Consider the following 54,737-nt stretch of genomic DNA (forward strand, 5'->3'; position numbering starts at 1 on the left):
CCCGCGGCCTGCGCCTCAAGGCCCGCGATCCGCGACGCCTCGCCCCCGGCCTCCTTGATGCTGGAGAGGATGAGGCCATATTGAGACGGGCTCAGTCTCCCCGACTCCAACGCCTCCCGCGTCCCGGCCCCGGCGATTGACTCCGCCATCCCCAGCGACCTGCCCAACCGGCACGCCTGCCATAGACTTTCCCGAATCGCCATCTCGAAGGCTCCCCGCGCCGGGGCCGGATGGCCCGATCATTCCGCTCCCAAATGGGCGTCTTAAACTACCGCTCGCCTCCCCCGGCAACAAGGGAATCGGGCGTAACCCGCCTCCCGCTCCTACGCGGCTCTCGCAAGCGTGGCCGGCCGAAGAATCCGGATCGGACGAAGGTTTCCGGCCGATCTCCGGTCCTATCGCAGGGCCGGCAGAAGGGCGGGACGGGTGTCAGCCGGGGGTGGGGCGTTCGTACTTCCATCGGCGGTAGAAGGGGCGGACGGGAGGGGGCTCCTTGACGTTGGCGAACAGGCGCCTGAGGTCGGGAAATTGACGCTCGGCCTCGGGCTTGTACTGGCTGAGGACGGTTCCCACTTCGTAAGCCTCCTTGCCACGCAAGGCGGCCAGGAGGGTGGCGTTGACGCGGGCCTCGTCGTGCGTACCTCGGCTGGTGACGTAGAGGGCCCCGATGATGCTGAGATACATGTAAGGGCCGGGATTCCTGGGCATTTCGAACGCTTCCAGCAGGAACGGCACCGCGGCGGGGAAGGGGCGGCCGATGTCTTGCAGCGCACGAGAGGCCGACATGACCTGGCCGCTCCAGTACTCCCAGGGCGAGATCTGGGGGTGGTCGCTCCTGGCGGTCAGGCCCGGTCCCAACTCTCGGGTGGACTTGAGGCCACGCTTCAGGACCTCGAGGATCAAGGCCGATGCCTCGTCCGCGACGGGGCCGTCGACCGGCTTGATGCGGCCGACGAGTAACAGCGCGGAGTCCAAGACGTTGCCGTATGAGATCCCCTGGGGGATGCGAGGGGCGTCCATCTCCTTGCGGATCAGGGCGAGCAGGGCGGGGACGGCCGGGGCGGCGTCGTGTCCGATGTGCGCGATCGATATGGCACACATCCAGCTCAGGCGGGGGTCGTCGCCGGAGAGGCCCTCGATCAGGATGGGGAGGGTCGAGGGCAGGAGCCGGATACGCTCGATGGCCGCGGCGCTCGCCTCGCGGACGGCCTTGGGCTCGTCCTTGAAGCGGCTCAACACGACGGGAAGCAGGATCTCGGGGCCCCGGCCGAACTCGACGAGGGCGTCGGCGGCCGCGATGCGTACCGCGTCGTCGGGGTCGTCCCGGTAGTGCTCGAGAACGCCTTGGGGCGGGGCGTCGAGGCGGGCGGCGGCGGCGAGTTGCCCCAGGGATTTCAGGGCGGCGGCGCGGATCTTCGGCGAGGGATCATCGAGGAGCGGGACGAGGGCCTGCTCCACCGCGGGACTCAAGGAGACGACCAGGGCTGGAGGCTCGTGCGTGACCGAGCACTCGAGGCTCCGGATGTCGACGAGGCTCCCGAGGGAGACGGCCGCGGCGACCTGAACATCCTCGGTGTCGTCGTCCTGCAGGACGCTAATCAAGGCCTGCACGACCTGGGGAAACTCGAGGGCCGTGTGCATGCGAAGGGCGAGCCCTTGCATGGCCCCGCGCTTCTGCGTGGCGTCGCCGATCGCCAGCTTGCGGAGCAGGCCGCCGAGGGGGACCTCGACGGTCTGGGGCTCGCGTTTGAGGGATTCGTTGCGGAAGACGAGCGCCGCGAACCCGGCGAGGGCGAGCAGGGCCAGCACGGGTATGGCCTTACTCAGCGCGGTGCTTCGGAGTGTGGCGGCCGACTTCATGGTTAAGGTCCTATCCTGCCGCGAAACGGGGGGTCGAGATGAAACCGGAGGGCCTCAGGTCGCGGGGGGTCGATCATACTTCCACCGGCGATGGACGGTCGGGATGGTCGGATTGTACGGCTCGAAGGGGTCCCAATCCATGATCTCCGGGATGAGCCGCTCGGCCTCGGGGCCGAGGCGCCTGAGCTCATTGGCAAGCTTATGCTTAGCCTCATTGGTATTTCGCCAGGCTTTGACGAGGCTCTCGTCGGCCCGGCCTTGATGGGGAGTGCCCCGGCTGATGACGAAGAGGGACGCGGCCAAGTCCGTGCGGAGTAGCTCGGCCTCGGCCACGCGAACGTCGAATATCTCCAGGAGGGTCGGGACGGCGGCCGGAGAGGGCCGCCGAAGTTCTTTCAACGTTTGCAAAGCCACCGATGCCTGAAGCGGCCAGAACCATTTCGAGGCAAGGTGAAAATCCGACTCCACGGGGCTCCATCCCGGATAGTTCAAAGAGGATAAGCCGTAGGAATCTCGGTCGTCCTCGATCGCGGTTTTGAGGATATTGCAGACCAATAAGAGGGCCTCATCGCCGAGCGGGCCGCCGTCCGGCTTGATCTTGGCGACCGCCGACATGGCCACGCTCAGGATCTGCCTACGTATCAAATTCTCATCGACACGAGGCGCGATCATCTCCTTGCGGATCAGGGCCAGGAGCGACGTCAGGGCGGATTCGGCGGCGGGGCCGATGTGTTCGAGCGAGCTGGCGCACATGAGGCACAGGCGAGCGTCGTCGCCGGCCAGGCCCCTGGTGAGCTGGGGCACGGTGGAGGGGAGGAGCCGGACGCGCTCGATGGCGGCCGCGGCGGCCTCGACGACCTCGGGATCCTCGTCGGTGCGGATCAGGACGACGGGGAGGAGCAACTCGGGTCCCCGGCCGAACTCGACGAAGGCGTTGGCGGCGGCGATGCGGGTCGCTGTGTCATCGTCGCTCAGATAGCGATCGAGGAGGCCCGGCGGCGGGGCGTCGAGGCGGGCGGCCACGGCGAGTTGCTCGAGGGACTTCGCGGCGGCGGCGCGGAACTTCGGCGATGGGGCGTCGAGGAGCGGGACGAGGGCCTCCTCGACCTCGGGGCTGAGGGAGACGACCAGGGCCGGTGGCTCGTGCGTGGCGGACGCCTCGAGGCTGCGGATGTCGACGAGGGCGCCCAGGGAGGAGGTCGCATCGGCGCGAACATCCTCCGAGTCGTCCTTCAAGGCCCGGATCAGGGCCCGCACGGCCTCGGGGAACTCGACGGTCGAGTGAGAGCGGAGCTGGAGCCCTCGCATGGCCGCTCGCTTCTGCTTGACGTCGCCGCGTTCGAGATCGTCGAGGAGTTGCGTCAGGGGGACCTCGATGGACTCCGCCGCAGGCTCGGGGGACTGGTGGAGGACGACGAAGGATCCGAACGCGGAGACGGCGACGATCGTCAGGATGGAAATCACCTTGTTCAGCGACTCGGGTCGGACGCGATCGGCAAGGTGCATGATCAGGACCTCATGAGCCTCGGATTATCGGGACGTGACGTGATCTTCCGCGAGTTATGATGAGGCGATACGGTCGTATCGCCAGCGACGGGAGACGGGGGGAGGGGGTTGCGGCTCGGGCGAGGGGAGGGGGATCCGCTTCAGGTCCGGGATGAGCCGCTCGGCCTCGGGGCCGAGGCGTTTCAGGGCCGGCGCCAGGTCGCGTCGGATGGATGGCTCGTCGCGCCAGGCCCGCCGGATGCTGGCGTCGGCGCGGGCCTGCACGGGGGTCCCGCGGCTCACGGTGAAGAGGCAGGCCGCGAGCCTCGGGTAGAAGAATTCGTCGGGCCGCCTGGGCGTGTCGAATGGCTCCAGGAGGATCGGCGCGGCGGCCGGCGAGGGATGGCCCAGGGCCCTCAATGCGGCCAGGGAGATGAGGATCTGTTCGCGCCAGAACCACTTGAGGGTGAAGTAAGGCCGGTCGACGGCGGGGGTCACTCCGTCGTCCGGGTCGCGGATCCCCTCGACGGCCCGCTCGAGGGCCTTGCCGTAGAGCGGGAGGGCCTCGTCCGCGAGCGGGCCGTCGGGGGGGCAGATGCGGGCGAAGGCCTTCATCGCCGCCCCGAGCACGGTGCCCGATGACCGTCGATTGACGGCGCGGGGCCACCTCGCATCAACCTCCTTGCGGATCAGGGCGAGGAGCGCCGGCAGGGCTCCGGCGGCCTCGCGGCCGATGTTCTCCAGCGAGTTCGAGCACATGACGCAGAGGACCTCGTCCTCGAGCGCGAGCCCCTCGATGAGCATGGGCACCGCGGCGGGGAGCAGCCGCACGCGTTCGATGGCGTGGGCGCTCGCCTCCCTGAGGGCGGGGTGATGGTCGCCGGGGCGCTTCAGGATGATGGGAAGAAGGAGCTCGGGGCCGTCGGCGTATTCGACGATGGCGGATGCCGCGGCGATGCGGACGTGAAGATCGGTGTCGCGCTCGAGGGCGTTGATCAGGCCTTGCGGTGGCGTCCGGAGCCTGGCGTCGGCGGCGAGTTCCTCGAGCGCCTTGACGGCGGAGATCCGCAGCCCCTGCGAGGGGTCGGCCAGGAGGGAGACGAGCGCCCCCTCGAGGGCGGGGGCCGCCGAGACGATCATCGGCGGGGGCTCGTGGGTCTTCAGGGCGACGATGGCGTTGATGCGGAGCAGGTACGCGAGCGATGACGTCGCGCGTTCCCGGATCGTCGCCGACCTCTCCCCCAGGGCCCCGACCCAGGCCTCGACCGTGCGGGCGAATTCGGCGGGCGTGTGCCTCCGCAACTGGAGGCCGGCCATCGCGGTCAGCTTCTGCGACTCGTCGCCGCGGGCGAGCCGGTCGATGAAGCCGTCGAGCGGCGGCTCGACCGCCGCGATCGATGGCTCCGGCAGGCGCTCGGGGGATTCCCTGTAGAGGACCAGTCCTCCGAACGCGGCCACCGCGAGGATGGTCAGCGCCGGGACGAGCTTCGTCATCAGGTCGCCTCTGGGAGAATCAGCCGGCGTCATCGTTCGTGCCCATTCGGATGTTGGGATGGATCGAAGCGGGACATTCGCATCGGTAGCCATCCGGATTATTGCGATCACCCTTCCAGCGATGATAGAGGCGCCGGGGGGGCGTCGGCCTGAGATAGGCGGCGGCGAACCGCCTGAGATCCGGCGGAGTCGGCTCGGCCTTGTCGCCGGATTTCGCGGGGCCGCGCATGACGAGGGGGGACGCGGTCCGGTATTCCTGCCAGGCCCGCCTGAGACTGGCGTCGGCTCGGTCTTGTTCCGCAGTTCCTCGGCTGACGAAGTAGAGGAGGCCGGCGAGGTCCGCGAAGAGACGCTCGTCGGCATGCCTCGGGGAGTCGAGAGCCTCGACGAGTATCGGCACGGCGGCCGGCAGCGGGCGGGCGAGTGTTTTCAGGGCGTCCAGGCCGATCTGGATCTGTTCATCCCAGAACGCCTTGAGGGGGAGCGACGGCCTGGCCGTCGCGGGGGGCCTGTCGTCGGCCGGATCCGGGATCCCCCCGGCCCCATGCCGGATGGCCTCGCAGGCGACGAGGATCGCGTCGTCCCTGGGCGGGCCGTCGGCCGGGCTGATGCGAGCGAGGGCCTTGATGGCGGCTCCGAGGGGCTGCCCCGACGCGGGTCGCCCGTCGGTTCGGGGCCTCGGCCGCTTCAACTCCTCGCGGATCAGGTCGAGCAGCGCGGGCAGGGCCGGGGAGGCCTTGCGGCCCATGTGCTCGAGCGAGTTCGCGCACATGACGCAGAGGACCGCGTCCTCGTTCGAAAGCCCCTCGATCAGCGTGGGCAGGGCGGAGGGGAGGAGGTGGACCTGCTCGACCGCCTGGGCCGAGGCCGCGACGACGGAGGGATCCTGGTCCCTCGCGCCCTTCAGGACGAGTTCGAGCAGGATCTCGGGCCCCCTGGAATATTCGAGGATGGCGGCGGCCGCGTTGATGCGAACGATGAGGATCTCGTCGTCCTCGAGGCAGGCGGTGAGCGCCGAGGGGGGCGTCTCGAGCCTGACGGCGACGGCGAGTTTTGCGAGCGACCTCGCGGCGAGGTCCCGGACCTGATACGACGGATTCTCGAGCAGCCCGACGAATGCCGCCTCCGTCTCCTTCGTCCCAGGGCCGGGGACGCGGTTCCGATGATCGAATCCGAAGTCGTTCATGTTATTATCGGCCAGCCAGACGAGGTCCGCCAGCGCCCGCAGGCGGACGGCCTCGGAGTTCTCGCCGAGGGCCCGGATCGTGGCGAGGAGCTTCTCGACGAACTGGGCGGGCGTCACACTCTGGATGCCCACATGAGCACCCATGACGAGGAACGGCCTTTGCTCGGTCCTCTCGCGCGAGACCGGATCGATGGGGCCGATGACCGGCATCTCGCCCGGCATCTGGACCTGCGCGGGCCGGGGCGGGGGATCGTCAGGCTCGTTCAGGTGGACGAGCACGGCGACGGCGGCGAAGGCCAACAGGCCCAGCGCCGCCGCGAAACGCATCGAGGCTTTGCCGATGGGGGGATCAACCGGCGTCATCGGGGGAGCCCTCCTTGAGTTCAAGGCGGATCGCTTCAAGATAAGTATATCGTCCCGGCTTCAGGTCGAGGCGGTCTTCCCGCCAGTGGTGGTGGGCGGCTCGACGGGGCGACGGCTCCGGGTGCCAGGCGGGGAGCTGCTTCAGCTCCGGGATGACCCGCTCGGCCTCGGCGCCGAACTGCCGGAGGATGCGTGCGACGTGCGGGGACACGGCCCGGTCGTGCTGCCAGACCGCCCGGAGGCAGGCGTCGGCCCTCGGCTGGTCGGGCGTTCCCCGGCTCATGGCGAAGAGGATCCCGGCGAGTTCCGGGTAGAAGTCCTCGCCGGGCCGCCTGGGCGAGTCGAACAGGTCCACGAGGGTCGGCGCCGCGGACGGGAGCGGGCGGCCGAGCTCCTTCAGGGTATCAATACAAATCTGAATGTGTGCATTATATAGGGGTTTGAGCGTGAAGGGGCGGTTGGCGACGGGCGTCACCCCGTCGTCGGGGTCGCGGATCCCCTCGATGGCACGCCCCAGGGCCCGGCACGTCAGGAGGAGGGCCTCGTCCACCAGCGGGCCGTCGGGGGGGCTGATGCGAGCGAAGGCCTTCAACGCCGCGCCGAGCGGACCCCCGGGCCGCCAGGCCCCTGGTCTCGGGGCCACTTCCGGTCCAGCTCCTCGCGGATGAGGGCGACGAGCCTCGGGAGGGCCGGGGCGGCCTTGCGGCCCATCTGCTGGAGGGAGACCAGGCAGAAGCCGCAGAGGGCCCCGTCCTCGCTCGAGAGCCCCTCGATGAGCCTGGGCATCGTGGAGGGTAAGAGCTGGATCGCCCCCAGCGCGACCGCGGCCATCGATAACGCCGGGCTGAATTTCGGATGTCGATCCATGAACAGGCGAAAGATTAACTCGGGACCGCGGGCGTACTCGAGGAGGCTGCAGGCGACGAAGGTGTAGACCCCGACCTCCTCGCGGACCTTGTCGTCCCCGAAACCCTCCGGCGTCGTCGCCTCGAGATGACGCACGAGGCCGTCGATCAGCTTCCGCGGCGGGGCTTCGAGCCTGGCGGCGTAGGCGACCGGACCGAGGGCCATCGCGGCGTATTCCCGGGTCCTGGGCGCGGGGTCGCCGAGCACGAGGTCGACGAGGACCCCCTCGGCTTCGAGGGCGAGCGAGGCGAAGGCCTCCGCCCCGTCGGGGTCGCTCACCAGGGCGTCGCCATCGGTGCGGAAGAGCCTGCCCAGGCTGTCGACCATGCCCGTGCGCTCCTCGTCATCCGTCGCGTCGATCTCCTCGATCGTGCCCCGGACGAGCCCGGCGAACTCGGCCGGCCTGAGGGGCTCCCTCCCCGGGTACGAGCCGATGACGAGCGCCGGCCTCGCCGAGAGGACTCCATCGGGGATCGGCATCAAGACGTGAGGGGATGGCGCCGCGATCGGCGTGGGTCGAGACTCGGGCGCGTCTTCTTTGAATTCGTTTTGGTAGACGAGCCCGGCAAAGGCGACGATCGCAACGAGGGCCAGCAGCGGCACGGCCTTGTTCAACGGCCCGCGACGAGGGGGATCGGCCTGCATCATCGTGGGAGTCCTCACCGAACACCGGGGATGGATCCGTGGGAGGCATGAGCCCTGGGGTTGGGCCGCAGCATCGGGCGATCAGAAATCCGGCGCTTCGGGACATATCGGGTCGTCGTGGAGGAACTTGAGCTCACGGCGGAACGCGGCGCACCGGCGTCGCGTTGTTGAGCACGAGCCCGGCGAACCCGGCCGCGATGAGCAATACCAGCGCCACCTATCCCGCGCTCAGCCACGTCCCGCTTCATCATGGATCCCCCCTCCCTGTGGATTGGATGCATCAGATCCTCGATTCATGCAATCTAGTCGAACCTCCATGAAAAGCATAGGCAAATATGTCTCGAAAATCCCCGGCGAGTGCGCGAGGGCGCAGCCCTTTCGGTGGGAAGGATTTCCGTCGTTGATGTCTTTTTGTTTGAGACGTGTTGAAGGGACGTGCGTGGCTCAGAAGTGGGTGTATTCTCGGCGAGAGCGGGCGAAGCGGTGGCGGCGGAAGGGGGGGAGGGAGACGCCGTTGGATTGGTGCTTGAGGTCGGGGACGAGGCGGTCGGCGTCGGGGTCGAGGCGTCGGAGGGCGCGGGCGAGGGGGGCTCGGTCGTGGGGGGAGGCCGTGGACCAGCTCCCGACGAGGCGCCCGAGGACGCGGGACCGGTCGGGCGTGGTGCGGGCGATCTCGGCGAGGGCCTCGGCGAGGAGGCCGCGGGGCTCGGCCACCCCGGCGGGAGGGGGCTCGTACAGGGCGAGGAGCCTCGGCAGGGCCTTCGACGCGCCCGGGCCCATCATGCCGAGCGACCAGATGGACCCTTGGATTCGGCGGTCGAGCCGGGTCTTCGCGGCGAGGGCGTCGAGGCTCGCGCCTTCGATCGACTTCGGGCCGGCCCGGTGGGCGTCGGCGTCGAGGCTCGCGACGGCCTGCTCGAGGATCCGGACGAGAAGGTCGACGGCCTCGGCGGGGGCGTCCCCCTCGGGCCGGATCTGGCCGATGGCGTCGGCGGCCGTGCCGAGGATGTCCGTGGTGTCGTCGCGCCGGGCGGGGCGAGGGCGCTCGAGCTCGCGGCGGATCAGGGCGAGCATGGCCGAGAGCGCGGGGGCGGCGTCGGGGCCCATGCGGTCGATCGCCGCCGCGCAGTTCAGGCAGATCTCCGGGTCTTCCTGCGATAATCCGTCGAGCAGCCGCGGCAGGGTCGAGGGCGCGAGCCGGGAGTTGCGGAAGACCTCGCCGAAGGCCTTGCGGACGGCCGGGCCCTCGGCCGCGAATCGCCGGAGGGCGACGGGGACGATCCGCTCGGGGCCGTGGATGTAGTCGATCAGGGTCGTCGCCGCGGCGATCCTCACGTCGGCCTCCTCGTCGTCGAGGCAGGCGACGAGCCGGGCCGGCGGCTCCTCGAGGTCGCCGCGGAGCCGCCACGTTCGCCAGCGACCGCGCCGAGGCCTCGCGGACCCGGGGCGAGGGGTCGTCGAGGAGCGGCTCGAGCGCCTCCTCGGCGTCGGAGCAGAGGTCCGAGCCCGAGGCCTCCTCCGCCGCCGCGAGCAGGCCCGTCCACCCCCAGCGCGCGATCAGCTCGCCGACGATCGCGGCCGCCGCGAACCGGACCGGCTCGGCGTCGTCCCCCATGACGTCGAGCACCCTGGGGAAGGCCCGGACGATCTTCCTCGAATCCCAGGTGCCCGAGAGCAGGTTGTGCGTGGCCTTCGCGAGGGTGTCGGAGTCCCCCCCGCGATGGTCGAGCGCCGCGAGGAAGTCGTCGACGGGGGAGGTGAGGGGCAGGGACGGGGCCGCCTTGCTCGACTCGACGTGGTACACCCGCGCCCCGAACCCCGCGATCGCGAGCAGGCCCGCGGCCATCCAGAGCCTGCCCGTCCGCTTGCCGACTTCAGGGGCGTCCGACATCGTGCGACCTCCGTCCCCTTCCTTCGCCGGGCCCTCATCGCCTCCGGCCGACGGCTCGCCTGCCCCGCCGGACGCGGCCGCGCGGCCCGGCGAAGCGACCCACCTCGCAGGCCCGTCGCAGGATCGACTCTACACCATCCCGAAGCGCATCAACACCCCCGATAAAGGCAAACCAATGGCGGCCGCCGATGCATCCCTGAAGGGCGTAACTCGCCTCCCGCCGCGCCGCGGCACTCCGATAGGGCTGGCCTCCCTCCTCGGGTGGCCGCAATTGGGTAATCGGGCACGCGCAGCGACGCGAGGCCAACCGCAATAGGCCCCGGCCGAGGCGAGGCGCCGACCGCCCTTATCACGTGGCCTCTTGATATTTAAGGGTGGCCCAGGTTGGCACAACCTGGGTCGCGCAGCGACGCGAGGCCAACTGGAATTTCCACGGCCGAATGGCGAGGGGCCGACCACGGGTGGCCCAGGTTGGCACAACCTGGGTCGCGCAGCGACAAGAGGTCCTTCGCGATGTCCCCGGCCGAATGGAGAGGCCGTTCACCGTTTTCCGCCGATCCGCAGGCTCGGGAATCGCCGAGGAAACGCCCGAAAACCTCGGCCGATTTACCATATTTCGGGTGGCCCAGGTTGGCACAACCTGGGTCGCGCAGCGACAAGAGGTCCTTCGCGATGTCCCCGGCCCTCACCAGAGGCCGATCGCGGCTTTTCGGCCGAGTCGAGAGGCTATCCTGAATCTGCCAGGGTCGAATCGTTACCCTCGAAAACGACGCGTGATCGCCCCACTTTTTCATCCCTCGTTCCTCTCACAGGGGCCGCGATTGGGGCAATAGGGGCCACCCGAAAACGAAGAATCGGACTGGGTTCGCGACCGGCAACTCGTCATTTCAAGGCGCCGCGATGTGACCGAGAAGGACGCAAATGGCCTCCGGTCTCGGCCGAGGTCTATTGCGGTTGGCCTCTCGTCGCTGCACGACCCAGCTTGTACCAACCTGGGCGACCCGGAATTTGTTAAATCGGCCGAGGTTTTCGGGCGTTTCCCGAGCCTGCGGATCGGCGGAAAACGGTGAACGGCCTCTCCATTCGGCCGAGGTCTACTGCGGTTGACCTCTCGTCGCTGCGCGACCCAGGTTGTGCCAACCTGGGCCACCCTTAAATATCAAGAGGCCGCGTGATAAGAGCGGTCGGCGCCTCGCCTCGGCCGGAGTCTATTGCGGTTGGCCTCGCGTCGCTGCGCGACCCAGGTTGTGCCAACCTGGGCCACCCTTAAATATCAAGAGGCCGCGTGATAAGAGCGGTCGGCGCCTCGCCTCGGCCGGGGCCTATTGCGGTTGGCCTCGCGTCGCTGCGCGACCCAGGTTGTGCCAACCTGGGCCACCCTTGAATATGAAGATACCACGTGATAAGAGCGGTCGGAGCCTCGCCTCGCCTCGCCTCGGCCGGGGCCTATTGCGGTTGACCTCTCGTCGCTGCGCGACCCAGGTTGTACCAACCTGGGCCACCCTTAGATATCAAGAGGCCACGTGATAAGGGCGGTCGGAGCCTTGGCCGGGGAAACTCCGGTTTGCCTCTCGTCGCTGCGTGTCTACGATTGCCCAATCGCGGCCTCCCGGAATCCCCATCCAAGTGCCGTGGCGCGGGGGAGGCGAGTTACACCCATCCGAAAATCAAAGGCGGGATCCGTCCTCGGGGATCGCTCGCCGGGGATGCTCGGCAAGCGACGGATTCAGGCCGAATCTCGGCGGGACGCGAATCGATGACCCAAAATCGCCCCGATGAGCCCGCACGCGAACGCGACGAACGCGTGGCCGGCCCTCTCGAATTCGTACCAGGTGTAGCGGACCAGGGCGGGATTCGGCGGCACGAAATATCGCCGCCCGTCGGTATCGAAGATAGCGCCGGGGGGAGGTGTGCCCCCCATGATCCCATGCAAATCTTTCAACAGATGCGAGGTGAAGAGATGCGGCCGGATCTCCGTCGCGAACCAGGGGCCGAAGCTCAGCGTCAGGTAGCAGAATCCGAAGAAGGCGAACCCCGCCCAACTCGCCCGCGTGCCTCCCGTGCTATACACCGCCTTCAGCGCGGCGATCGCGAGCAGGGCCAGCACGATCGTCAGCATGAGGTCGGCGAGCACCGGGCTCCCCGTGCGTAGCGCCGCCAGCGCCAGCGCGAGGAACGCGATGACGCCCATCTGCTTCGCGATCGAGACCCTTGGCATGACCCGAGCCCTCCGATTTCCGCGGATTTACAAGCACAAGGGGGGATCGACCGAAACATCGTACCCGATCGCGAGGCGGCCCGGCGCCTCCCGATCTCCCCGGCTCGCGATCAGGCCTGGGGACGCTGGGAGGCCTGCTCGCGGAGGGATTCGTAGAGCCGCGCGGGGCCGAGGAGGACGTCCTTGATACCCCGGCGCACGGACTCGGAGCCCAGGGCCTGGGTGCTCATCGCGGTGTGGGCGTCCAGGGCGCTCATGATCGCGTTGAGGAGCTCATTCTTCAGGTCGGGCGAGTTGGCGAACTGCTCCTTGGTGTTGTTCGTCGCCTGCTGCTGGAGCGTCTCGGATTCGAGGAGCTTGCCCATGATCACGTTATTCACATACACGAGCTTGTCCTGGTCGGTGAGCTCCCCCTCGAAGAGGTCGTTGACCCGCTTGATGATCTCGTTGAAGAGGGCCTTCTGTTTCTCCTGGACGCTGCCGCTCCCTGCCTCGGTGATCGGGTCGAGCGGCCGGGTCTCGCCGGCCGCCAGCGACATCGCCCGCTTGCCCTGGCTCCTCAGGTTGTGGTGGGTCAGGACCACACGAGAGAGGTCGATCCCCTCGCGCTCGCGGCCGAACTCCAGGAGCCGCAGCACCTGCTTGTAGAAGATCGAGCGCTTCTCGATGGCGGTGTTGCCGTAATCGAAGATCTGCGACAGGAACGTGTAGATGCGCTGGAAGGTCCCCATGTCGGCCTGGAATTGGAGCAGGGCATCCATCTCCTCCTTGGCGGCCTTGGCCTCCCCCTCGTCCTGCCGCTCCTCGGCGAGCTTCCTGGCCTCCCGCGCGGCCTTGTAGCGCCTCGTGAGCCGGTCGACCACCGGCTCGACCGCGGCGGCCAGCTCCCCTTGCCGGGCGTTCGGCTTCATCTCGATGGCGACGACGCGCTCCACCTCGAAGTCGTCATAGTGCCCGGCGGCGTCGAGCTTGGCCCGGAGGTTGTAGACGAGGTTCGGGTCGCTGACGTCCGCCAGCTCGGCCGTGGTGTAGTAGGTCTTGAAGGCGGCCAGAACCTCCTCGGGCTCGTTGGCGAAGTCCAGGACGTACGTCGTGTCCTTGCCGGGATGGGCGCGGTTGAGCCGGGAGAGGGTCTGCACGGCCTGGATGCCCGCGAGCCGCTTGTCCACGTACATGCCGCAGAGCAAAGGCTGGTCGAAGCCGGTCTGGAACTTGTTGGCGACGAGGAGGATCTGGAACTCGTCGGTGTTGAAGGCCTCGCGGATGTCGCGCCCGCGCAGGTTGGGGTTCAGGGCCTGGCTCGTCTCGGCGACCGGGTCGGGCCCGGCCTCGTCGTCCTTGACCTCGCCGGAGAAGGCCACGAGCGCGCCGAGCTTGTAGCCCCGATCCTTGATGTACCTGTCGATGGCGAGCTTCCAGCGCACCGCCTCCTGGCGGCTGCCGACCACCACCATCGCCTTGGCCTTGCCGGAGAGCAGCGGGGCGACGTACTCGCGATAGTGCTCGACGATGATCTGGACCTTCTGCGCGATGTTGTAGGGGTGGAGCTTCACCCACCCCATGATCCCGCGCATCGCGGCGCTCTTCTCCACCTCGCGCTCGTCGACCTCCTTGCCCTGGTGGGCGAGCCGGAAGGCGAGCTTGTAGGTGGTGTAATTGCGGAGCACGTCCAGGATGAACTTCTCCTCGATGGCCTGACGCATCGAGTAGACGTGGAACGGGGCGGGGAGGTTGGTCGCCGAGGCCGGGCGGGTCGGGTCGGGACGCCTGCCGAACAACTCCATCGTCTTGGCCTTGGGCGTGGCCGTGAACGCAACGTAGGTGAGCTCCGAACTGGCCCGCGCCGCGGTCTCGGCGGCGAGGATGTCCTCAATGCTGACCTCGCCGCCGTCTTTCAGAGCCTCCATCTCCTCGACGGAGAGCACGGCCTTGAGCTTCTTGGCGGCGTCGCCGGTCTGCGAGCTGTGCGCCTCGTCAGCGATCACGGCGAACCGCTTCCCCTGCGTCGCCGCGAGCTGGCGGACCCTCTCCAGGGCGAACGGGAACGTCTGGATCGTGCAGACCACGATCTTCTTGTCTCCCGAGAGCGCGTCCTTGAGCTCCTCGCTCTTGCTCGAGCCCTCCCCCTTGATGCTGGCGACCACCCCGGTGGTCCGCTCGAAGTCGAAGATGGCCTCCTGCAACTGCGTGTCGATCACGTTGCGGTCGGAGACGACGAGGACCGAGTCGAACAGCTTCCTGTGGTTGGCGTCGTGGAGGTCGGAGAGGAAGTGGGCCGCCCAGGCGATGGAGTTCGTCTTGCCCGAGCCGGCCGAGTGCTGGATCAGGTACTTGCCGCCGGGCCCTTCCTCCAGGGCCGCCGCCTGGAGCTTGCGCGTGACGTCGAGCTGGTGATAGCGCGGGAAGATCAGGCGGTCGATCTGCCGCTTCTTGTTCTTGCGGGCGACGAGGTATCGCCCCAGGATCTCGAGCCAGCCGTGACGCTCCCAGACCTCCTCCCAGAGATAGGCGGTGCGGTGCCCCCCCCTGGGGTTCACGGGGTTCCCCGCGCCGCCGTTGTCCCCCTTGTTGAACGGGAGGAAGACGGAGCTGGAGCCGTCGAGCCGGGTCGTCATGTAGACTTCGCGGTTGCTGACGGCGAAGTGGACCAGGGCCCCGCCGGGGAACGAGAGCAGGGGTTCGGCGGCCTGGCCCTTCGACCTCGGGAGGCGGTCGAGCCGATACTGGTCGATCGCGTCGCCGACGGACTGCGTGAAGTCGGTCTTGAGCTCGGCGGTGGCCACCGGCAGGCCGTTGAGGAAGAGGACGAGGTCGATGCAATTCTCGCCGTGGAGCGAGTACCGCACCTGCCTCACGACCCGGAGCCGGTTGGCCTCATACCGCGCCATGATCTCGGGGTTGAGGGCCAGCGCCGGCTTGAACTGAGCCAGCGTCAGCTTGTCGCGGAGCCCGAGCATCTCGATCCCGTGCCGCAGCACGTCGAGCGTGCCGCGCTGGTCGATCTGGTCGCGGAGCCGGTTCAGCAGGGTGTCTTCGGCCTGCGTCCCGTGGTTCTTCTCGATCGCCTCCCAGGCCTTCGGCTGCGTGGCCTTCACCCAGGCGAGCACGTCTCCGGGGAACAGCGCCCTGGCCCGGTCGTACTTCGCCGCATCCCCCTCGGCGTAGAGCCACCCGCTGGCGGCGAGCCGCTCGCAGATCTCGACCTCGAAGTTGATCTCCGTGTGCAGGCTCATGCCGCCTCCTCCTCGTCATTCACGAGGCCCCGCACGTCGATCTTGCCTGTGACGGCTGCGGAAATCAACGCCGTGCGGCGTTCCTGGAGGAGGTCGATGGCGCGTTGGGCTTCGGCGGTGAGGGTGTCAATCTTTGTGGTTTCGTTATTGATGTGAACTATGATTTGTTTCTGCTCAGAAATAGGCGGCCTGCATATGAGGAATTCGCGAATCGTTTCCTGGCCAATCTTCTTCATCGACGCACTTGTGCCCGTCGCGTCCCGTTCGATTTGATACCGCAGATACGCGGAGCGTAATGAGTGAACAAGAAATTCTGGAATGACGAATTCTGGTCTCGCGTGGAATCTGTAAAGCAGGTCACACAAGAGAAGTTTCGGCCGCACTTGCTTGACCAGGGTGGCCATACCGACCAGATCGCGAGTATTACCCCTGCTCATGAGGATATCACCAGGGCGGATCTCATATTCGACGAGCGGTGACACCTCTATTGGTAGTGCTTTTTGTTCATTCGGGTCGAATTCATTGCGATTGCCACAGCCGACTTTCAGAACTCCCCATTCGCCTTCCAAAGCAGGTTCATTATCGCATTGCGGTGACCACCCCTGTTCAATCCGTGTTATGCAATGCTTCAATTGCTCGACTTTCCAATCCTCGGGTAGATCTCCAAGCCATTCGATGCCGGAAGGTTTCATCGGGGCATCGGGATTCAGTCCCTTGGTGACGGCGTGGGAGATGACGGCCTGACGCTTTTCCTTCAGCAACTCAATCAATCGCCGCTGCTCTGCCACCAACGCATCGATCTTAGCCGTCTCTCGACCTAGAAAGATGGAGATTGCAAATTGCTCTCTGACTGCTGGGCATGCGAAAGATACGGCTTTTAACGATTCTCGATTAATCTTTGGCATGGCGACGCGCTCGGATTCGAGCACAGCAAATGCTGAGAATTCCTCAGTTAACATCAGCCAATAAAGAAAAGAATTGGTCAAACCTGAATGTGATCGCAGGGGATACATGTCTGCGCTGCAAAGGCAATCTTGAGGTGCAATGCAGACTTTGCGAAGTGATGGGCGAATCTTGCTGTAGACCACATCGCCGGCCCTACATAAATATTTGCCGCTTTCCGCGCTCTGATCGGAGGCAGTTTCGAGGTATAGCAGCCTTCCTGTGTTTGATTCTATGTGGTTTGGAGTAATGAGAAGCATGTTAGAATATTCGTTGTCCTCGGGATCTACTTGCCCTTCTGCTATGCTGACGCACCTTTGAAATCGCAGTATTGTCCAATGTGAGGGAATCGAATCTAACCATTCTACGCCACTGGCTTTGGACTTCGCGTATTTCGGAAAGCTCATTTCGTCAGCCCTCCAATCATCTTCAAGATCCGATCCGTAACACCCTTCAACTCGGCGTCGATCTCCGCGAGCGGGCGGGGGGGCTTGAAGACGTAGAAATGCCGGTTGAAGGGGATCTCATAGCCGACCTTCGTCTTCTCGTGGTCGATCCAGGCGTCGGGGGCGTGCGGCTTGACCTCGCGTTCGAAGTAGGCCTCGACGTCCTCATCGAGCGGGACGTTCTCGGTGTCGCGGAGGCTGGAATCGGGCTGGAGCTTGCCCTTCTGCTTGCCCTTGGTGCCGACGACGGCCTTGCCGGCCTCGTCGCGGAGCGGGCGTTCGACGGTGATCGTCCGGTAGCCGAAGTCGGTGTTCTTGAAGATCCGGCTGATCGGCACGCCGTCGCGGGTGACCTCCCGGCATTCGCCGAACAGGCGGGTGATGTCGTCGATGTGCTCGGGGCTCAGCTCCTTGCGCTTGCTCCCCAGGCTCTTGCGCATCTTCTGCCAGAAGGAGCTTGCGTCGATCAGTTGCAGCTTGCCCTTGCGAGGCTCGGGCTTGCGGTTGCTGACGATCCAGACATAGGTGCTGATGCCCGTGTTATAGAACATATCCGTGGGCAGGCCGATGATGGCCTCGACGAGGTCGTTCTCGAGCAGGTAGCGGCGGATCTCGCTCTCGCCCGAGCCGGCCCCGCCGGTGAAGAGGGGGGAGCCGTTCAGGACGATGCCGAACCGGCTCCCCCCTGGGCGGCCGGCTGCATCTTGGAGAGCAGGTGGAGCAGGAAGAGGAGCGAGCCGTCGCTGATGCGCGGCAGGCCGGGGCCGAATCGGCCGTTGTAGCCCTGCTGCTCGTGCTCCTTGCGGATCTCCTTCTCGATCTTCTTCCACTCGACCCCGAACGGGGGGTTGGAGAGCATGTAGTCGAACCGCTTGCCGGGCAGGCCGTCGTTCGAGAGGGTGTTCCCGAAGATGATGTTGGCGATGTCCTGCCCCTTGATGAGCATGTCGGCCTTGCAGATGGCGTAAGACTCGGGGTTCAGCTCCTGCCCGTACATGACGAGCCGGGCCCCCGCGTTCATGCTGGCCAGGTGCTCGCCCCCCTCGGAGAGCATGCCGCCGGTGCCGGCCGTGGGGTCGTAGAGCGAGCGCACCACCCCCGGCTTGGTCAGCGCGGCGTCGTCCTCGATGAAGATCAGGTTGACCATGAGCCTGATGACTTCGCGGGGCGTGAAGTGCTCCCCGGCCGTCTCGTTGGAGAGCTCGGCGAACTTGCGGATCAGCTCCTCGAAGACCGCCCCCATCTGGGCGTTGCTGACGACCTCGGGATGCAGGTCGATGTTCGCGAACTTCTCGGCCACGAGGTAGAGCAGCCCCGCCCGCGAGAGCCGGTCGATCTGCGTGTGGAAGTCGAAGGATTCGAAGATGTTCCGCACCGAGGGGGAGAACGCCTGGATGTAGGCGAAGAGGTTCTCCTTGATGTGGTCGGCGTCCCCCATCAGCCGCTTCATGTCGAGCGGCGAGGCGTTGTAGAAGAGCTGCCCCGACTTCCGCAGCAGGAATTGCTCGGGATCCAGCCCCGCCTTCTCCCTGAGCGCCAGCTCGGCGAGGACGGCGGCCTTGGTCGTCTCGAGCACGCAGTCGAGCCGCCGGAGCACGGTGAAGGGGAGGATCACCTTGCCGTATTCCGACTGCTTGTAGTCGCCCCGGAGCAGGTCGGCGACGGACCAGATGAACGACGAAAGATTGGTTTCGGCCATGAATCGATCGGGGGTCACCGTGAACTCAGGGTGCCATTGCTTGACGCTTGTTGGATCAATGGCGGGGGTAACGCGGCTGGGGCGGGCCTCGTCGAAGCCCGCATGATAGCAACCCGATGGGATGGCGATAAGGGGCAAGGCCGACGGGCGGGGGGGATTCGGGGGCGTCGCGGAGTCCGCCGGAGCCCGGCCGAACTCGCCACGAGATCAGGACTTATGGCTTCGGGGCGGGGGACAGCCTCGCCTGGTCGCGGGCCGAGTTTCGGGCCTTGCCGGGGTCCTCGCGTCGTGCCTCGGGGATCGGGGCGACTCGCCCGGGGCACGCCCGGTTCCCCGGACGGTTGGCGGCGGCCCTGGCGCCGGGGCGCGAAGGGATCGCCGGGAGGGACTTGCAAACACATGCACCCATTGTCGATGCTGTAGAATAGGAGATGGCTGATGGATCGGCGGCCCGACTCGCCGCCCCGGCTTCCCAAGGAGACTCCACCATGTATCGGCCCGCACTCTTGAGCCTGGCCCTGGTATTCGGCCTCGGCTCGAACGGCTATTCCCAGGCCCACGGCCATGGTTCCGGCCATGCCCAGGGGCACAATGCTCATCATAATGGGGGCTTCGGCCTCGGCGCCGTTAGCGGGAGCATCATCGGCGGCAGCGGCTACGGATCCTACGGGGTTGGCGTCTCGCCTTACGGCGGGATCGGCACGGGCGGCTTCGGCTACTCGGGCTTAGGTTACGGCGGCGGCTATGGTTATGGTTATGGAGCCGGCTACGGATCGGGCAATGGTTATGGCTACGGCGGCTCCTACGGCGCGGGCTATGGCGGCTACTCGGGCTACGGCGGCTACTCGGGCTACGGCGGCTACGGGCAGACGTACGGTGGCGTGGGTCCGCTCATGAATTCGATCATGGGCTCCACCGGCGGTTGGTGAGACGCCCGGGGATGGCCGCTCGGACTTCGGCTTGCGCCGGCGCCTCGTTGACCGCGATCATCCGGTCTGCGAGGCTCGTCATCGTCCTTGCGTCAGCGTGAGAGAATCATGTGGAGATGACGAGATCGAGAACATCGCCATGTCGAGGCCTCCCGAGGTTCTGATCGCGGCCATCCGGGACTTCGAACCGGACGACGGCAACTGGCTTGCTCTGAACGGTCTCCTGGACGAGTTGACCCGATCCGAGGCCGGCGGTCGGGGGATCGAGGCCATGCTCTCGCTCCTCGAGAAGTATCCCGCGGACGACGGGACGGGCGTCTTCTGGTCCATCGTCCATGGGGTCGAGTCGCTCGCGGGATACGAGCCCGCCCTGGTCGAATCCGTGCGGCGGACCCCGGCCGAGTTCTCGGTCTTGATGGTCGGGCGGATGCTCAACGCCGGGGAAGTCGAGGTCGGCGGCGTCCGGCTCCTGCCGCTCATCCGAGGGGTGGCGGAGATGCCGGAGATCGCCCCGACCATTCGGCGCATGGCCCGGAGGTTCACCGACGCGCATGCGAGTTCCGATTCGTCCGGCGCCGGCTGACGGGGCGGGCGCCCGCGGGCCCTCCGGCTCCGGTTCATCGGCGACGGATAGGAAGACTCTGCCCCGTCCGGCGCCCGGGCCGAAGTCGTCCTCCCCGCAGGATCAGCGGAAGCCGCCGCCCATTCCTCCCATGCCGACTCCCGTGCTCTGCAACGATCCGACTTCCTCCTGATTGACCTTGAGGCGCTTGCCGAGGTCGATGAACCGCGACTTGATCTTGTCCAGCTTTTTGCGGGCCTCCTCGGCTTGAGGGCGCTTGGCCTCGTCGTCGGCCGCGGCCTGCTCGGCGGCGGCCACCGCGTTGATGCTGTCGTTCAGCGGGTCCTGCAGGAGCCCGATCTGGGCCTGGAGGAGTTGGACCTCCACCTGGGCCTTCTCCAACTTCTCGATCTGCTCCTCGCGGTCGACCTTCGGGGCCGAGGCCGCCGCCTGGGCCCTGTTGACGCCCGCCTTGAGGGCCTCGGCGCGGATCTTCTTCAGCTCGGCGTCGCGTTCGGTGATCGTCTTCTTCAGCTCGGCGATGTAGGCCGCGAGTTCCTTCTTCTCATTCTCCTCCCGCCTCGGCGACCGGCCGCCCCCCAGGAACTGATGCATGGCGTCCTTGCGCTGCATCGTCAACGCCTCCTTCAGGGAGGCCTTGTCGACCTCCTGCTCGATCTCTAGCAACTCCTGATCGATGGGCTTGTTCTGCATGCCGCCCATGCCTCCTCCCATGCCGCCCATGCCTCCTCCCATGCCCCCCATGCCTCCTCCCATGCCCCCCATCTGGGCCGAGGCCGGGCCGCAGGCGAAGAGGACCAACGCGAACGTGGCCAGGTACTTGAGCATCTCGCAACTCCCTCGGGGATGTGTGGAAGTCCCAATCTTATCAGGGCCGTTCGTCGGACGTCAGCGACCGCCTGCCCGAAAATTCCCGTGAGATCGACACGATCGGACGTGTTGAGCACTTGTTGATCAAACGAACCGCACTTCCCGCCCCCGGCCGATCCCTGTATCCTCCGAAGGCACTCGGAGCCTCGTCCTTAACCAACATATGACGGTTTGGGGCCGACGTTGTGACTGGGGAGGATCTCGACATGCTCTCGACTCTCGTCGCGCTGACGCTCGCCATACCGTCCTTCGCGGACGACGCGAGGCCGAGCAAGGCCGTCCCCGTCGGCCTGACCGCCTTCATCCCCAGGCCCCACACCAAGGCCGTCCCACGCGCGGGGGACCTCAAGGCATCGCCTTTCCCCGGCTTCCAGCGCCTCCTGGACCGCCCCGACGCGCCGGTCCACACCCGGATCGTCGCGGCGAAGTCGCTCGCCCAGCTCGGCGATCCGCGAGGCCTCCGCATCCTCTTCGAGCACGCCACGTCGAACGTCGCCTCCGACCGCCTCCTGGCGAACGCCGGCCTGAAGGCCGCCACCGGCAAGGACCTCGCCGACTTCGGCGGCCACGACTTCGGCGAGCGGTACTATAGGCTCGGCGTCGGAGCCCACACGTTCCGGTTCACCGAAGAGCCCGTCGTCCTCGCCGAGAACCGGGTCAAGCGCCACGCCTCCGCCGCCGCCTTCGCCCGCTGGCTCAAGTCCGACCGCCCCGCACTCTACCAGGTCCTCGCAAATGACGATTGATGATACCAGCAATCGATGACGTGTCGAGGGGGTCGCGGAGCCGAGGCCTCGGTCGGACGAGGGCCATCGGACCGAATTCGAAATCATGAGGGAATCCATGTCCGATCAGGCGAACCCGTCCTTGAGGCCGAAGGTCACGATCCAGCAGTGGATGACCATCCTGGCGGTGATCGCCGTGGCCAACTACCTGGCGAGTCAGCTCGTGAAGCTGATCCTGGCGAACCAACTGGCGGCGGACGAGGTCCGCTCGCATACGGCCTCCGCCCTCCTTGTTATCAACGGATTCGTGGTCGTCTACGGGGTCGGCTATCTGACGCTGGACTGGTGGTCGAAGGTTTACCACCACGAGCGGGGTTTGCCCGATCGCCCGCGTCGTTTCATCGTCTGGGAAGGGGAGAGGGGCCTGGTCCTCGGGCTCTTCCTCATCATCCTCCACATCGGCCTCGAGTGCGCCCAGGTCGGGGGGCCACCTCGCCCGAACCCCTTCCTGTCCGCCTCATGGTGGCTGATGTTTGGCGCCAGCGGGGGCCTGTCCGCATGGATCATGTCGAAGCGAGCCCGAGAGGCCGCGGAGCCGACCCGGGCCGTTACCGAGCCCCCGGAAGGCGAGTCATCCCACCCGAATATCGTGACGCGTTCGACTTGAGAGATTTTGGTTCTCGGCAAAGATCCGGGTCTAGAGAGAGGGAAATGAAGCCACTCGGCCTCCACCGGGCCTCGTCGAGGACTCGGAGATCGCCGCGAATCATCGCCTGTATGTTGAATGCATCAGGTCGCGGGAAGTCCAGTCCGGTGACGACCGGCCCCTTTGGCGCGTTGACGGAATCTCAGAGGTGCCCCCGATGACAGTCGGCGCTGACGGCTCGAACGGCTACGAAGAGCGGGCTGAGGAGTTCATCGCCGGGCGGTCCCGGTCGCTCGTCGGGGTCCCGTACGTCCGGGACTGGGCCCGACTGCTCCCGCCGGGTGCCGCCATCCTCGACCTCGGCTGCGGGTCCGGCATCCCCATCTCCCGGGCCCTCATCGCCGACGGCTACTCGGTATCCGGCGTCGATGCGTCCGCCTCCATGACGGCCGCCTTCCGGGACCACTTCCCGCACGCCCCGGTCGCCTGCGAGCCGGTCGAGCGGTCCCGGTTCTTCGACCGCACGTTCGACGGCGTGGTGTCGTGGGACCTGATGTTCCTGCTCTCGGCCGAGACCCAACCGGCGGTCATCCGCCGCGTGGGGGCGGTATTGAAGCCGGGCGGCCGATTCCTGTTCACGTCGCCGGAGCAAGTGTGCACATGGACCGACATTCTCACCGGCCGACGGTCGATGTCGCTCGGGTCCGCGGCCTACGAGGCGGCCCTGCAAGAGGCGGGCCTGACATTGATCGACACGCACCGGGACGTCGATGAGAATTTCTATTACAGCGCCATCAAAGCAGACAGAGGAGAGCGGTCCAACCGGACCGGGCGCTGAAACGGCCCCGTCCGGCCTGGAGGAAGCCAACGCGATGAAAGGCCGCCTCGTGGACGCCGCCGCACACTTCCCCGGGTGGACTGCCGAGGTCCCATCTGCTTGAATGAACATGAACTGCGGAGAGGGTCGAATCCGCGAAGTCCCGGCAAGTCCGGATCCAGGGTCGAGGACTTGGGAGGGGCTTTCCATACGCTGAGTTCAGGACGGATGGAACACCGCCTCGGGCCGGCGGGTTAACGACCTCGGCCCTTGTCGAGTCGCCTCAGGGCGTTGCGAGCGGCCATGCTGTCGAGCCCCCGGTTCGTGCCGGCGAGCCGACGCAGCGCGGGGAGGCTCTTCTCGGTGCCGATCTGCTCGAGGATCTTGCAGGCGTCCGCCCGCGTGAAGCCGTCGCTGTGCTCGAGGCATCGGAGCACGGCGTCCTCGGCGGGGGGGCCGATGGCCTTGAGCGCCTCGACGGCCCGGCCCCGGTCGTTGCTGCTCATGAGGTAGTCGGCCAGCGCGTCCGCGGATTCCGGGTCCTTGATCGCCTTGAGCGCATCCAAGGCCGCCCAGCGCACGTGGAATTCCGGATCCTTCAGGCCTTCGAGCAGGGCGGGGGTGTTCTCCGGCCCTCCCCACACCGCCAGGGCCTTCGCGGCGTCGGACCGCGTGAACGCGTCGGAGTCCTTGAGCATGGGCTCGACGGCCTTCGCGACCTCCTGGCGGTCCTCGCCGGGCGTCGACCTCATCAAGCGGGCCAACGCCCCCTTGCGCCTCGGCTGGTCGGGAGACTCGAGATCGAGACGGACTTGCCCCGCGTCCTCCGCGGCCAGGGGAGCCGCCGCGGCGGGGGGCGCGGTGCGAGGAGAGGGTGGGATGTTCGGTTGGAGAGCGGGGCGTCGTTCGGGGGCCGGTTCCTGATCGCTGTTCGGGAGGGGGACTTGCGCGGGCTGTCCCGCCGCGACCTGTTCATTCTTCACGGGGGCACGCTCGGCGTCGTCCCTGGCCTTGGTCAACCCGGGGACGAACATCACGAGCCCGAGCGCCATCCCGAACCCCCCCATCGCGATGAGGAAGGGTTTCTCCATCGCATCCCAACGGGAAAAGAGATAGTAGATCTGATAGAAGGGGAACAAGACGTAGAACACGCCGCAGAGGAAGCTCTCGCGGAACGGGACCACCACGCAGCCGATGCTGCCGACCACGATGAGCACCATCGCGACGGTCAACGCCGCCATCAAGGCGGCATGCTTCGTCGCGTCCGCGCCCTGCGTCAGGTAGAACGCCAGCCCCACGACCAATGCGATGCCCGGGAGCAGGTAACCCCAGCCGGGTAGACCCCCGATCGAGATCGGCCCCGATCGTGAGGGTCGGCGGGCCTTGGCGGGCTTCATCGCCGCCCGCCGGGGCATCACGTCTTCGAAATCCTCGTCTGGCTCCGCGCGAGGCGGCGAGGCGACCGGCTCATCGAAGCCGTACGGGTCGTGGTCCCAAGGCGGCGGATCGGCCCGTCGAGCGGGGGAGGGCGTCGCCCTCTGGGGGCTCCGAGGCCTCCCGTCCGCCGAGCTCGCCCCGGGGATGATGAAGATCAGCCCGCATTGCTTGCACTTGCCGCGCTTGCCCGCCAGGGCCTCGTCGACGTCGAATCTCTTGCCGCACGACTCGCAATGGAAGCTGATGGCCATGCTTTCCCCAAAGCCCGGATGTCCTGGCGTGGGCCCCCGGATCTCGCCGCCATGGGCCCCGATCGTGTAAGCTTAGCATAAGATGTGCGAAACATCTCTAGCTATCAACCCGCGTAAGTCGCCCATGCTGAGCAGGAGCGTTGACGGACTCCCTCGTCCAATTCTTCTCCGACTCTCGGGAAAGCTGGAGGCGGATCAAGGAGGATCCCGAGCGTTGTTTCTCCATGGGAGACGAACTCGCCGCCGCCGACGAGCCCACAGCCGGTCTGCGGCCGATGGCCTCGAGGCCGTCTCCGCCGAGGATCAGGGGCGTTTCGTGATCACGACGGCCTCGTCGCGGACGACGTACGCGAGCCCGGCCGGGGCGAGGAGCGACTCGAGGGCCTTGCCCAGGGGCTCGCCGGCATCGCCGCCGGTAACGGTCGTGGCCAGGGTCGCCACGCCCTCCTTCAAGGCGGAGGGGGCGACGAGGAATGTCTCCTTCGTCTGCGCGACGAGGTGGGCGATGACCTTCTTCAACGGGGCCTCGCGGAAGTCGAACGGGACCGACGCCTTGAGCGCATCGGCGACCCGGGCGTTCGACTTCTCCTGGGCCGCCGACGGGCGGGAGAGGCCGTCATTCTCGGGGGTCTTGCGGACGACCTTGAGTCCGCGGTCGCCGGGGATATACGTCAGGCCGAGGGGCTCGAGGCTCAGGTTGAGGCAGGATCGCAGGGTCAGGCGGCCTTCGGCCTCCAACGGCACGACCGTATCCTTGCCGATGCCCGCGGCTTTCAGCTCCTCCGGGTCGAGCTCGATCTTGACGCGGGCCATCGAGTGGAGGAAGCCCATGAGGTTTTCGAGCCGGGCGCCCCCGACGTTGAAAAGGATCTCCCTGTCGAGGGCGCGGGCGAGTTTCCTGTCGAGGGGCGTCGGCGGGAGGTGGGCATCGAGGTACTCCTCGTGCTCGTTGTCTTTCACCTTGACGAGCTTGCCTTCCGGGTCGATCAGGACGGCGGTCGGCCACGACGAGATGCCGTAGTCCTTGACGGTCTCGCCCGTGGTGTCGAGCACGATCGGCAACGGCAAGGGCTTGCCTTGCCAGTGCTCCTTGATGATCGGCTTGAGCCGCTCGTCGAGCATGGCGAAGTCGGTCGCCTGCGGGTCGTGGACGGCCAGGATGACGAACTTGTCGCGGTCGTCGGCATGCTCCTCGGCGAAGTCGACCCAGTTCGGGATCCCTCGCGCCACGCAAGGGCCGCACCAGAAGCCCCAGAATTCGAGGACGACCCACTTCCCCTTGAAGTCGGAGAGCTTCACGTCCTTGCCGACGCCCCGCGCGTCGGTGACCTTCAGCGGGGGCGGTTCCTTGCCGTAGAGCTTCGCCAGCGGCTTGAGCTTGAGGTCGATCGCCCCGAGGTCCACGACGGGCGTCCCCGCCTTGACCTCGAGGTCGCGTTGGTCGTCGGTGTAGTCGGTCGGGTCGCCGTAACCCCAGAAGCTGTACGACCCGGGCGGGACCTTGAGTCGGAACTTCGACTCGCGGGATGCGCACGAGGCGAATCGAATCCGGCCGGGCTTCAGGAAGAGGTACACGTTGGACCAGCCGGGCGTGCTCCCCTGCTCGGTGCAGGTGAAGTGCCCCTTGACCTCGACGAGCGGCCCCGCCTTGATCTCGATCGGCTTCCCCGCCGCCCCGGGAGCCACCACGGCGAGCCCGCCCCGGTCCCCCCGGATAGCCATCACGACCTGGTCGCGGCCGTAGAACTCGACGTCGAGCCTGAACCGGCCGTCGGCCCCCGTCTTGACCCCCTGATAGGGAAACATCGGCCGATTCTCATCGGAGCTCCAGAACGTCCCCACCTCGGCCCCCGCCACGGCCTTCCCGCCCTCGTCCACGACCCGTCCCTCGACTTTCACCTCATCCGCCCGCCCCCTCGCCGCGAACGCGAGCAGCACGGCGAAGGCCACAACCCTAGTCCGTTTCATGAGACCCTCCTCTACAGGCGTAGACGCTCAAGCCGATTTCTGACATCTGTCAGAAATCGGAGGATAACGAAACGGTTCGGGGAAGTCTATGCGGTTGAGATCGTGACGAGTCCTTTGGATCATCATGATCCTGGGAGGCAACAGGTGCTTACTCCATGTCATACCGGCAGGTCGAACCGCCTTGAAGCGGAGGCCCGAATCTCCCCTTAGATAACCCCGGGCGAGACCCTCGCGGATTCGCTTGCGTAGGTGCGCATCATGCCACGCCGGAAGTGAGCATCGACACGGTTACGATCGAATAGTCCCACGCGTGAGAATCCATCGACTCGCCGACCATCAGTCGGGTGCAGGCCGGTCTTAAGCTCACATGGCGCGCCGGTTACGATCGCCGGATCTGCCTAATCGTTCGTTGCATAGAGCTCGACGCGCCCGCACTCGACGCAACGAAACGAGACGATGGGGATCGGTTGATCAACGGGTTCTTGGCGCAGACCTTGTTGAAAGGCGACGATCGGGTTCGGCGATGTCGGGGTTCCAGGGCGAACGAAAGAGAATTCCGAGCCGACGCGAAAGCTCTCCCTGGAGGAATTCTTCAGCATATCCGCCGGCTGGGCGTGGAGAGTACCCCGCTCCACGGCGCCACCACAGGAAGAACATTGCTTGCTTCGCATGGATTCCTTCCTCCGCGATCCAACAACACCACCCAGTACACCCATTGATCGAGTCGCCCAGGATTGTAACAGAAAAGAGCCAGTGCCGCGTGACGACGGACGAGCTTAACGAGAGCCCAACGGCGAGATCAACCAACTCCATCACACCAGATGCACATCTTAGTAACGAACAGCCTTCGGAGTTCGCCCGTCGCGAAGAGACGAGAGGTCAAATGCCTATCCCCGGCCGAGACCGGGGGCCGTCTGCAACTTCCCCGGTCGAACCGCGGCCTGCTGTAGACCAGAGAGGCCGAATCTAATCCTCCGTGCCGAACACTCGGGTCGTCACGACTGGGATCGTCGGTATTCATGAAGATATCGAAGGATCCCGACAGACCACTCTTCGTTTACGGGCAGCGCGGATCGGCCTGGCAAAGCGTAGACACCCTCGGCTCACGGCCGGGCTATTGGGCGAAAAACCTCGTGTCGCTTCGCGACCCAGGTTCTGCGAACCTGGGCCACCCAAGAAAGAGCGAGCCGGCCGGGGTTTGGGACGGGCCGCTGATCATTTCCGAGGCCCGCGAATCGGCCGGGGTTTTGGGGCCGGCCGCACGTCGTCTCCGGGGCCAGGGATCGTCCGAGGCTTGCGGAAGCCATTCTCCGAGGCCGGGCGCCTGTCGGTTCGCGCCTCGTCGCGGCGCGACCCCGATCGTCCCAGACAGGCCTACCCGGAAGGGGCGAAACCGCCGAACGCACCGCGATAGGCATGTCATGTCTTTGCGAGATCGGAGGTGCCATCGGCTGCCAAACGTGTCGCGGGAGGTGAGCCACGCCCGATCGACCTGGCCCTCGAAAGTCCACCTAATCCACGCATTTTAAGGTATTTTAAATCTAGGCATGTCATTTAGTGTAGATGATAGAATTTGGATTTGTGCGATGGAGTGGCGGAGCCGGGATCGGCCGCCGGGGCCGATCATTTGCCGGCCTCGCCCTGGAAACGGCAGCTCAAGCGCGAGACGAATCCATGGACGAATTAGGGGAGCTTCGGAGTCGGCTTTCCGAGAGGAAATATATTTATTTGCGAGTTTATATAGCCGGACTCGTTCGCGGTGAGAATCCAGGTCTTCCCCTTGAGCGAGCCGCGGTTCTCGTAAGTCGGCATCACGTCCTTGCCTTCATTCGTCGTGACGCTGATGAGATGGATGTCGAATTCGATCGGCTTGGCCGGTTTCTTGCCGTCCACGAGGTTCACGTTGAATCGCAAACCCCCGTCCTCGGTCTCGTAATTCGGATAATCCCACGTCCCCTCAATCTTCACGTCCGTGCGTAGCGGGACACCAAGTCGCCCGATGAGCTTCACCTTGCCGCTGCTGATGTCCTCGACCTTGACCGACACGACCGCGTCGTCCTCCTTGGAAAGACTGGGCAGGCAGGCGATCAGCAAGAGGAGCGCGAAGATGACGTTACACTTCAGCCCAGGGGATAATCTCAGGGTCATGTCATCACCTATTCCGAAAGCTAGAAACCTCGGCCAGGAACATCGGCCCTTTGGAATCGAGAACGACTCGAATCCCAGTCTTGACTGCGCCAAAGGCCCTGCGTGAAACGTGCGTTCGATCGTCTGTATTGACGCTGGACGCGGATTCGAGGAAAGCCGAAGATCCCTCCGAAGCGGCTCAGAAGCAGGTGCCCTTGCGGATCTCCCACTCCTGGGCGTTCGTGGCGGTCGAGTGGAGGAGGAGGAGGGAGAAGGGGATCCCCTGGGCCTCGGCGCGGGCCAGGGCGTGGGCGAGGCGTCGGAGGTCGGCGATCGTCTCGGGCAGGTCGGGCCAGCGGAGGTGGTCGGCCTCGGCCTCGGCCTCGAGGCGAGCGAGCAGGGGGGTGACGGTGGCGAGGCCCGCGGAGGCCTCGTGCCAGGCGAGGGGTTCCCCCTCCATGTCGTCGTTCCAGCCGAAGGACGAGAGGGGGGCGAGGCCGAGCCCCTCGGCGATCGCGTCGAGCCGGGCGACGTGGCGAGCCAGGCTCTGGCCCCGGGCATAGGTCTCGATCTCGCCGACCCTTCGCGGGAAGTAGGGGACGACCGAGGCGTGTCGCAGCACGTCGTTCATGCCGAAGACCGTGGCGGCCGAGGCGTAGAGGAAGATCGCGTCGGCCAGGGCCGCGATGACGGTGGCCCCGTCCAGCAGGCGGTCGGGGATCACCCCCTGGCCGAAGATCGCGAACGCGGTCAGGCCCGAGGCCGAGGCCAGCAGCAGCAGGTCGGCCCGCATCGTCTCCCGGAACGCCCGGCGCACGAACCACCAGTGCCTCGCCGGATAGTCGGGCGACCTGCGGACCTCGGCCGTCGACAGCACGACGCACCGCATCACCCCGAACAGCACCAGCCCCGCCAGCGTCGAGATCAGGAGGCCGCTGGCCAGCTCCCCGTGCGAGATCGGCATCGTCAGGCCGAGGGCCATGATCATCGGCCCGACCAGGATCACCGGGATGGCGAGCGCGACCGCCACCGAGGAGGTGGCCGCCGCCCAGAGGATCGTGGCCCGCATGGCCACGCGGTAGTCTGCGCGAGCGCCGTCGATCGACATGGCCACGCCCCGTCGCTTGATGAAGAAAGGCGAACCCCCCTCCCGCGTCCCTGGCCGCACGGCCCCAAATAGGCCGATGGCTATTCTCGCAGCGCGCCCCCGCCTCTCGCCAGCGTCCCCCGCCGTTCTCGCGATTTGACAACGCCGAGGCCGGAGGCGACAGTGTGTCGGCCTCGCGTCGGTTCGACTTTCGAAAGGATTCCTGGGAACGAAGGATATGGTTCCGAAGCGTATTCTCGTGCTGGGGGGCGGGTTCGCGGGGCTCTGGGCGACGCTCGGGGTCGAGACGAGGGCGGGGGCCGACGTCGTCTCGCTGGGGCGCGAGGGGCTCCGGCTCGGATCCGGCGAGGAGATCCCCGCGGTGGCCGTCGTCCAGGCTCCGCTCGCGACTTACGGCGAGAGCGGCTCTTGAAGTTCCTGATCGCATATAGTTGGCGTAAATTTTGAGTTATTGCGTAAAATGCGGCGTAGCGGGTGGCTTGTTGTGGCCATTCGATGGATTTCAGGTGGGCTCATGGTGTGTTCAGTTCGAGTTTGCCATGCGGATCCGTGAAGATCGGTAGTCGTGAGACGAAGATCCAGGTGGCGGGGCCACGACCGCCGAGCGCAGAATCGACGTGGCCTCCGAGGCCGGGGATAACCGGGAGTGGACCTGATGAGCACGATCGCGCCCGATGAGACGGGGCAGAGGACACGCAAACGGCGACGCAGGCGCCTCATCGCGGGGGTCCTGGGGTTGCTCGTACTCGGCGGCGGTGGGCTGGGCTGGTGGCTCTCGCGGCCCGCGCCGGACCTGCCGGCCCGGATGGTCATGGACGGGGGCGAGGGGGATGCGGAGGTCTGGGACCTCGCCTATTCCCCCGACGGCTCGATGCTCGCGATCGCCACGGCACGAGGGCTCGCGCTCCGCGACTCGTCCGACGGGAGGCTGATCCGGACCCTGCCGGCCTCGCCGAGATTCGCGACGATTGCGTTCTCGCCGGATGGGAGCAAGGTGGCGGTCGGCGGGGCCGGGACCGACGACGCCACGGCCTGGGATGTCGCGACCGGGCGGCAACTCGCGACATTCGCATCGACGAATCAACTGGTGGCGATGAGGTTCTCGCCGGACGGCCAGACCCTGAATCTCGTCGTCTTGCGCGAGATGGGGAAGGGGGTCGAGATCGTGCTCTGGGATGCGGCCGCCTGGGTGGAGCGATCGCGGACGGAGCTGCCGGGAGCGGGAGTGACGTATCAGAAGGCCGTGGCGCTCTCGGCCGACGGCGCGACGCTGGCCCTCGCCCCGGCCAACGAGAAGAATGCCGTCACGCTCTGGGACGTGGGCAGCGGCCGGCCGCGGGGTACGCTGCACGCGGGGCCCGGCCTTCATTGGCCGAACTTCACCTCGCTCGCTTTCAGCCCCGATGGGAAGTCGCTGGCGTCGACGAGGGAGGACGGCTCGATCCTGGTCCTGGACCTCGCCACGAGCCGCCCGAGGGCGAGGCTCATGCCCCACACCCGGGGCGTCAACCCCGGGGGGCTGGAGTTCACGCCGGATGGGCGGGCGCTCGTCACCGTCGCGTCGGGCTGGCCTCGGTCGGGCATGCAACTGCCGTCGCTCCCCTTCGGCGTCGAGCGACTGCTGAGCAAGGAAACGGTGTCGGCCGATCTCAAGCAGGAATTCATGCTCTGGCATGTGGATCGGGGTATGCTGGGGATGGCCTCCGAGACGGAGGTCATGCGCGAGGTTGCCGGGACGACCATGCGTAGGGGCCCGGCCCACGCCTTCGCCATCTCGCCAGACGGCAAGACCCTCGCGACCGCCCACGGCGACGGCAAGATCCGGCTCCGCGACATCGGCAAGGGGCGTTGAGCCGACCCCGTCGATTGGCCCAAGTGATGAGTTGGGGAGCGTCCGAGGTGGCTATCAAGGTCCTGGCACTCGACCTGGAGCGGACGCTGATCGACGACGCCCTGAGCGCCCTCGCGCGGCCGGGGTTGCTCGCGTTCCTCGAGTTTTGCCGGGAGCGTTTCGGCCGAGTCGCCGTGTTCAGCACCGTCGAGGAGGCCGACGCCCGCGAGGTCCTGGAGGGCCTCGGCCGTCGCGGGCTGGTCCCTCCCGATCTCATGGATCGCCTGGAGTATGTGGATTGGAGCGGCGAATATAACGACCTCGGGTTCGTCCCCGGCGTGGCGGCTTCCGAGGTGCTCCTGATCGACGACGACGCCGGGTGGATCCGGCCGGATCAGAGAGGCAGCTGGATCCCCATCGCCCCCTGGGATGGCGGGCCTGACGAGGAACTCCCGCGCGTCCGATCGCTCCTGGAAAGCCGGCTCGCGGGCCGCTCCTCGGGGTAGCCGCCCGCCATCGCGACGGGCCGCACGCAACTCCCGAGGCTCAATCCGCGGCGACGGTCGCGTGGCGAACCACCTCGAGGACGCGACCCGGGTCGCATCCATAGATGCCGGAACTCCAGGCCATGTTGGGTTCGACGACGGCCCAGCCGCGACGTGGGATGACGCCGACGTCGAGCACGCCTGCGCGGGGGAACTCGACCCGGTCATCGGCGAGGACGCCGCGGATGAAGGATTCGGCCTCGGCGAGTTCGTCGGCGTTGGCGGCGTATCCGGTGGCCGATTGGGGCTCGTTGTGCCTCAGATAGACGGAGGTCGCCAGCGGCTCGCGGTCGAGCACGAACGAGCGGAACTCCTTCTCCCAGGCGACGACCTCGGCGATGAGCACGGGGGCGTCGTCGTAATCTCGCGGCAAGCTGGCGTTGGTGTAGACGGTGGCGCGGAAGCTTTTGTCGTTCGGCGGCTTGACGAACGCCGCTCCCTCGAGCGCGCGGGCCTGCCGCATGGTGCCGAGCGAGACCTTCCGCTTGCGATAGCACTCGGGCAGCCTTGGCAGCCAGTCGAGTGGCGGCTCGAGGAGCCTCAGCCCCAGGAATTCGGCGAGGCTCGGCGCGAAGAGGCCCTCGAGGTATAGAACCGGCTCTGCGATCTCTCGCAGTTCGTCGGTCAGCCGCCAGGATCCGAGCCGCTCGACGCCCCAGCCGAGCCGCAGGGCCGCCCGCCACAACGCCCGGGAATCCTCCGTGAATCGCGGTGCCAGGATGAGCGTTTTCATGGAGTTTGGTCTGTATTTAAAGGATAAGATTTATAAAAAATTTAAAAATGATATCGTTTGTATTTATTTGATTGGTTCGCTGGTGGGACCAATTGGCCTCACCTCGAGGAGCCCCCGGAGACGGCGGCGATCCCGCGACCGAAGCGGGACCAATTGGTCCCGCTTCGGTCGCGATCGAGACGCATCGCACATCGTGCTCTCGCTCGCATCGTGTGGCGGCCTCCCGCTTTTCGGAGGATCTCAACACCTGTGGACGGCACTGGCACCACGGAAGTTCGCTTATCGTCAGCCCAGGGTGGCGACGCCAGCACCGGGCGTGACTCTTGCCGGATCGGAGCCCGAGACCACCCCCATCCGACATGAGGATGTCGACCGTCGCCCGGAGACTGGTAGCCCTATTATGGGCGTAACTCGCCTGCCTCGACACCCGCGGCCACCGTTTCACCCCCGCGTGTCGTAAACCGACGAAATGCCGGCCGCAGTTCCCCCTGCGTTCTCGACTTCCAATAGCGGCCACCCGAGGAGGGAGACCAGGCCCACCGTGGTGGCGTAATGCAGTCGAAGGCGAGTTACGACCAATTGTTATGCGACCTTCGTCGCGAGCGAGCACTACTCTGAGGAGAAAAGGCCGCAAGGGGGGAGTCGGATATGGCGGGCCATGCGTCGGATCACCTGCTTCCGCAGGTCAACCGGATCTTCAACCTGGGTGCGGTCGGGACGTTGACCGATGCGCAGCTGCTGGATTGGTTCGTCTCGCGACGCGATGGGGCGGCGGAGGCCGCGTTCGAAGAGCTGATGAACCGGCACGGGCCGATGGTGTCGCGCGTCTGTCGGAGCGTCCTCCAGGATGGGCATGATGCCGAAGATGCCTTGCAGGCCACCTTCCTGGTCCTGGCCCATCGGGCCGGCGCAATCCGCCGTGGCGAGTCGGTCGCGAGCTGGTTGTTCGGCGTGGCCCACCGGGTCTCCTCGCGCGCCAGGAAGCGAGCCGCCCGCCAGCGGGCACTTGATCAGAAGGCTGCGGGATCGACCCCCGAGGCGAGCTCTCCGGCCGCGGCTGATACGGATTGGGAAGCCTTGCACCAGGAGGTCGACCGATTGCCGGAACGGCTGCGGGCCCCGGTGGTGCTCTGCTACCTCGAGGGGCTGACTTATGCCGCGGCGGCGGGCCGGCTCAATCTCTCGGAGGGGAGTTTCCGGGGCCGGATGGCCCAGGCTCGCGAGCGGCTCCGGCGGCGGTTGACCGAGCGGGGAATGGCCGTCCCGGCCGGCCTGCTCCTCGCCGGCACCTTGGCCCAGTCGCCGGCCAATGCCGCGGTCCCCGCGGCGCTGGTACGTTCCACAACTCGCATCGCGCTCGGATTCCTGGCGGGCAGCAGGGCCGCCGTCCTGGCGAGGGGAGTCCTAAGATCCATGCTCCTGAATCAGATCCGGATCGCCGCGATCCTCGCGTTCGTGGGGTTGGCGAGCGGCTATGGCCTCTGGCATGCCTACGGGGCCGGCGTGGGCGAACAGGAGCCGAGAGCCGTCGGCTCGGTCCGGGCCGCCGGCAAGGGCGCGACGCCACCACCCGTGCCGCAGCCGAAGGCGTCGGTCTTCGCCGGCCGATTCACGGGCTCGGTGACGGTCGAGGGGACCGGCCAGGCGGTCGCGGGTGCCAGGCTGCAACTCTCCGTCGGATTCGTCATGGGGGCCGGGAGCCGGGAAGAGCGCATCGTCGAGTCCGGGGCCGACGGCCGATTCGCCGTCGATCTGCCCGCCGGCGACACACGAGTCTGGGTCAGCGATCTCCCCGCCGGCTATCTGTTCACGAGCACCCGGGATGCCATGGAGAACCTGGAGGTCTCGCCCGACAAGCCGGAGATCCACCGGGATTTCCGCGTTCGGAAGGGGACCGTCTGGGATTTCCAGTTCGTGCGAGGCTCCGATCCGAGGCCGTTCCGCGGCCACGTGATGACGATTTCCACCCCGAAGACCCCAGCCTTATCGACTCAGTCACAGGCACAAGCGGACGAGCGGGGACGGGCACGTCTGACCCTCTCCACCGAGGAGAGTCGGGTCGAGCTCTATTTACGGGAGCATGGCCCCATCACATCGAGCGATCTCGATACGGGCATCCTCCCGATGGCACTGGAGTGGGAGTCCGGGTTCCGACCCGATCGCCTGGAGGAAGTCTCGCGTCTGGAGGGGAAGGATCGCCGTTTCCGCCTCGTGGACGCCGATGGGAAATCAGCCGTCCTCGACGCCCCGGAGCCGGTCGAACCCATCAACGAGAATAGCAAGCTGCTACTCAGGGTGACGGTCTCGCATCGCGATGCCAGGGACTTCGCCGCCCTGACCGGCGAGGTCCTCGACGAGCAAGGGCGCGCGATTTCCGGGGCCCACGTCGCCGTGACGATCATGGGCCGCGAGCCCGCGCCGGGCGAGCTGCGGTATCGGTCCACGACCGACCGCCAGGGCCGCTATCGCCTCCGCGATATCCCGCGTTGGGCGATCGACGGCAAGCCGCTGGAGCCGCGACTCTCGGTGAGGAAGGAGGGGTATGGCGGCGTCCAGATCCCCGTGCCCAGCCTGGCGGACGGCGATCCCGATCCGCCGATCGTCGTCGAGCCCATCCGCCTGGAGCGCGGCGTGTCGATCGGCGGGACCGTGGTCGATCATCTCGGACGACCCGCGGCCGGGGCTTCGGTCCAGTCGATCCAGCTACCCGCCCACTTGAGCGGAGTTCCTCAGGGCACGCGGACCGATGAGAACGGAAAGTTCCTCATCGATGGCCTGCATCGGGGCGTGACGGCACTCCATGTGTTCCACGGGAAGGTCCGCAAGACTGGCGTCTATCTCGTCGACGGCTCGGTTGACCCTATTCGCATCGTTCTCCCCGAACACGTCGAGGGGCCTCCCGGCAATCCCGCCGCACTCCTCGCGGCTCCGCCGGGGCCGGCGGCCCTGGGGGAACCCGCCCCGGATTGGCAGGTCAGCCCCTGGTCGGATGGCCGCGTCCATCAACTGGCCGATGAGCGCGGCAAGGTCGTTGTCCTCTACTTCTGGGGGGTCAGCTTCTGGCAGAGCGTCAGCATCTTGCCGGCTCTGGGGGAGCTTCGGGCCCGGTTTGAGCCCAGAGGCGTGGATTTCCTGGCGATCCACAATGCCGAAAAGGACGAGGAGCTCGGCCGGGAACAAGGGCGGAAGGTGCTTGCCTTCAAGGGGGCTCCCCTCACCATGGCGATCGATCAGAGCCGGATCCCCGGCCACGCGCGAGGCAAGACGCTCCAGAGTTACGGCGGACAGGGCTTTCCGCTGCCGGTCATCGTCATCATCGACCGCGCGGGTCGGCTCGCCTATCGGAGCGACACCGGTACCGGCGAAAGCAACCTGTCTGAAGTGTTCATGCAAATGGCCCAGAATCCCAGGAGCATGACCGAGCCGAAGGCCTTCGAACGGGTCGAGGGGATCCTGGCCGACGAGATTGGGAAGGCCCTCAAGGAGTAAGACGGTTCGAACCCCGGGGTGGGACCAATTGGTCCCACTTCGAGGAGCCACCGAAGACGCGCAGAGGTCAAGTCTAACCGGCGGGACCAATTGGTCCCGTTCGATCTCGAGATCGCAAGATGTCCGCAATGAATTATATTTGTCGAGATATGAAAAAGATTAACGAATATTGCGATGACGACGAAGACATGCCGGTAGACGTAGGGAGAGCCGGACGGCCCGGGGCCGGGTTATGATGCACGCCGGTCCCATGGACGTGCGGCCCGTACCGCTTCGTCGGGGTGTCGTCCGGCGCGAGGGTCAGGCTCTCGGCCCCTCCGATCAGCGGCGTGACCACCTCGGCCAGGAGCTGCCTGGCGATGCGATCGGACCACTTCCCGGCGGCGGCGACGGCGGTGTAGCAGGATGGAAACCGAGCGCCGAGCTTGGCTGACCTGATCCGGCTCGTGACGGTGCGGCGGCCCCGGGCCAGGACGGCGCCGAGGAGCGGCCCGGCGGTCGAGGGCCGCGGCGAGTTGGGAGAACCACCGCATGGTGCAGGGAGCGGAGGCGAGGATGTCATGGCTGGCTCCGTCGGGGACGATCGGCAGGGTTGGTAACCACCATCGTCCCGGAGGGGCCGGCCCTCGGCCAATCCGCGCGACGCAGCGTCGTGCAGGAAGCGCTGCCGCCGAGTGCGTTCAGCCCGCTCCCGAGGTACGCCCCATCGCCACCAAGAGCCGCTGAAGGGTGTCCAGATAGCCGGCGAGGGCCGATCTTCCCTTGCTGGTCAGAAGGTAAGTCGTCTTCGGGCGACGGCCGACGAAGGACTTTTCGGACCTGACGTATGCGGCTTCTTCCAGCTTCTGGAGTTGCAGTCCCAGGCTGCCATCGGCCGCGCCCAACCTCTTCTTCAGGGCGGTGAAGTCGTGAGGCCCATCGAGTTGGAGTGCCGTCAGCACACCCAGCCGCAACGGGCCATGGACGGTGGTATCGAGCCCGTTGAAGTCAATCGGCTGCATGGCTCGCCACCGCCTCCCGCAGTTGGGCCGCCTGGATCGCAACGCCCGCCAGGTAGCCGACGGCCATCAAGCCATGAGCGAGGGGATAGCTGTAATGCCGGTCGAGGACCGGGAGCAGCATCCCGGCCAGCAGCGTCGAGACGGCAAGGCCGAGGCAGTAGTGCCGCTGCCTGCTCCTGAACGCCGAACGGACCAGGAGGAAGGAGAAGACCAGGAGCAACCCGACGCTGGATGCGTGCAGCGCCGCCGTCCGGGACGGCTCCAGGGAGGGGCCGGCGATGCCCGCGATCAGATATCCGCATGCGGCGACCCAGACGACGCCATAGATGCAGATCGAGACGGCAACCTGGTTCACGACCTCGGGGTCGAGGCCGGGGGGGCGCCGGGATCGCAGGAACAGCCCGATCAGCCCCGCGACAATCACCGCGGCCGGCAAGGCCTGTTGCAATGAGTCCCGCTCGACGAGCAGGCTGACGACCGCCGCGAGGGCCGCCGTGGCCGTCAGGGAGATGCCGACCGCCAACACACCCTTGCCGAAGGGCACGTGCAGCCCCATCGCACCCCGCATCACAGCGAGATCACCTTTGAGGCGACCGAGTTCGTCGTCCGACATGGCTTGCCCCCAACGCGAACCTTGTTGCTCAAGTACCGTGAGAACTCAACAATCTTGAGTATATGGCCGGCCGCGGGGGTGTCAAGAGCGTCACGTCATCGTCCCGACCAGGCCGGACTGAGTCGACGCGATCCTCGGCGGCTCAAGTCGAGGAAGTTGCGAAAGTGTAGTTTCGAAAAGAAGACGGGAAGAAAGTAAGCCCTGCGGCGTTTTCGTGAGAGAGGGAAGATTCTCGAGACACTCGGTTGGAGATTTCATGAAATTCAGGTTTGTCGAAGAACTCCAACTCTTTCGAGTTCTTGACTCTTTCTCTTGTCGTGAAAGAACGCTATGATGAGATCTTGCACGATTGTGCCGATCTCGAAGTCGAGACGTCGCAGCCGTGCCTCCCCCCCCATCGGTTCTGCTCTCCATGGCCGTGGCCTTGCGCTCGGGGCGAACGCCCTGAGCCGAGATCCATGCGCGACCGGCCCGTCACGCTCGTTAAGACCGGTAATTGCTCCCCCTCCGTGAAAATAAGGATGAAGACGATGAATTGCGCCCGGGAGGCCTGGCGGCTTTTGGCGTTATCTTTAGGCATGCTGTTCGGGGCGATGAGCCAGACGCACGCCGACGAGCCCGACCTCAGCTTCGATACGAAGGTCGCGCAGCCGGCATATCGCGATCGGCATCCTTCCGTGCTGCTGGACGGTGCCCACTGGAATTATCACGCCCTCGGCGGGGCGGCCAACCGGTTCAAGCCGTTCGCGAACCTGGTCATCAGCGATGGATACCGGGTGACCCCCAACCGCCAGAAGTTCACCAAGGCCGTGCTCGGCCCCTATGAAATCCTCGTGATCGGCAACGCCATGGGGGGCGCCCAGCGCCTCACGGCCGAGGCGGCCAGGCCGGCCCTGACCGCCGAGGAGTGCAATGCGGTCCGCGACTGGGTCCAGGGCGGCGGGTCGTTGCTCCTGGTGGCCGAGCAGCATCCGTTCGGCGCGGCGGCTCGAGAGCTGGCCAGGCGGTTCAACGTCGAGATGAGCGACGGCACGGTGTCGGACACGGTGAACTCCGACGCCGACGATTTCTCCGACCTCATCTTCACGCGTGAGAATGGCTTGCTGGGTGATCACCCGATCACCCGGGGGACGAAGAAAGAAGAGAGCCTCTCGCAGGTCCTCAGCTTCACCGGCCAGTCGCTCAAGGGCCCGGCCGGGAGCGAGGCGTTCCTCAAGCTCTCGGACACGGCCGTCGACCAGCAAATAGGCGGGGTCACCGGACAGGAGAAGCCCGCGAAGGGGCGGGCCCAGGGGCTCGCCTTGACGCTGGGGCAAGGGCGCGTGGTGGTCCTCGGCGACGCCTCGCTCATCACGGCCGTCGTGGATGGGAAGCCCGGCAAACCCGAAGGCATGAACGTCAGCGGCAATGACGATCGTCAGCTCGCCCTGAACATCATGCACTGGCTGTCCCGCCTGCCCGCGAGCGAGGTCGTGGCGACGAAGCCCGATGCGTCGGCCCCGGCCACGGCGTCCGCGCCGGCTCCCGCCGCAGGCGAGACGCGATCGGCGGCGGAGATCGCGCAGGAATCGGAGCCCTCGATCGCCCTGGTGAAGGGGCGGGGCTCGTTCGGGACGGGGTTCCTCGTCGCCAAGGGGATCCTGGCGACGAACGCCCACGTGATTGAAGATGAATTCATCTCGGAAATCGCCGTGCATTTCCCCTCGGCCGAGGCCAGCAAGAAGGGCCCCTTCAAGGCCGAGCTGCTCTACGAGGATGAGAAGCGCGACCTGGCCATCCTCGCGGTGAAGACGGACCTGCCGCCGGTCCGGGTGGCCCCCTCGTACACGTTCCGCAAGGGGGAGGATGTCACGGCCATCGGCAACCCGGGCCTGGGGGAAGAGGCCGTACTCGAGAACGCCATCAGCCGGGGCCTGATGAGCACGAAGACGACCCTGGAGGGGCAGAAGTTCTATCAGCTCGGGATCTCGGTCAACCCCGGGAATTCCGGCGGCCCTGTCTTCGACTCGCAAGGCCAGGTGATCGGGGTCGTGACCCTGAAGAGTGCCAAGCAAGAGGGCGTGGCCTTCTCGATCCCCGTGGAGGACCTGAACGAGGCCATCGAGAAGCAGGCGAAGCAACCCACGTCCGAGGCCGGCCGCGCGGGCTCGCAGCATCGGAGCCGGGTCGCCGTGAGGGTCCTGGGCTCTCTCGGGGCCCTCTACTGCCTGGGGATCGACGTGAAGCGAGTGGCCAACTCGCCGCTCGGCAGGGGCGACGCCAGCATCAGGGAGGCCGCGGCCAAGTTCGACGAGGTGCTCGCCACGATCAAGAAAGAGGTGGTGCCGGTCCTAGACAAGCAGGTCGCCGGCCTGGGCAAGGATCAGCTCGTGGCCCCCTCGGTCCGCGACAAGGTCGGCAAGCTCTCGATCAGCTTCAACAAGCTCAAGGCGACGTACGATGGCAACGGCTCGGGCTTCACGCCCGCCGCCTTCAAGCAGATGAAGACGACGCATCGACAGTTGATGACCGACCTCTACAACCGCCTCAAGCTCACCCTCCCCGACAAGCTGATGGTGGCCTTCGAGGACCGTCCCCTGCCGCAGCCGAGCGTAATCCTGAGCGTCGTGCCCCCGTCTCGCGCCAGCACGCTCCGCCAGCGGGTCCAGGAGCGTCGCGATGCCATGGAAGAACGCCGCGACGCCCTCCGCGGTTCCGCCTCGAGCCGCCTGAGGTCGCGCCCCGGCATCAACCGCCCGCCATTCCCCGGGCGTTGACCCGGCCAGGGCCAGGCTCGACGTCGTTGGCCGGCCATCGCCCCAGGTTGAGTCGTTTTCGAGGCCGGGGTGGGACCAATTGGTCCCACCCCGGCCTCCATGGTTTGCAAGCATGAAATGTTGAAAGCATGAGCATGAAGTGTCGTCAGGCCTTCTTGTTCTTGAGGACCGCGGCGATCCAGGCGGGGGCGTAGAAGGGGGTGCAGCCCTTGGGGACGGGACGGTCGTCGATCAGGCCCCAGCGCGTGCCGATTTCGATGGCGCGCTCGCGGTGCTCGGGGAAACGCACGCCGATCTCCACCAGGCATCGCATCATCGACTCGGCCTTCTTCACGGGGGCGGCCTTGCCGCCGGCGTCGATGGTGGCGAGGATCTCTGCGCATTCGCCGGTCGCCAGGGTCTTGGCCATGAGCCTCGCCACGAGCAGGTTCCAGCCGGCGCGCCCGGTCAAGTCCCGGTCGGAGGCCAGCCACTTCCGGCAGAGCTCGTCGGCGGAGGGGGACTCGGCGATGACCTTGTAGGTCAGCTCGTCGAGGATCTGCACGTCGTCCGTCGAGGCGAGCAGCGACTCGGCCTCGGCGGCGGTGAGCCGATCGGGGGCCATCGCCATCGTGGCGAGGAGTCTGGCGTCGGTCCGACCCGTCTCCCAGAGCCCGAGCGCGAGGTCGTGGTCGGTCTTGATCGCCTTGCCCAGCGCCCGCAGCGGCCCCATCATCACGCGGGTCTTCCCCACCATCTGGGCGTCGAGCTGCCCCAGCACCTCCGCAAGCTTCATCGGGGGTCCTCCCTTCCGCGGCCGGCGTCCTCGAAACGCACCACCGGCGCGCGGAGTCGATCGAGCGGAGGGAGTGCCCCGCCGCCTCGAATCGCCCCGCAATGGTGTCGCCGGGTGAACCGCGGAGCATACCGCAACTCGCCGAGACGTACTAGCGCGATCCATATTGGTGTAAGATGCCCGGCACGCCGGTGAATCCGGACTTCTATCATAATGTTCGAGTTCGATGATAGATTGGTGCGGACGCAATCGCCCGGCGAATCACCCATCGGACGCTCGCGAGGGACGACCCATGAACGAGCCGGACTGATGCTCGACCGCTGGAAGGCCCTGGCCGGGGACACGTCATCACTGCCTCTGGCCGCTCTATCGTCGGGCCTCGGGGGTCGAGGAGCCGTTCCGACCCTACGTCGAGCTCTGGAAACGGGGCCCGGGCCATCGCTTCGTCGAAGAGGCATGCGTTCGCGTGTATGTCCCCGGGGGGAAGCTGAGGCCTTGATGTCGGGTAGGATGGGGCCATACTCGGGCGGGACCAATTGGTCTCGCCCTGGCCTCGCTCGGATTCGAACGCGAGTGATGACGGCGGGACCAATCGGTCCCGCGTGGTGCCCGGGCAACATTTCGTCCAAGATCCCGGCAATTCGCGACTTGCAGCCAGTTTCACGAGGGCGGCCGGATCCGTAGAATGTGACCCGAGACGTGAGCGAGCAGTCGACGTTTGTCTGAGGCCTGCGGGGTGAGTCGGGCCCGGGCGATGGCGAGAGGGTCGACCGGGCGTCTCGGCGTGGGGGAAGGTCGGAGGGCGTGGCCCCGGGGATAGCCCGGGGTCGACGCATCAAATCTAACTCGGAATCGTGATTTCGATGATTTTATATGATAGGAATCGTTGGTTCAACGCCGTCTTCTCGTGGCGGGGGACGTCGTTCCGCCGGGCGAAGTGGCGCGTCCTGTCGATGACGCTCTACGCCGCGTTCATCCAGCTCGCGTTCGCGCTCGAGCTCTCGATGGGCAAGATCCAGGCCCGCCACTTCTTCGGGCTGAACCCGACGCAGCACGCGGTGCTGGGCTCGTTGCTGGGGTTCCTGATCGTCTTCCGCATGAACGCCTCGAACAACCGCTACTGGGAAGGGCGGACCTGCTGGGGCCAGATCATCAACGCATGCCGGAATATCGTGAGGGTCGGCGTCACGTACACGGAGCGCGGGGCCGAGCTGGCCGACCTCGTCGCGGGCTATGCCGAGTGCCTGCGGCACTCGCTGCAGGGCAACAAGGACATGGCGGAGATCGCCATCTACCTGCCCAGGGACCTGACCCAGCAGGTCCTGCGCTACGGCAACCCGCCGTCCTGCGTGGCGATGGCGATCTCGGCCTGGATCGATCGCGAGTACCGCGAGAATCAGCTCGACCCCGAGCTCGTCCGGCAGCTCGAGGACCAGATGGCCGCCCTCGTGAACGCCCAGGGGGCCTGCGAGCGGATCCTCAAGACCCCCTTGCCATTCGTCTATGTGGTCATGATCAAGCAGCTGATTATCGTGTATCTGCTCTCTCTCCCGTTCGCGGTCGCGGGCCAGAGCGGCTGGTGGTCTCCGGTCCTGATGGCGATCATCGCCCTCGGCCTCTACGGGATCGAGGAGGCGTCGGTCGAGACCGAGGACCCGTTCGGCAAGGATGAGAACTGCCTCGACATGGAGACGTTCACCATGGGCATCGCCCGCGACGCCGGCCAGATGGCCTCGTCCAAGCGTGCCATCGCCGCGATCTGCGTCACCGAAGGTTGACACCCGACTCTCGGGGGGCTTGCCGACGCTCCGCCCTCCGCATCCTGGCCCAGGCCCCTCGCATCGCCCCCGCCGCCCTGACCTCCGCGGATCATGGCGGCGGGTTCCTGCTCCGACCCGATGCCCTCGTAAATCATCCTCGCCAGCCCGGCATTCGTAAACGAAGTCGAGACCTGCGACGGATGGGCCGGACCGTGCGGCCTTCGTGGGAGACCCGGCGATGCTCTCGTTAGGCCCGATGCCGGAATCGGTCCGCAAGGTCGTAAGGCGGCTCATCGCCGAGAACCGCCCCGAGAACCCCGCCACTGACGAGCGACTCAATGGGTTGCTCCTGTCGGGCGGGCCTACTGGTTGCTGCTATCTGGATGCCAATGGTCGTGCCTGGAACTGTGATTTCTGGGCGGGGACGATCGAGTTGGTCCCTGACGGGCCGATGAAAGTCGGCATGGTCGTTATCGCCGCCGCGCGTCACCCGGAGTTTGCCGCGTGGCTCCCGCCCCGGCCGGCGGGCGCGACGGATTGCCGTCCATGTCGAGGCTCCGGCTGGCCCTTCCCGCGGCTCCAATGCCCGGAGTGCCATGGCATGGGCTGGGTGGCATAGCCAGGCGTGTCGGGCTGACTGGCACGTGTGGCCCGGGTTCGCAGAACTTGGGTCTCGAAGCGACAAGCGGTCCATCGCATAGGCCCTCGCCAAGACCCGAGGCCCTCCGCGACTTCCCCGGCCGATCCATAGTCCGTGGGAGTCGTGAGAGGCCGAATCCAATGAAGCCATGATCATCGCGGCCGTGACCGGCCGGGGCCGTCGAGATGGATGAAGACGCCGGGAGGATTCCGGCAGACCACCCTTCGAAGCAAGGCCGCGCGAAACGTCGGGGCAGAATGCAAACGCCCTCGGCCCATAGCCGGGCGATGGGGCGAGAAACCTCTCGTCGCTTCGCGACCCAGATTCTCCGAACCTGGGCCACCCAAAACAGGATCAATCGGCCGAGGCTTTAGTCGGAGGGCGAGTTGCTCTCAACGCCTTGAAAATCGGGGTGTCGGAGATCTCGGAATATTTTCCCGAATTCGCGCCGGAATCGGGTTCGGCCGGGGTACTAGATCATGGCGGGTGGTGAAAACTTGAACATCGGCGACATGATGACGGAGGGTTCGGAGGAGACAGACGCACGCGAGTGGTTCGATCGCCGTGACCTCGATGCCCCCTTCGAGGGATCACGCACAAGACGTTGCCGGCTCAACCCGGCGCAGACAGCTTGGGGGTCGTCGGGCCTGGTGGATCAAGGATGGTCCAACCTCGTCCCTTCGTGGTGGCGATGGAGATGCATCGGCCCCGGCCGGTCTCCTCGCTCGCAACAATAAAGAGCGCGCATCGGGAAGAAACACCCCTACGTGTCGAAGTGGCAGGCCACGCCGTGGGTTCAATCCCCGCATCGACAACTCTTTCTTTCCTTTGCTTTTATTGGTTGGTGACTTCCTGAGTTTTCCTTTCCTTTCTTTCTGGGGATTGGGCGGGGCCGAGGACCCGAGGCCTCGCGCCGGGGCGAATCCCGAGCCCTCCGGGCGCAGAGAAAGCCCGGGATCGCTCGAAGTCGATCCGAAGGGGAGACGAGAGGAGGAGGCCGGAGGGGAAGGAAAGCCCCTCGGAGCCGCAGGCAGGCCTGGCCGAGGCCCTCCCTCACCCGCAGAGGTCTTCCCGGCTCGACTCTCAGGTCGAGCCCCTCGCTCGGCCCTCTCGGGGGCCGAGCCAGCCGAGGCCATCGCCTCGCCCTAAGCGGGTTTGAGTGCGTAAGCCCGCGGAGCCGAGCGTACTCGAGGCCAGCAGGGTGCTATACCGGCTCGACTCTCGGGTCGAGCCCCTCGCTCGGCCCTCTCGAGGGCCGAGCCAGGAGAAGATGGATGCCGAGTTCTCGATCGAATGCGGGCCGAGACGGCAGTGTCAGCCGTGAAACGCGGCGTTCAGTCGCTCGTTGACCGTTTTGAACCGTAAAGAGCCTGACAGGCTCCGGGGCTGCGGCGGGTGGCGAGACTCTGCCTTGCGCGCGATACTCGACCCTGATCTTTGAGAGGTCGGCAACTTGGCCCGATGATACGTGTTGGGCCAGTGCTTCGACAGAACTCGCGTCTCCAGGGCCGAGGTCGAACTCAAATGGGCAATCCTGAAGACAAACGATCGGTCGAGACGGCCTTTCAGTACAAGAGGCTGCAACGAAGGATGAATCGCTTGAGCCTCGCCGCGCTTGGGTTCATCGTGGTGTTCTTCTCATCGATGCAGTTCGTCGAACGCCCTAATTTTTTTAGCGTACCTTATGACGTGGCCCTAATTTCGTTGATCTCAGTTATGGGTTGTGGGGTCATGTTCCAGGGAGCGAAGATGGCGCGTTTCAACCTTCGATGCCCATTCTGCGGAGGGCGATACATTCCTAAGAGCATCCTTAACCCAACATCGGCGAAGTGTTGGGATTGTAACAGGCCGCTTGGATCTACGGGCTTGTACTGAACGACGGATTAGCACGCTCTCGGGCGAGAAGTGAGATGAGATGGCTCGACGCCCGAGCTCGTAATTTGACGGGGAATCAGAGCCTTGCCCGAGGTTTCCAAGTGGAGGTCAGGGGATGAGAGAGCGTCAAATCGCCATCGCTATCAGGAAGGGCCTGACCATCATCCGCAGGGCCTTCATCGGGGCCGTGGCGGGGCTGGCCCTGGTCGGATATGCCATCTTCTTCGGGCTCCTCTCGTTCAGCCCGTCCGCCGCCGGTGAGACATCGAAGGTGGTGGTCGTCGCGACCTGGGCGATCGGGTTCGCCATCATCGCGGCGGTTCACGGGGATACGACCATCCCCGGGCGGCTCGGCTCGATGATCCAGGGGGCGTTGCTCGGTACACTCGTCGGCTTGATGATCGGGGACGCGGTCTTCAAGCTGGACTGGTTCAAAGCGGCGGGTAAGTTCGTGGATTTCGCGGGGATCCTGCTCGGTGCCGTGATGGGTGCGGTCGTGGGCGGCATCCTCGGATCATACCTGTTCTCGCCGATGAAGGACGAGGCCTCTGAGAAGGCCGGAAAGCCTCACCCCAAAGATTGGGCTGGGACTCTCGAGAAATAGGCCGCAAGTTAATCCTGTTGTGCGATCCACTGTCAGAAACTCGATAGAAACGAGCCTGACTCCGCACGAACCACCGGGCTCGATGATCACCTCTGGTGTGTGTACGGACGCTTTCCACGGTCGCACACGTGATGTTGCCATCATTATCGAACGTGCGATAAAATCAAGAGGTGTAGGCCCGGCGATGTGGCCGGGCCGAGGCCCTCGCGTCGCGGCGGGGGCGGCTTAACGCATCAACGATCGCAAACTCTTCCCCGCCGGGAATTTTTCTTGTCCTTGCGTGCGTTGGGTTTGCGACGCGGGTTGAGAGGTCGGCTTCCCCGGTCCCGCCTTGGAGGGTAGACGGGGGAAGACGACTCGAACCCGAGACTTCGCGAAGGGCGCGACGATGCGAGTGAGGACCCTTCGAGGCGACGCCGCCTACGCCGAGATGCCGGGGCGGAGCCCGAGGCTCAAGGCCTCCGAGGCCAAGATGCGCCGCAATGCGCTCTGGCTGCACGCCGTCGACTCCGGCATGTACGACCCGATCCTCGGGCGCGTGCGGAGGTACGAGGTCCGCGAGCTCTCCGCCCTCTGGGAACTGACCCCGCGAGCCGTCCGCGACGGGATTCACGAGGCTCGCAAGGAACTCGAACGGATCGACATGTGCCATGGCGCGAATTGATGGATACATCGCCGAGCCCAGCATCATCCTGCTCGGCTGCCGGGCCTGGGACAACTCCCCGTATAAGAACTGCCCCGTCTGTCACGGTTGCGTGGGGGACGACGGCGGCCGGGTCTACTGCGCCCGCTGCGACGCCATGAGCCCCGCCATCGAGTCGAAATGCCGATCGTCCAGGATCGCCTCCGAGGTCCGCAAGCGTAGCGAGGCCGCCGCCCGCGACTACGCCGCCGCCCTCGCGAAGAAGCAGCGGGGCTCGGCCAGGCTCACCGAGATCGAGCGCCGGCAGATCGCCAACGGATACACGCGTGAAGGGATCGGATCCCGAGACGCCGACGTGGTCAACCGCGCGGCGGTCGGCCGCGACTGGCTCAGGTCGATCGGCCAGGAGCCCGACTACGACCTGATCCTCGACAAGCGGGGCAACGTCATCGGCCGGCACAGCGAACCCCAGCAGGCCCAGGGCGCCTGACGAATCAACGCAGTCCTCTCCGTCAGCCACACTCCGTCGAGGGATTCATGAGCGACGAGATCAAGCAAGCCCTCTCGGCCCTGCGGGATGCCGAGAAGGCCGATGCCGACGCGATCGGCGCCAAGAAAGCGTCCGAGTCTCGGATCGCCAGCATCAAGAACCAATACGAGGCCGAGAAGAAGACGTACGTCGATGCCGACGCCGCCACCAAGGCGACCGCCTCGAAGGTGAAGTCGGCCCAGGACGCCGTCGCGAAGCTGCTCGAGCCGGGCGTCCCCTGGACCGAGGCCGGCTCGACCATCTTCATGGTCGACCCCGACGGTGCGCTCCGGGAACTCGCCCTCAACTACCTCGACGGGAGGACCAAGTAATGCCTGTCGAGAAGTCGCTTTTCACGCCCAAACCGACGCCCGTGCCGACGCCGACTCCGGCTCCGGTGACTCAGCCGACGCCGGTTGTCGCTCCGGCTGGCGCCGCGAGGCTCACGGGTTCCATCGCCGGTTGGATCCTCGCCGGGGCCCTGGGGATCGGAGGGATCGGCTACCTCGCCTATGAGCATAGCTGGATTTCGCGATCCGTCGAACCGGCGGCCGTTGACTCCGAGGCGTACAAGGCGGGGCGAGAGTTCGCCCCTCTCCTGGATGACTCGCTGGCCCAGGGCTTCGACGCCTTCGCCGCGAAGATCGACTCCGGGGCGAAGGTCGAGGACGCCAACGCCGCCCTGAAGCAGCAGTTCCTCTCGGCCCGCGAGAAGGCGTTCGCCGACAAGGCCTCGGCCGGGTTCGCCGCGATCGTGCCCTCGGGCACTGACCCCAAGGACGCCGCCGCCCGCAAGGCCTACTCCGCCTATTCCCGCGACTTCGCCAAGGGGCTGAGGGGGACCAAATGAGCAACGCATCCAGTTATGCTCTCGGTTGGGATCACGTCCGAGCCCCGCTCGCCAGGCAGGCGATGCTGACTTCAAGGCGCTACGCCACGGTCATCCAGGGGGCGCAGTATCCCGACGCTCTCTCTCTGACGCAGCACCGGCACCGCCAGCTCGAGCAGGGGCAGGCCGGGACCTGCTGGGTCCACGGCCCGACGTTCCTCGCCGAGACCTCGATGGTCGCCAAGGGATACGAGGCCTTCGACATATGCCGACGCCTCGTCGGATGGCTGGGCAAGCAGCTCGAAGGGGGCGGCAACCCGAGCAATGGAGGGGCCCCGACCGACGCCATCCTCACGATGACGCAGGAGAAGGGGGCCGGCATCGCTCATGAGAGCCTGCTGCCTTATTCCGACGACTCGCGGGCCCTGGGCACGAAGCCCCCGCAAGCCGTCTTCGACGACGCCAAGGCGGCACGCATCTCGGTCCCCGTCGACGTCCGCTCGGATGATGATGCCCGCACCTTGATCGCCAGCAACACGCCCGTCGCCAACGGGATCTGGTGGCCCTACGGTTGGGACAATCAGCAGACGTTCATGACCTCGATCGGATCCGGCACGTATGGGCATGCGTTGACCGAGGTCGGCTACGTGATGCCGGGCGTCTGGGATACCTACGACTGGTGGCAGCTCGAGAACTGGCACGGCCTGCTCTATCCGCCGCTCCCCGCCGACATGGCGGCCAAGGTGCCGGGCTACAAGCCGGTGACGGCGACGAAGACCTCGGATTTCTGGGTCCGCGGCGACGTGTATCGAACCGTGCAGGGATACGGATACTTCGTGCGGGTCTCGGCCACGGATCTGAGCGGGATCGGCAAGGTCGTCAAGTGGTCCTACGATAACTTCATCTGATGAATATCACACTCGCCATCGCCGCGATCGGCCTGGGGATCGGTGAACCTTCGCCTTCGGTCGGGCCCAGGCTCCTGAGCGACCCGGAGCCCACGAAGGTCGCTGCCCCCATCGTCATTCGCTTCCATGAGGATGCGGCGACGAAAGAGGATGTCGCAAGGGCCGTGGAGTCGATCCGCAAGGCCCTCGACTCCAGGGCCGAACCTCCCGCCGCCGTCGCGAAGACGGCGGCCTCGCCGACGCCGGCCGCCCCGGGGCCGGCGTCGGCCCCGACCTGGCCGAGGCCGTCGACCGCTGGGTCCCGTTCGCGAGGAACCCCGCCTACGAGGTCTTCGGCCGCGTCCACCCGGACGGCGTCTTCCGCTACACCCGAGCCAGGAAGGTGAAATGATGCCGATCTCCGACGTCGCGAGGAAGCTCGCCGCCGCGATCTCGCCGATCCTGCAGTCGTACCTCGAGCTGCGGAAGGGGGACATCCTCGCCGCCGCCGGCCTCATCCTCCGACCCGCGATCAAGCTCGCGTTCCCGGTGGCGCTGCGTCAGATCCCCGCCGTCACCGAGGCCGGCACCAACGCCCTGCTCGATAAGTTCGCCGATATGTCGATCGGTGATCTGGCTTCGAAGCTGGTTCAGCACGCCGAGCAGACCGGCCGCAAGGCCCATCCCACTCTCATCGCCCTGAGGCCCAAGCCATGAGCATCGTCGCCACCCTCATCTCCGCGATCGTGACCTACCTGAAGGGGAGCCTCCTGGCGCAGCTCGACGGGTACAAGACGTACATGGGCGTCGCCGGCCTCGTGCTGCTCGCCGCCTGGGAGTTGTACGCGGGGGACTTCACGCTCTTCGCCGCACTGGCGCTCAACAGCTTCACCCTCTTCGGGATCCGCCACGCGATCGACAAGCTCACGCCCCCGGCGAGCTCCTGAGATATGCTCAAAGCCTTACTCTTGAAGCTGAAGTCGGGCTTCGGCTCGCTCGCGTTCGCGGCCGGCAAGTTCCTCGCCCCGCCCGCCAACGCGATCCAGCGCGAGCTCTCCAGGGACGACGTCAAGCGCGTTCTGACCCGCGCCGCGATCGGCTTCGCGACCGGCACCGGCTTCACCTGGGATCGGATCCAGGCCGCCTTCTTGCGAGACGCGGAGGTCATCTCGACCTTCTGGATCCCGCTCGGCTTCGCGATCGCCTCGTCGATCCCCGAGGCCCTCAGCCTCTATGCGTACGGCTCCGCGAGGCCGCCCGAAGGCCGGGGGGATCAGCCTTGAGCCTCGACGACGAACACCTCGGCGAGCCGACCTGGGCGGACCTGCGACGAACGGCGATCGCCGTGGCCGGGCTCCTGATCGGGGTCGCCACGCTGGTCTATCTCATCGCGTCCACGCCCTGAAGGCAACGCAACACGGCACCCGGGTCGACCCCACTTGTTCCAAAGGGGAAGGTATGCCCACGAATTCACATCGACTTGTCATCAGGATCGAGGGGGCGGGGGGGCAGTGGTCGGCGGCGATCACGGAGGTGGAGGAGACGCGTACCGGGGTCTCGGGGCCGCTCGAATGCGTGCTCAGGGCGGTGAATGAGCATGCGAGGGAGTTCGAGGGGCGTCGCGGCGGGAAGGAGCCGGGGCGCGAGGCGGTGGGGATCGGGGTCGTGACGGGGAGGATGCCGGGGATGATCGCGAAATCGACCTGATGCAACACATCGCAGCGGCCGTCGCGGCCGGGATCCTCGGGTTCCTGGCCTTACGGACATGCCTTCAATTCTTGATCGGACACGCGACCGACATCGCAAGGCGCCGACGCAATGGATGACCTCCACACGATGCCCATGTCACACCAGGTCCAAACGCTCTTCGCGTCCACCTCGTTCTGCAGCCTCTGGGGCGCGGGCGTCTGGGTCGTGCACTGGGGCCTCACTTGGGAGGTCATCCCGCCGATCCTGATCGGGCTCGCGTCGGCGATCCAGGCGACGCGGGGTTTTCTCAACGATCAGCAGGTGCGACGTCACAAAGAGGCCCTGCACCAGGCCGAGCTCGAACGACTGAGGAAAGGGGATCATCCATGAGTAAGCTGAACCTGTTCATCCGTTTCGGCGGGGCCGTGGACGTGACCAACGTCGCCAACGGCGAGACGCTCCAGATCGTCGCCCAGCCGTCGGAATCCGGCAACGGCGTGATGCTCGCGTTCATCGAGCCGAACACGGTTAATTATGAGCATAAGTTTCAGATCGATCGCCCCGAACGGCGAAAACCCGAGGCTTCTGCGGTGATCGCGGCCTCTCTGGACGCTACGGAATCGGCCTTCGCCGAGCCGATCGAGCGGGGCTGACCGCTCCACGACAGGCCCAGGGGTGGGACCAATTGGTCCCACCCAGGTCGAACCCGAAAGACGCCGAAATGGGTCGCGCCCGCATGTCCGATCCCGACCTCGTCATCACGGGCCTTTGCCTCGCCGGGGGGATGGCTGTCGTCCTCATGGCGCTCGGTGCGTCGAGGGTGCGGAGGCCGTCGCGTCAGGTGCGGCTCGACGACGACGATTTCGCGAGGCGGTATCCGAGGCTTTGGCGACGGATGCGGGCCGCCGGACTCGGGTCGGATGAGGGGCCCTGGCGGCTGAGAGGCTAAGCGATGCCCGAGACGAATGAGTGGCTCCCGGCCAGGGGGCTCGAGCCCCGCAGGCAGGCCGTGGTCGAGGCGCTCCGGCTGGGGTCGACGCTCGAGGAGGCGGCGGCGAAGGCCGGCGTCAGCTCGAGGACCCTGCGGCGTTGGCGCGCCGACGACCCCGAGCTCGAGCAGCTCGTGGAGGAGGCCATGTCCAGGGCCGACGACATGGTCGAGGCGGTGACCCTGCGGAACTGCCTGGACCCCGACCCCTCGCATAATGCGCTCCGCATGTTCTGGCTCAAGTCGCGACGGCCCGAGGTCTATCGCGACGCCGCCAGGTCGGACAACCAGGCCTCGACGACCGTCATCGTGATCCATGCCGACGAAAGCAAGAGCCAATCCGAAGGCTGAGTACCACGTCTATGGCGCGGCGGCCGACCTCTTCTCGGCGGCCCGGGGCGAGGTGATCCTCTCGGGCCCCGCCGGCACCGGCAAGAGCCGCGCCTGCCTGCAATACCTGCACTACCTCGCCACGAATCACCCGGGGATGCGCGGGCTGATCGCCCGCAAGACCCGCGAGTCGCTCACGCAGACGGCCCTCGTCACCTTCGAGGAGAAGGTCCTCACGCGGGCCGAATACGAGGTCATCGCCGCTGGGACCAAGCGCAGCGGGCGGCAGTCGTATCGATATCCGAATGGCTCGGAGCTGGTCGTCGGCGGGCTCGACAGGCCGACGAAGATCATGTCGACGGAGTTCGACGTGGCCTACGTGCAGGAGGCCATCGAGCTTCTCGAGGACGACTGGGAGTCGATCACGACCAGGCTCCGCAACGGCGTGACGCCCAGGCAGCAGATCATCGCCGACACGAACCCCGACGGGCCGCAGCACTGGATCAAGCGGCGGGCGGACGCGGGGAGGTTACTCATGCTCGAGTCACGGCATGAAGATAACCCGATGCTCTGGGATCGCGAGTCGTCGGGCTGGACGAAGGCGGGCCTCGCCTACATCGGCAAGCTCGACGGCCTCACGGGCGTGCGCAAGCCCAGGCTCCGCTACGGCAAGTGGGTCCAGGCCGAGGGGGCCGTGTATGAAGAGTGGGACAGGGCCGTTCACATCGTCGACCGCTTCGACATCCCCCGGAGTTGGCGGCGGATCCGGTCGATCGACTTCGGTTACACGAACCCGTTCGTCTGCCTCTGGATCGCCATCGACCATGACGGTCGCATGTATGTTTACCGCGAGATGTATAAGACCCGTCGGACGGTGAAGGTCCACGCGGGGGAGATCCGCAGGCTCTCGGGGGACGAGCGGTACGAGTTCACCGTGGCCGACCACGACGCCGAGGACCGGGCGACGCTGCTCGAGAACGGGATCCCGACGCGGGCGGCCAACAAGGCCGTGACCCGCGGGATCGAGGCCGTGCAGGAGCGGCTCAAGGTCGCCGGCGACGGCAGGCCGAGGCTCTTCTACTTGCGGGACAGCCTGGTCGAGCGAGACGAGGGGCTCGTGGAGGCCAAGAAGCCTTGCGGCCTCACCGAGGAGATCGACGGCTACGCCTGGTCGAAGGGGGACGACGGCCGCACCCTCGGCGAGGAGCCGGTCAAGCTCAACGACCACGCCGTGGACGCCTTGAGATATGCCGCGATGGCCATCGATCGCGGGGTCGGCAGGATCGAGCCGGCCGAGGTCGTCGAGGCCAGGGAGCGGGCCGAGGCCGAGGAGGCCGAGCGGCTCTATCGCGACATCAACGCCGATCACTGGTGGCGCTGACGTGAGGGTTTGAAGGCCCGGAATCGAAGGGGATCGATGCTTCCTCGCGGCATCGGCCCGGGCCCCGTCACGCCCCGAGTTGACCCAATTCATCCCAAGGTCCGAGGTCGCTGTTCATGGCTCTGTCCGCCGAGTCGAAGAAAGACGTCCACGCCCTGATCGATACCAAGATCGAGGCGTTTGCCGGGAAGGTCGGGGCCCTCGTCGAGGGCAAGGTCGAGGCCCTCGCGGCGGTGATCGCCGAGCGGGTCAAGGGGGAGATGGCCGCGTCGGGCGTCGTCCGCGGAGGGCTAGAAGGGGATTCGGCCCTCGCGATCACTCCCACTCTGAGGGAGAAGGCCCTGGAGTTAGCTCCGACGCTATACGCCTCGGACGAGGCGGCGGCGGGAGATGAAGCCGCCCAGGACGCGGAATCCGGGGCGTACAAGAACTTCCGCATCGTGGGAGACGAGATCCACGCCGACTCGGGCCGCAAGAACAGGCCGGGCAGGTGGCTCGTCTCCCGCGTGCTGGCCGACGCGGGGATTCGCTGAGCCGATCCGCCGGGTGCTCCTCGCTGCAAATTCATCCGTTCTCGCTGAGTCCTTCAGCGTCCACCTCCCGCAGGCCATCAACGCCGGGCAGCCCAACTCATGCCTCCAAGCCGCAACTCCGTCCGTCGTCGCCTCTCCGACCGCGACGCGAAGGGCCCGCCCAGCGGCTCGTTCGTGTACTCGTACGGCGGGGGGCCGATCTGGTCCGACTCGTGGAAGTTCCGCCGGGGGCCGACCCCTTACGAGCTCGTCGAGGCGTACAAGTCGCTGATCTACGCGTGCGTGAACCTCAATGCGAGGGCGGTCGCGCGGCTTCCCTTGCGTCTCTTCGCCGCGACGAGGGACGGGCAGCACCGGCCCAAGTGCGCGACGAAGTCGATCGGCCGGGCGACGCGTGATCGGCTCAAGGGGCTCGAGTACGCGAGGAAGGCGGTCGCCGCCGCCGACGAGGTGGACGAGGTCACCGAGCACCCCTTG

At 66.4% G+C, this 54,737-nt stretch carries 54 protein-coding genes and 2 pseudogenes (2 of these 56 running past the window's edge); 31 read left to right on the forward strand and 25 right to left on the reverse strand.

Annotated features, from left to right (window positions below; all coding sequences use genetic code 11):
• From ACOYYX_RS06600 to ACOYYX_RS06640, 9 genes and pseudogenes are all read right to left on the reverse strand, one after another.
• A protein-coding gene (locus ACOYYX_RS06600; RefSeq protein ID WP_422929137.1) for a hypothetical protein crosses the window boundary here: on the reverse strand, positions 1 to 149 show its start. 1,786 nt of this gene lie to the left of the window's left edge; 149 of the gene's 1,935 nt are visible here — the first part of the coding sequence; the start codon lies at positions 147 to 149; the stop codon falls past the left edge of the window.
• Positions 150 to 429: 280 nt separating this feature from the next.
• The gene (locus tag ACOYYX_RS06605; RefSeq protein ID WP_422929138.1) at positions 430 to 1,860 is read right to left on the reverse strand and encodes a HEAT repeat domain-containing protein; all 1,431 of its coding nucleotides are present in this window, start codon (positions 1,858 to 1,860) and stop codon (positions 430 to 432) included.
• A gap of 54 nt (positions 1,861 to 1,914) precedes the next feature.
• Entirely contained in the window at positions 1,915 to 3,366 is a 1,452-nt protein-coding gene (locus tag ACOYYX_RS06610) for a HEAT repeat domain-containing protein (RefSeq protein ID WP_422929139.1), read from the reverse strand.
• A gap of 54 nt (positions 3,367 to 3,420) precedes the next feature.
• Positions 3,421 to 4,839 carry a HEAT repeat domain-containing protein gene (locus ACOYYX_RS06615; RefSeq protein WP_422929140.1) on the reverse strand — a complete coding sequence of 473 codons (1,419 nt, stop codon included), beginning with the start codon at positions 4,837 to 4,839 and terminating at the stop codon, positions 3,421 to 3,423.
• Between the two features lie 19 nt (positions 4,840 to 4,858).
• Entirely contained in the window at positions 4,859 to 6,388 is a 1,530-nt protein-coding gene (locus tag ACOYYX_RS06620; protein ID WP_422929141.1) for a HEAT repeat domain-containing protein, read from the reverse strand.
• A complete protein-coding gene (locus tag ACOYYX_RS06625) occupies positions 6,375 to 7,031 on the reverse strand; it encodes a hypothetical protein (RefSeq protein WP_422929142.1) in 657 nt (218 codons plus the stop codon). The genes ACOYYX_RS06620 and ACOYYX_RS06625 overlap by 14 nt, the downstream gene beginning before the upstream one ends.
• Complete coding sequence (locus ACOYYX_RS06630) at positions 6,977 to 7,942, reverse strand: hypothetical protein (RefSeq protein ID WP_422929143.1); 966 nt, start codon at positions 7,940 to 7,942, stop codon at positions 6,977 to 6,979. Before ACOYYX_RS06630 ends, ACOYYX_RS06625 begins: the two co-directional genes overlap by 55 nt.
• A gap of 441 nt (positions 7,943 to 8,383) precedes the next feature.
• A complete protein-coding gene (locus ACOYYX_RS06635; RefSeq protein WP_422929144.1) occupies positions 8,384 to 9,274 on the reverse strand; it encodes a hypothetical protein in 891 nt (296 codons plus the stop codon).
• A 100-nt stretch (positions 9,275 to 9,374) separates the two neighbouring features.
• A pseudogene (locus ACOYYX_RS06640) lies at positions 9,375 to 9,554 on the reverse strand (hypothetical protein); the annotation flags it as partial.
• On the opposite strand from ACOYYX_RS06640, the gene ACOYYX_RS06645 reads away from it, so the two are divergent.
• Complete coding sequence (locus ACOYYX_RS06645) at positions 9,553 to 10,146, forward strand: hypothetical protein (protein ID WP_422929145.1); 594 nt, start codon at positions 9,553 to 9,555, stop codon at positions 10,144 to 10,146. The pseudogene ACOYYX_RS06640 and the gene ACOYYX_RS06645 sit on opposite strands and share 2 nt — an antisense overlap.
• Positions 10,147 to 11,556: 1,410 nt before the next feature.
• On the opposite strand, the gene ACOYYX_RS06650 is transcribed toward ACOYYX_RS06645, so the two are convergent.
• The 4 genes and pseudogenes from ACOYYX_RS06650 to ACOYYX_RS06665 all read right to left on the reverse strand — a co-directional run bounded on the left by ACOYYX_RS06650 (position 11,557) and on the right by ACOYYX_RS06665 (position 18,368).
• Complete coding sequence (locus ACOYYX_RS06650; RefSeq protein WP_422929146.1) at positions 11,557 to 12,048, reverse strand: hypothetical protein; 492 nt, start codon at positions 12,046 to 12,048, stop codon at positions 11,557 to 11,559.
• Positions 12,049 to 12,158: 110 nt separating this feature from the next.
• Positions 12,159 to 15,281: a type I restriction endonuclease subunit R gene (locus ACOYYX_RS06655; RefSeq protein WP_422929147.1), complete on the reverse strand. Its 3,123-nt coding sequence runs from the start codon at positions 15,279 to 15,281 to the stop codon at positions 12,159 to 12,161.
• Entirely contained in the window at positions 15,278 to 16,483 is a 1,206-nt protein-coding gene (locus ACOYYX_RS06660; RefSeq protein WP_422929148.1) for a restriction endonuclease subunit S, read from the reverse strand. Before ACOYYX_RS06660 ends, ACOYYX_RS06655 begins: the two co-directional genes overlap by 4 nt.
• A gap of 143 nt (positions 16,484 to 16,626) precedes the next feature.
• A pseudogene (locus ACOYYX_RS06665) lies at positions 16,627 to 18,368 on the reverse strand (type I restriction-modification system subunit M).
• Between the two features lie 488 nt (positions 18,369 to 18,856).
• On the opposite strand from ACOYYX_RS06665, the gene ACOYYX_RS06670 reads away from it, so the two are divergent.
• Entirely contained in the window at positions 18,857 to 19,297 is a 441-nt protein-coding gene (locus tag ACOYYX_RS06670; RefSeq protein WP_422929149.1) for a hypothetical protein, read from the forward strand.
• A 139-nt stretch (positions 19,298 to 19,436) separates the two neighbouring features.
• Positions 19,437 to 19,880: a hypothetical protein gene (locus ACOYYX_RS06675; protein ID WP_422929150.1), complete on the forward strand. Its 444-nt coding sequence runs from the start codon at positions 19,437 to 19,439 to the stop codon at positions 19,878 to 19,880.
• Between the two features lie 102 nt (positions 19,881 to 19,982).
• Here ACOYYX_RS06675 and ACOYYX_RS06680 read toward each other — a convergent pair whose 3' ends face one another.
• Positions 19,983 to 20,708, reverse strand: a complete 726-nt coding sequence (locus ACOYYX_RS06680; RefSeq protein ID WP_422929151.1) for a hypothetical protein — start codon at positions 20,706 to 20,708, stop codon at positions 19,983 to 19,985.
• A 248-nt stretch (positions 20,709 to 20,956) separates the two neighbouring features.
• Here ACOYYX_RS06680 and ACOYYX_RS06685 point away from each other — a divergent pair, with 248 nt between their 5' ends.
• The 3 genes from ACOYYX_RS06685 to ACOYYX_RS06695 all read left to right on the forward strand — a co-directional run bounded on the left by ACOYYX_RS06685 (position 20,957) and on the right by ACOYYX_RS06695 (position 22,959).
• On the forward strand, positions 20,957 to 21,496 hold the full coding sequence (locus tag ACOYYX_RS06685) for a hypothetical protein (protein ID WP_422929152.1): 540 nt from the start codon (positions 20,957 to 20,959) through the stop codon (positions 21,494 to 21,496).
• A 97-nt stretch (positions 21,497 to 21,593) separates the two neighbouring features.
• On the forward strand, positions 21,594 to 22,142 hold the full coding sequence (locus tag ACOYYX_RS06690; protein ID WP_422929153.1) for a hypothetical protein: 549 nt from the start codon (positions 21,594 to 21,596) through the stop codon (positions 22,140 to 22,142).
• Positions 22,143 to 22,338: 196 nt separating this feature from the next.
• The gene (locus tag ACOYYX_RS06695) at positions 22,339 to 22,959 is read left to right on the forward strand and encodes a class I SAM-dependent methyltransferase (RefSeq protein ID WP_422929154.1); all 621 of its coding nucleotides are present in this window, start codon (positions 22,339 to 22,341) and stop codon (positions 22,957 to 22,959) included.
• A gap of 233 nt (positions 22,960 to 23,192) precedes the next feature.
• Here the strand turns inward: ACOYYX_RS06695 and ACOYYX_RS06700 are convergent, their stop codons facing one another.
• The 5 genes from ACOYYX_RS06700 to ACOYYX_RS06720 form a co-directional block, all read right to left on the reverse strand.
• The gene (locus ACOYYX_RS06700) at positions 23,193 to 24,626 is read right to left on the reverse strand and encodes a HEAT repeat domain-containing protein (RefSeq protein WP_422929155.1); all 1,434 of its coding nucleotides are present in this window, start codon (positions 24,624 to 24,626) and stop codon (positions 23,193 to 23,195) included.
• A 303-nt stretch (positions 24,627 to 24,929) separates the two neighbouring features.
• Complete coding sequence (locus ACOYYX_RS06705) at positions 24,930 to 26,594, reverse strand: redoxin domain-containing protein (RefSeq protein WP_422929156.1); 1,665 nt, start codon at positions 26,592 to 26,594, stop codon at positions 24,930 to 24,932.
• 398 nt (positions 26,595 to 26,992) lie between these two features.
• On the reverse strand, positions 26,993 to 27,265 hold the full coding sequence (locus ACOYYX_RS06710) for a hypothetical protein (protein WP_422929157.1): 273 nt from the start codon (positions 27,263 to 27,265) through the stop codon (positions 26,993 to 26,995).
• Between the two features lie 1,012 nt (positions 27,266 to 28,277).
• Positions 28,278 to 28,742, reverse strand: coding sequence for a hypothetical protein (locus tag ACOYYX_RS06715; protein ID WP_422929158.1), 465 nt, complete (start codon positions 28,740 to 28,742; stop codon positions 28,278 to 28,280).
• A 178-nt stretch (positions 28,743 to 28,920) separates the two neighbouring features.
• Entirely contained in the window at positions 28,921 to 29,829 is a 909-nt protein-coding gene (locus ACOYYX_RS06720; RefSeq protein ID WP_422929159.1) for a hypothetical protein, read from the reverse strand.
• A 217-nt stretch (positions 29,830 to 30,046) separates the two neighbouring features.
• On the opposite strand from ACOYYX_RS06720, the gene ACOYYX_RS06725 reads away from it, so the two are divergent.
• The 3 genes from ACOYYX_RS06725 (at position 30,047) to ACOYYX_RS06735 (ending at position 32,166) form a co-directional block, all read left to right on the forward strand.
• Positions 30,047 to 30,241 (forward strand): hypothetical protein, encoded by a 195-nt coding sequence (locus ACOYYX_RS06725; protein WP_422929160.1) that lies wholly within the window; start codon positions 30,047 to 30,049, stop codon positions 30,239 to 30,241.
• A 243-nt stretch (positions 30,242 to 30,484) separates the two neighbouring features.
• Complete coding sequence (locus ACOYYX_RS06730) at positions 30,485 to 31,681, forward strand: WD40 repeat domain-containing protein (protein ID WP_422929161.1); 1,197 nt, start codon at positions 30,485 to 30,487, stop codon at positions 31,679 to 31,681.
• Between the two features lie 47 nt (positions 31,682 to 31,728).
• Positions 31,729 to 32,166, forward strand: a complete 438-nt coding sequence (locus ACOYYX_RS06735; protein WP_422929162.1) for an NIF family HAD-type phosphatase — start codon at positions 31,729 to 31,731, stop codon at positions 32,164 to 32,166.
• Positions 32,167 to 32,206: 40 nt separating this feature from the next.
• On the opposite strand, the gene ACOYYX_RS06740 is transcribed toward ACOYYX_RS06735, so the two are convergent.
• On the reverse strand, positions 32,207 to 32,938 hold the full coding sequence (locus ACOYYX_RS06740; RefSeq protein WP_422929163.1) for an ATP-grasp domain-containing protein: 732 nt from the start codon (positions 32,936 to 32,938) through the stop codon (positions 32,207 to 32,209).
• A 648-nt stretch (positions 32,939 to 33,586) separates the two neighbouring features.
• Here ACOYYX_RS06740 and ACOYYX_RS06745 point away from each other — a divergent pair.
• Positions 33,587 to 36,427, forward strand: coding sequence for a sigma-70 family RNA polymerase sigma factor (locus ACOYYX_RS06745; RefSeq protein WP_422929164.1), 2,841 nt, complete (start codon positions 33,587 to 33,589; stop codon positions 36,425 to 36,427).
• A 133-nt stretch (positions 36,428 to 36,560) separates the two neighbouring features.
• Here ACOYYX_RS06745 and ACOYYX_RS06750 read toward each other — a convergent pair whose 3' ends face one another.
• The 3 genes from ACOYYX_RS06750 to ACOYYX_RS06760 form a co-directional block, all read right to left on the reverse strand.
• The gene (locus ACOYYX_RS06750) at positions 36,561 to 36,989 is read right to left on the reverse strand and encodes a transposase (RefSeq protein ID WP_422929165.1); all 429 of its coding nucleotides are present in this window, start codon (positions 36,987 to 36,989) and stop codon (positions 36,561 to 36,563) included.
• Positions 36,990 to 37,107: 118 nt separating this feature from the next.
• Positions 37,108 to 37,428, reverse strand: a complete 321-nt coding sequence (locus ACOYYX_RS06755; protein ID WP_422929166.1) for a transcriptional regulator — start codon at positions 37,426 to 37,428, stop codon at positions 37,108 to 37,110.
• Positions 37,415 to 38,041: a hypothetical protein gene (locus ACOYYX_RS06760; RefSeq protein WP_422929167.1), complete on the reverse strand. Its 627-nt coding sequence runs from the start codon at positions 38,039 to 38,041 to the stop codon at positions 37,415 to 37,417. Before ACOYYX_RS06760 ends, ACOYYX_RS06755 begins: the two co-directional genes overlap by 14 nt.
• Before the next feature lie 530 nt (positions 38,042 to 38,571).
• On the opposite strand from ACOYYX_RS06760, the gene ACOYYX_RS06765 reads away from it, so the two are divergent.
• On the forward strand, positions 38,572 to 40,797 hold the full coding sequence (locus ACOYYX_RS06765) for a S1C family serine protease (RefSeq protein WP_422929168.1): 2,226 nt from the start codon (positions 38,572 to 38,574) through the stop codon (positions 40,795 to 40,797).
• A 145-nt stretch (positions 40,798 to 40,942) separates the two neighbouring features.
• On the opposite strand, the gene ACOYYX_RS06770 is transcribed toward ACOYYX_RS06765, so the two are convergent.
• A complete protein-coding gene (locus ACOYYX_RS06770) occupies positions 40,943 to 41,572 on the reverse strand; it encodes a DNA alkylation repair protein (protein WP_422929169.1) in 630 nt (209 codons plus the stop codon).
• 863 nt (positions 41,573 to 42,435) lie between these two features.
• Between ACOYYX_RS06770 and ACOYYX_RS06775 the strand changes: the two genes are divergently transcribed.
• From ACOYYX_RS06775 to ACOYYX_RS06810, 8 genes are all read left to right on the forward strand, one after another.
• Entirely contained in the window at positions 42,436 to 43,350 is a 915-nt protein-coding gene (locus ACOYYX_RS06775) for a bestrophin family protein (RefSeq protein WP_422929170.1), read from the forward strand.
• Between the two features lie 220 nt (positions 43,351 to 43,570).
• Positions 43,571 to 43,951, forward strand: a complete 381-nt coding sequence (locus ACOYYX_RS06780) for a hypothetical protein (RefSeq protein ID WP_422929171.1) — start codon at positions 43,571 to 43,573, stop codon at positions 43,949 to 43,951.
• Positions 43,952 to 45,962: 2,011 nt separating this feature from the next.
• On the forward strand, positions 45,963 to 46,451 hold the full coding sequence (locus ACOYYX_RS06785) for a hypothetical protein (RefSeq protein ID WP_422929172.1): 489 nt from the start codon (positions 45,963 to 45,965) through the stop codon (positions 46,449 to 46,451).
• A 388-nt stretch (positions 46,452 to 46,839) separates the two neighbouring features.
• A complete protein-coding gene (locus ACOYYX_RS06790) occupies positions 46,840 to 47,115 on the forward strand; it encodes a hypothetical protein (RefSeq protein WP_422929173.1) in 276 nt (91 codons plus the stop codon).
• Positions 47,102 to 47,584, forward strand: coding sequence for a hypothetical protein (locus tag ACOYYX_RS06795; RefSeq protein WP_422929174.1), 483 nt, complete (start codon positions 47,102 to 47,104; stop codon positions 47,582 to 47,584). Before ACOYYX_RS06790 ends, ACOYYX_RS06795 begins: the two co-directional genes overlap by 14 nt.
• 47 nt (positions 47,585 to 47,631) lie before the next feature.
• The gene (locus tag ACOYYX_RS06800; protein ID WP_422929175.1) at positions 47,632 to 47,955 is read left to right on the forward strand and encodes a hypothetical protein; all 324 of its coding nucleotides are present in this window, start codon (positions 47,632 to 47,634) and stop codon (positions 47,953 to 47,955) included.
• Positions 47,955 to 48,473, forward strand: a complete 519-nt coding sequence (locus ACOYYX_RS06805) for a hypothetical protein (protein ID WP_422929176.1) — start codon at positions 47,955 to 47,957, stop codon at positions 48,471 to 48,473. The genes ACOYYX_RS06800 and ACOYYX_RS06805 overlap by 1 nt, the downstream gene beginning before the upstream one ends.
• A complete protein-coding gene (locus tag ACOYYX_RS06810) occupies positions 48,470 to 49,360 on the forward strand; it encodes a hypothetical protein (protein WP_422929177.1) in 891 nt (296 codons plus the stop codon). Before ACOYYX_RS06805 ends, ACOYYX_RS06810 begins: the two co-directional genes overlap by 4 nt.
• Here the strand turns inward: ACOYYX_RS06810 and ACOYYX_RS06815 are convergent.
• The gene (locus ACOYYX_RS06815; RefSeq protein WP_422929178.1) at positions 49,353 to 49,706 is read right to left on the reverse strand and encodes a hypothetical protein; all 354 of its coding nucleotides are present in this window, start codon (positions 49,704 to 49,706) and stop codon (positions 49,353 to 49,355) included. The genes ACOYYX_RS06810 and ACOYYX_RS06815 overlap by 8 nt on opposite strands.
• A 41-nt stretch (positions 49,707 to 49,747) precedes the next feature.
• Between ACOYYX_RS06815 and ACOYYX_RS06820 the strand changes: the two genes are divergently transcribed.
• From ACOYYX_RS06820 to ACOYYX_RS06875, 12 genes are all read left to right on the forward strand, one after another.
• Positions 49,748 to 50,056, forward strand: coding sequence for a hypothetical protein (locus ACOYYX_RS06820; RefSeq protein WP_422929179.1), 309 nt, complete (start codon positions 49,748 to 49,750; stop codon positions 50,054 to 50,056).
• The gene (locus ACOYYX_RS06825) at positions 50,053 to 50,286 is read left to right on the forward strand and encodes a hypothetical protein (RefSeq protein ID WP_422929180.1); all 234 of its coding nucleotides are present in this window, start codon (positions 50,053 to 50,055) and stop codon (positions 50,284 to 50,286) included. Before ACOYYX_RS06820 ends, ACOYYX_RS06825 begins: the two co-directional genes overlap by 4 nt.
• A gap of 3 nt (positions 50,287 to 50,289) precedes the next feature.
• Positions 50,290 to 50,622 (forward strand): hypothetical protein, encoded by a 333-nt coding sequence (locus ACOYYX_RS06830; RefSeq protein WP_422929181.1) that lies wholly within the window; start codon positions 50,290 to 50,292, stop codon positions 50,620 to 50,622.
• On the forward strand, positions 50,619 to 50,744 hold the full coding sequence (locus ACOYYX_RS06835; protein WP_422929182.1) for a hypothetical protein: 126 nt from the start codon (positions 50,619 to 50,621) through the stop codon (positions 50,742 to 50,744). Before ACOYYX_RS06830 ends, ACOYYX_RS06835 begins: the two co-directional genes overlap by 4 nt.
• A 53-nt stretch (positions 50,745 to 50,797) precedes the next feature.
• Positions 50,798 to 51,046, forward strand: coding sequence for a hypothetical protein (locus tag ACOYYX_RS06840; protein WP_422929183.1), 249 nt, complete (start codon positions 50,798 to 50,800; stop codon positions 51,044 to 51,046).
• A gap of 129 nt (positions 51,047 to 51,175) precedes the next feature.
• Entirely contained in the window at positions 51,176 to 51,418 is a 243-nt protein-coding gene (locus tag ACOYYX_RS06845; RefSeq protein ID WP_422929184.1) for a hypothetical protein, read from the forward strand.
• Positions 51,415 to 51,681: a hypothetical protein gene (locus tag ACOYYX_RS06850; RefSeq protein ID WP_422929185.1), complete on the forward strand. Its 267-nt coding sequence runs from the start codon at positions 51,415 to 51,417 to the stop codon at positions 51,679 to 51,681. The genes ACOYYX_RS06845 and ACOYYX_RS06850 overlap by 4 nt, the downstream gene beginning before the upstream one ends.
• An 83-nt stretch (positions 51,682 to 51,764) precedes the next feature.
• Positions 51,765 to 51,977, forward strand: coding sequence for a hypothetical protein (locus ACOYYX_RS06855; RefSeq protein WP_422929186.1), 213 nt, complete (start codon positions 51,765 to 51,767; stop codon positions 51,975 to 51,977).
• A gap of 3 nt (positions 51,978 to 51,980) precedes the next feature.
• Entirely contained in the window at positions 51,981 to 52,367 is a 387-nt protein-coding gene (locus ACOYYX_RS06860; RefSeq protein WP_422929187.1) for a hypothetical protein, read from the forward strand.
• Positions 52,333 to 53,727, forward strand: coding sequence for a phage terminase large subunit (locus tag ACOYYX_RS06865; RefSeq protein WP_422929188.1), 1,395 nt, complete (start codon positions 52,333 to 52,335; stop codon positions 53,725 to 53,727). The genes ACOYYX_RS06860 and ACOYYX_RS06865 overlap by 35 nt, the downstream gene beginning before the upstream one ends.
• Before the next feature lie 116 nt (positions 53,728 to 53,843).
• Positions 53,844 to 54,260 (forward strand): hypothetical protein, encoded by a 417-nt coding sequence (locus tag ACOYYX_RS06870; RefSeq protein ID WP_422929189.1) that lies wholly within the window; start codon positions 53,844 to 53,846, stop codon positions 54,258 to 54,260.
• Positions 54,261 to 54,359: 99 nt separating this feature from the next.
• Positions 54,360 to 54,737 carry the 5' end (the start) of a phage portal protein gene (locus tag ACOYYX_RS06875; RefSeq protein WP_422929190.1) on the forward strand. Its footprint extends 1,194 nt past the window's final position, so only the first 378 of its 1,572 coding nucleotides appear in the window; its start codon is at positions 54,360 to 54,362; its stop codon lies beyond the right edge, outside the window.

The sequence above is a fragment of the Singulisphaera chitinilytica genome (assembly GCF_049331405.1).
Taxonomy (GTDB): Bacteria; Planctomycetota; Planctomycetia; order Isosphaerales; family Isosphaeraceae; genus PoT.

Bases quoted from the DNA above. Each gene is read 5' to 3' on its own strand.
- ACOYYX_RS06730 (WP_422929161.1), top strand. From the start codon at position 30,485: ATGAGCACGATCGCGCCCGATGAGACGGGGCAGAGGACACGCAAACGG.
- ACOYYX_RS06855 (WP_422929186.1), top strand. From the start codon at position 51,765: ATGTCCGATCCCGACCTCGTCATCACGGGCCTTTGCCTCGCCGGGGGG.
- ACOYYX_RS06630 (WP_422929143.1), bottom strand. From the start codon at position 7,942: ATGATGCAGGCCGATCCCCCTCGTCGCGGGCCGTTGAACAAGGCCGTG.
- ACOYYX_RS06725 (WP_422929160.1), top strand. From the start codon at position 30,047: ATGGTTCCGAAGCGTATTCTCGTGCTGGGGGGCGGGTTCGCGGGGCTC.
- ACOYYX_RS06870 (WP_422929189.1), top strand. From the start codon at position 53,844: ATGGCTCTGTCCGCCGAGTCGAAGAAAGACGTCCACGCCCTGATCGAT.
- ACOYYX_RS06810 (WP_422929177.1), top strand. From the start codon at position 48,470: ATGAGCAACGCATCCAGTTATGCTCTCGGTTGGGATCACGTCCGAGCC.
- ACOYYX_RS06700 (WP_422929155.1), bottom strand. From the start codon at position 24,626: ATGGCCATCAGCTTCCATTGCGAGTCGTGCGGCAAGAGATTCGACGTC.
- ACOYYX_RS06770 (WP_422929169.1), bottom strand. From the start codon at position 41,572: ATGAAGCTTGCGGAGGTGCTGGGGCAGCTCGACGCCCAGATGGTGGGG.
- ACOYYX_RS06790 (WP_422929173.1), top strand. From the start codon at position 46,840: ATGCGAGTGAGGACCCTTCGAGGCGACGCCGCCTACGCCGAGATGCCG.
- ACOYYX_RS06775 (WP_422929170.1), top strand. From the start codon at position 42,436: ATGATTTTATATGATAGGAATCGTTGGTTCAACGCCGTCTTCTCGTGG.
- ACOYYX_RS06610 (WP_422929139.1), bottom strand. From the start codon at position 3,366: ATGCACCTTGCCGATCGCGTCCGACCCGAGTCGCTGAACAAGGTGATT.
- ACOYYX_RS06830 (WP_422929181.1), top strand. From the start codon at position 50,290: ATGCTCAAAGCCTTACTCTTGAAGCTGAAGTCGGGCTTCGGCTCGCTC.
- ACOYYX_RS06605 (WP_422929138.1), bottom strand. From the start codon at position 1,860: ATGAAGTCGGCCGCCACACTCCGAAGCACCGCGCTGAGTAAGGCCATA.
- ACOYYX_RS06650 (WP_422929146.1), bottom strand. From the start codon at position 12,048: ATGCCAAGGGTCTCGATCGCGAAGCAGATGGGCGTCATCGCGTTCCTC.
- ACOYYX_RS06710 (WP_422929157.1), bottom strand. From the start codon at position 27,265: ATGCGAAGCAAGCAATGTTCTTCCTGTGGTGGCGCCGTGGAGCGGGGT.
- ACOYYX_RS06845 (WP_422929184.1), top strand. From the start codon at position 51,176: ATGCCCATGTCACACCAGGTCCAAACGCTCTTCGCGTCCACCTCGTTC.
- ACOYYX_RS06795 (WP_422929174.1), top strand. From the start codon at position 47,102: ATGGCGCGAATTGATGGATACATCGCCGAGCCCAGCATCATCCTGCTC.
- ACOYYX_RS06675 (WP_422929150.1), top strand. From the start codon at position 19,437: ATGTCGAGGCCTCCCGAGGTTCTGATCGCGGCCATCCGGGACTTCGAA.
- ACOYYX_RS06780 (WP_422929171.1), top strand. From the start codon at position 43,571: ATGCTCTCGTTAGGCCCGATGCCGGAATCGGTCCGCAAGGTCGTAAGG.
- ACOYYX_RS06760 (WP_422929167.1), bottom strand. From the start codon at position 38,041: ATGTCGGACGACGAACTCGGTCGCCTCAAAGGTGATCTCGCTGTGATG.
- ACOYYX_RS06660 (WP_422929148.1), bottom strand. From the start codon at position 16,483: ATGCTTCTCATTACTCCAAACCACATAGAATCAAACACAGGAAGGCTG.
- ACOYYX_RS06680 (WP_422929151.1), bottom strand. From the start codon at position 20,708: ATGCTCAAGTACCTGGCCACGTTCGCGTTGGTCCTCTTCGCCTGCGGC.
- ACOYYX_RS06655 (WP_422929147.1), bottom strand. From the start codon at position 15,281: ATGAGCCTGCACACGGAGATCAACTTCGAGGTCGAGATCTGCGAGCGG.
- ACOYYX_RS06820 (WP_422929179.1), top strand. From the start codon at position 49,748: ATGATGCCGATCTCCGACGTCGCGAGGAAGCTCGCCGCCGCGATCTCG.
- ACOYYX_RS06800 (WP_422929175.1), top strand. From the start codon at position 47,632: ATGAGCGACGAGATCAAGCAAGCCCTCTCGGCCCTGCGGGATGCCGAG.
- ACOYYX_RS06840 (WP_422929183.1), top strand. From the start codon at position 50,798: ATGCCCACGAATTCACATCGACTTGTCATCAGGATCGAGGGGGCGGGG.
- ACOYYX_RS06745 (WP_422929164.1), top strand. From the start codon at position 33,587: ATGGCGGGCCATGCGTCGGATCACCTGCTTCCGCAGGTCAACCGGATC.
- ACOYYX_RS06685 (WP_422929152.1), top strand. From the start codon at position 20,957: ATGCTCTCGACTCTCGTCGCGCTGACGCTCGCCATACCGTCCTTCGCG.
- ACOYYX_RS06825 (WP_422929180.1), top strand. From the start codon at position 50,053: ATGAGCATCGTCGCCACCCTCATCTCCGCGATCGTGACCTACCTGAAG.
- ACOYYX_RS06805 (WP_422929176.1), top strand. From the start codon at position 47,955: ATGCCTGTCGAGAAGTCGCTTTTCACGCCCAAACCGACGCCCGTGCCG.
- ACOYYX_RS06705 (WP_422929156.1), bottom strand. From the start codon at position 26,594: ATGAAACGGACTAGGGTTGTGGCCTTCGCCGTGCTGCTCGCGTTCGCG.
- ACOYYX_RS06740 (WP_422929163.1), bottom strand. From the start codon at position 32,938: ATGAAAACGCTCATCCTGGCACCGCGATTCACGGAGGATTCCCGGGCG.
- ACOYYX_RS06645 (WP_422929145.1), top strand. From the start codon at position 9,553: ATGACGTCGAGCACCCTGGGGAAGGCCCGGACGATCTTCCTCGAATCC.
- ACOYYX_RS06850 (WP_422929185.1), top strand. From the start codon at position 51,415: ATGAGTAAGCTGAACCTGTTCATCCGTTTCGGCGGGGCCGTGGACGTG.
- ACOYYX_RS06690 (WP_422929153.1), top strand. From the start codon at position 21,594: ATGTCCGATCAGGCGAACCCGTCCTTGAGGCCGAAGGTCACGATCCAG.
- ACOYYX_RS06615 (WP_422929140.1), bottom strand. From the start codon at position 4,839: ATGACGAAGCTCGTCCCGGCGCTGACCATCCTCGCGGTGGCCGCGTTC.
- ACOYYX_RS06765 (WP_422929168.1), top strand. From the start codon at position 38,572: ATGAATTGCGCCCGGGAGGCCTGGCGGCTTTTGGCGTTATCTTTAGGC.
- ACOYYX_RS06865 (WP_422929188.1), top strand. From the start codon at position 52,333: ATGCCGACGAAAGCAAGAGCCAATCCGAAGGCTGAGTACCACGTCTAT.
- ACOYYX_RS06860 (WP_422929187.1), top strand. From the start codon at position 51,981: ATGCCCGAGACGAATGAGTGGCTCCCGGCCAGGGGGCTCGAGCCCCGC.
- ACOYYX_RS06620 (WP_422929141.1), bottom strand. From the start codon at position 6,388: ATGACGCCGGTTGATCCCCCCATCGGCAAAGCCTCGATGCGTTTCGCG.
- ACOYYX_RS06695 (WP_422929154.1), top strand. From the start codon at position 22,339: ATGACAGTCGGCGCTGACGGCTCGAACGGCTACGAAGAGCGGGCTGAG.
- ACOYYX_RS06720 (WP_422929159.1), bottom strand. From the start codon at position 29,829: ATGTCGATCGACGGCGCTCGCGCAGACTACCGCGTGGCCATGCGGGCC.
- ACOYYX_RS06750 (WP_422929165.1), bottom strand. From the start codon at position 36,989: ATGACATCCTCGCCTCCGCTCCCTGCACCATGCGGTGGTTCTCCCAAC.
- ACOYYX_RS06715 (WP_422929158.1), bottom strand. From the start codon at position 28,742: ATGACCCTGAGATTATCCCCTGGGCTGAAGTGTAACGTCATCTTCGCG.
- ACOYYX_RS06785 (WP_422929172.1), top strand. From the start codon at position 45,963: ATGAGAGAGCGTCAAATCGCCATCGCTATCAGGAAGGGCCTGACCATC.
- ACOYYX_RS06755 (WP_422929166.1), bottom strand. From the start codon at position 37,428: ATGCAGCCGATTGACTTCAACGGGCTCGATACCACCGTCCATGGCCCG.
- ACOYYX_RS06670 (WP_422929149.1), top strand. From the start codon at position 18,857: ATGTATCGGCCCGCACTCTTGAGCCTGGCCCTGGTATTCGGCCTCGGC.